Source organism: Streptomyces sp. NPDC002773 (assembly GCF_040295605.1).
Classification (GTDB): domain Bacteria; phylum Actinomycetota; class Actinomycetes; order Streptomycetales; family Streptomycetaceae; genus Streptomyces.
Map to the genome: position 1 here is coordinate 1 of NZ_JBEOVO010000026.1, position 57,203 is coordinate 57,203.

The 57,203-nt window shown below is 71.8% G+C and carries 50 protein-coding genes and 2 pseudogenes (1 of these 52 running past the window's edge); 23 read left to right on the plus strand and 29 right to left on the minus strand.

Going from position 1 to position 57,203, the window contains the following annotated elements; genetic code table 11:
* Positions 1–112 precede the first annotated feature (112 nt).
* Positions 113–2,587, minus strand: coding sequence for an FG-GAP repeat domain-containing protein (locus ABT034_RS26160; RefSeq protein ID WP_351219275.1), 2,475 nt, complete (start codon positions 2,585–2,587; stop codon positions 113–115).
* Positions 2,588–3,270: 683 nt separating this feature from the next.
* Here ABT034_RS26160 and ABT034_RS26165 point away from each other — a divergent pair.
* From ABT034_RS26165 to ABT034_RS26175, 3 genes are all read left to right on the plus strand, one after another.
* Entirely contained in the window at positions 3,271–3,825 is a 555-nt protein-coding gene (locus ABT034_RS26165) for an SUKH-4 family immunity protein (RefSeq protein ID WP_351219277.1), read from the plus strand.
* Positions 3,826–3,843: 18 nt separating this feature from the next.
* Positions 3,844–4,017: a hypothetical protein gene (locus ABT034_RS26170; RefSeq protein ID WP_351219279.1), complete on the plus strand. Its 174-nt coding sequence runs from the start codon at positions 3,844–3,846 to the stop codon at positions 4,015–4,017.
* 276 nt (positions 4,018–4,293) lie between these two features.
* Positions 4,294–4,668 carry a VOC family protein gene (locus ABT034_RS26175; RefSeq protein ID WP_351219281.1) on the plus strand — a complete coding sequence of 125 codons (375 nt, stop codon included), beginning with the start codon at positions 4,294–4,296 and terminating at the stop codon, positions 4,666–4,668.
* A 132-nt stretch (positions 4,669–4,800) separates the two neighbouring features.
* On the opposite strand, the gene ABT034_RS26180 is transcribed toward ABT034_RS26175, so the two are convergent.
* The 5 genes from ABT034_RS26180 to ABT034_RS26200 all read right to left on the minus strand — a co-directional run bounded on the left by ABT034_RS26180 (position 4,801) and on the right by ABT034_RS26200 (position 9,017).
* On the minus strand, positions 4,801–5,106 hold the full coding sequence (locus ABT034_RS26180) for a hypothetical protein (RefSeq protein ID WP_351219283.1): 306 nt from the start codon (positions 5,104–5,106) through the stop codon (positions 4,801–4,803).
* A 143-nt stretch (positions 5,107–5,249) separates the two neighbouring features.
* A complete protein-coding gene (locus tag ABT034_RS26185) occupies positions 5,250–6,674 on the minus strand; it encodes a vanadium-dependent haloperoxidase (RefSeq protein WP_351219285.1) in 1,425 nt (474 codons plus the stop codon).
* 291 nt (positions 6,675–6,965) lie between these two features.
* Positions 6,966–7,583 carry a pyridoxamine 5'-phosphate oxidase family protein gene (locus ABT034_RS26190; RefSeq protein WP_351219287.1) on the minus strand — a complete coding sequence of 206 codons (618 nt, stop codon included), beginning with the start codon at positions 7,581–7,583 and terminating at the stop codon, positions 6,966–6,968.
* 37 nt (positions 7,584–7,620) lie between these two features.
* Positions 7,621–8,214, minus strand: coding sequence for an HPP family protein (locus tag ABT034_RS26195; RefSeq protein ID WP_351219289.1), 594 nt, complete (start codon positions 8,212–8,214; stop codon positions 7,621–7,623).
* A 260-nt stretch (positions 8,215–8,474) separates the two neighbouring features.
* On the minus strand, positions 8,475–9,017 hold the full coding sequence (locus tag ABT034_RS26200; RefSeq protein ID WP_351219291.1) for a carboxymuconolactone decarboxylase family protein: 543 nt from the start codon (positions 9,015–9,017) through the stop codon (positions 8,475–8,477).
* Positions 9,018–9,128: 111 nt separating this feature from the next.
* Between ABT034_RS26200 and ABT034_RS26205 the strand changes: the two genes are divergently transcribed.
* Complete coding sequence (locus tag ABT034_RS26205) at positions 9,129–9,725, plus strand: CGNR zinc finger domain-containing protein (RefSeq protein WP_351219293.1); 597 nt, start codon at positions 9,129–9,131, stop codon at positions 9,723–9,725.
* Here ABT034_RS26205 and ABT034_RS26210 read toward each other — a convergent pair.
* A complete protein-coding gene (locus ABT034_RS26210; RefSeq protein WP_351219295.1) occupies positions 9,698–10,285 on the minus strand; it encodes a DoxX family membrane protein in 588 nt (195 codons plus the stop codon). The genes ABT034_RS26205 and ABT034_RS26210 overlap by 28 nt on opposite strands.
* A 670-nt stretch (positions 10,286–10,955) precedes the next feature.
* Between ABT034_RS26210 and ABT034_RS26215 the strand changes: the two are divergent.
* The 8 genes and pseudogenes from ABT034_RS26215 to ABT034_RS26250 all read left to right on the plus strand — a co-directional run.
* Positions 10,956–11,123 (plus strand): annotated as a pseudogene (locus tag ABT034_RS26215) (helix-turn-helix domain-containing protein); the annotation flags it as partial.
* 48 nt (positions 11,124–11,171) lie between these two features.
* A complete protein-coding gene (locus ABT034_RS26220) occupies positions 11,172–11,852 on the plus strand; it encodes a substrate-binding domain-containing protein (RefSeq protein WP_351219442.1) in 681 nt (226 codons plus the stop codon).
* Between the two features lie 219 nt (positions 11,853–12,071).
* Positions 12,072–12,488 carry a cupin domain-containing protein gene (locus ABT034_RS26225; protein ID WP_351219297.1) on the plus strand — a complete coding sequence of 139 codons (417 nt, stop codon included), beginning with the start codon at positions 12,072–12,074 and terminating at the stop codon, positions 12,486–12,488.
* A gap of 213 nt (positions 12,489–12,701) precedes the next feature.
* Complete coding sequence (locus ABT034_RS26230; RefSeq protein WP_502973061.1) at positions 12,702–13,127, plus strand: cobalamin B12-binding domain-containing protein; 426 nt, start codon at positions 12,702–12,704, stop codon at positions 13,125–13,127.
* Positions 13,124–14,413, plus strand: coding sequence for a methylaspartate mutase (locus tag ABT034_RS26235; RefSeq protein WP_351219301.1), 1,290 nt, complete (start codon positions 13,124–13,126; stop codon positions 14,411–14,413). Before ABT034_RS26230 ends, ABT034_RS26235 begins: the two co-directional genes overlap by 4 nt.
* A 150-nt stretch (positions 14,414–14,563) precedes the next feature.
* Entirely contained in the window at positions 14,564–16,594 is a 2,031-nt protein-coding gene (locus tag ABT034_RS26240) for an FAD/NAD(P)-binding protein (protein ID WP_351219303.1), read from the plus strand.
* Positions 16,591–18,294, plus strand: a complete 1,704-nt coding sequence (locus tag ABT034_RS26245) for an AMP-binding protein (RefSeq protein ID WP_351219306.1) — start codon at positions 16,591–16,593, stop codon at positions 18,292–18,294. Before ABT034_RS26240 ends, ABT034_RS26245 begins: the two co-directional genes overlap by 4 nt.
* A gap of 62 nt (positions 18,295–18,356) precedes the next feature.
* A complete protein-coding gene (locus tag ABT034_RS26250; RefSeq protein WP_351219308.1) occupies positions 18,357–18,848 on the plus strand; it encodes a nucleotidyltransferase domain-containing protein in 492 nt (163 codons plus the stop codon).
* Between the two features lie 42 nt (positions 18,849–18,890).
* Here ABT034_RS26250 and ABT034_RS26255 read toward each other — a convergent pair whose 3' ends face one another.
* From ABT034_RS26255 to ABT034_RS26290, 8 genes are all read right to left on the minus strand, one after another.
* Entirely contained in the window at positions 18,891–19,487 is a 597-nt protein-coding gene (locus ABT034_RS26255) for an NUDIX hydrolase (protein WP_351219310.1), read from the minus strand.
* On the minus strand, positions 19,484–19,633 hold the full coding sequence (locus ABT034_RS26260) for a hypothetical protein (protein WP_351219312.1): 150 nt from the start codon (positions 19,631–19,633) through the stop codon (positions 19,484–19,486). The genes ABT034_RS26255 and ABT034_RS26260 overlap by 4 nt, the downstream gene beginning before the upstream one ends.
* Before the next feature lie 28 nt (positions 19,634–19,661).
* Positions 19,662–20,873, minus strand: coding sequence for a methyltransferase domain-containing protein (locus ABT034_RS26265; protein WP_351219314.1), 1,212 nt, complete (start codon positions 20,871–20,873; stop codon positions 19,662–19,664).
* Between the two features lie 214 nt (positions 20,874–21,087).
* Positions 21,088–23,094: an ATP-binding cassette domain-containing protein gene (locus tag ABT034_RS26270; protein WP_351219316.1), complete on the minus strand. Its 2,007-nt coding sequence runs from the start codon at positions 23,092–23,094 to the stop codon at positions 21,088–21,090.
* A 377-nt stretch (positions 23,095–23,471) separates the two neighbouring features.
* Positions 23,472–24,677, minus strand: coding sequence for a vWA domain-containing protein (locus tag ABT034_RS26275; RefSeq protein ID WP_351219318.1), 1,206 nt, complete (start codon positions 24,675–24,677; stop codon positions 23,472–23,474).
* A gap of 158 nt (positions 24,678–24,835) precedes the next feature.
* A complete protein-coding gene (locus ABT034_RS26280; RefSeq protein ID WP_351219443.1) occupies positions 24,836–26,104 on the minus strand; it encodes an AAA family ATPase in 1,269 nt (422 codons plus the stop codon).
* A 165-nt stretch (positions 26,105–26,269) separates the two neighbouring features.
* Positions 26,270–27,787 (minus strand): hypothetical protein, encoded by a 1,518-nt coding sequence (locus ABT034_RS26285; protein ID WP_351219320.1) that lies wholly within the window; start codon positions 27,785–27,787, stop codon positions 26,270–26,272.
* 153 nt (positions 27,788–27,940) lie between these two features.
* Positions 27,941–29,053, minus strand: a complete 1,113-nt coding sequence (locus ABT034_RS26290; RefSeq protein WP_351219322.1) for an AI-2E family transporter — start codon at positions 29,051–29,053, stop codon at positions 27,941–27,943.
* A gap of 479 nt (positions 29,054–29,532) precedes the next feature.
* Between ABT034_RS26290 and ABT034_RS26295 the strand changes: the two genes are divergently transcribed.
* Together ABT034_RS26295 and ABT034_RS26300 are read left to right on the plus strand one after the other, a co-directional pair.
* Entirely contained in the window at positions 29,533–30,852 is a 1,320-nt protein-coding gene (locus ABT034_RS26295) for a globin domain-containing protein (RefSeq protein WP_351219324.1), read from the plus strand.
* Positions 30,853–30,893: 41 nt separating this feature from the next.
* Positions 30,894–31,685 carry a pyridoxamine 5'-phosphate oxidase family protein gene (locus ABT034_RS26300; RefSeq protein WP_351219444.1) on the plus strand — a complete coding sequence of 264 codons (792 nt, stop codon included), beginning with the start codon at positions 30,894–30,896 and terminating at the stop codon, positions 31,683–31,685.
* A gap of 19 nt (positions 31,686–31,704) precedes the next feature.
* Here the strand turns inward: ABT034_RS26300 and ABT034_RS26305 are convergent, their stop codons facing one another.
* A complete protein-coding gene (locus ABT034_RS26305) occupies positions 31,705–31,947 on the minus strand; it encodes a hypothetical protein (RefSeq protein WP_351219326.1) in 243 nt (80 codons plus the stop codon).
* 263 nt (positions 31,948–32,210) lie between these two features.
* Here ABT034_RS26305 and ABT034_RS26310 point away from each other — a divergent pair, with 263 nt between their 5' ends.
* Positions 32,211–33,551 (plus strand): ABC transporter substrate-binding protein, encoded by a 1,341-nt coding sequence (locus ABT034_RS26310; RefSeq protein WP_351219328.1) that lies wholly within the window; start codon positions 32,211–32,213, stop codon positions 33,549–33,551.
* Between the two features lie 13 nt (positions 33,552–33,564).
* Here ABT034_RS26310 and ABT034_RS26315 read toward each other — a convergent pair whose 3' ends face one another.
* Positions 33,565–35,136 carry a right-handed parallel beta-helix repeat-containing protein gene (locus tag ABT034_RS26315; RefSeq protein WP_351219330.1) on the minus strand — a complete coding sequence of 524 codons (1,572 nt, stop codon included), beginning with the start codon at positions 35,134–35,136 and terminating at the stop codon, positions 33,565–33,567.
* 187 nt (positions 35,137–35,323) lie between these two features.
* Positions 35,324–36,919: a hypothetical protein gene (locus ABT034_RS26320; protein WP_351219332.1), complete on the minus strand. Its 1,596-nt coding sequence runs from the start codon at positions 36,917–36,919 to the stop codon at positions 35,324–35,326.
* A gap of 358 nt (positions 36,920–37,277) precedes the next feature.
* Here ABT034_RS26320 and ABT034_RS26325 point away from each other — a divergent pair, with 358 nt between their 5' ends.
* Positions 37,278–37,766 (plus strand): carboxymuconolactone decarboxylase family protein, encoded by a 489-nt coding sequence (locus tag ABT034_RS26325; RefSeq protein ID WP_351219334.1) that lies wholly within the window; start codon positions 37,278–37,280, stop codon positions 37,764–37,766.
* A gap of 79 nt (positions 37,767–37,845) precedes the next feature.
* Here the strand turns inward: ABT034_RS26325 and ABT034_RS26330 are convergent, their stop codons facing one another.
* Both ABT034_RS26330 and ABT034_RS26335 read right to left on the minus strand, forming a co-directional pair.
* Complete coding sequence (locus tag ABT034_RS26330; protein WP_351219336.1) at positions 37,846–39,354, minus strand: right-handed parallel beta-helix repeat-containing protein; 1,509 nt, start codon at positions 39,352–39,354, stop codon at positions 37,846–37,848.
* 168 nt (positions 39,355–39,522) lie between these two features.
* The gene (locus ABT034_RS26335; RefSeq protein ID WP_351219338.1) at positions 39,523–39,936 is read right to left on the minus strand and encodes a hypothetical protein; all 414 of its coding nucleotides are present in this window, start codon (positions 39,934–39,936) and stop codon (positions 39,523–39,525) included.
* Between the two features lie 87 nt (positions 39,937–40,023).
* Between ABT034_RS26335 and ABT034_RS26340 the strand changes: the two genes are divergently transcribed.
* The gene (locus ABT034_RS26340) at positions 40,024–41,040 is read left to right on the plus strand and encodes a sigma-70 family RNA polymerase sigma factor (RefSeq protein WP_351219340.1); all 1,017 of its coding nucleotides are present in this window, start codon (positions 40,024–40,026) and stop codon (positions 41,038–41,040) included.
* A 24-nt stretch (positions 41,041–41,064) separates the two neighbouring features.
* Here ABT034_RS26340 and ABT034_RS26345 read toward each other — a convergent pair whose 3' ends face one another.
* Positions 41,065–41,436: a VOC family protein gene (locus ABT034_RS26345; RefSeq protein WP_351219446.1), complete on the minus strand. Its 372-nt coding sequence runs from the start codon at positions 41,434–41,436 to the stop codon at positions 41,065–41,067.
* A 69-nt stretch (positions 41,437–41,505) separates the two neighbouring features.
* Positions 41,506–41,889 (minus strand): annotated as a pseudogene (locus tag ABT034_RS26350) (PPOX class F420-dependent oxidoreductase); the annotation flags it as partial.
* A gap of 62 nt (positions 41,890–41,951) precedes the next feature.
* Between ABT034_RS26350 and ABT034_RS26355 the strand changes: the two are divergent.
* Both ABT034_RS26355 and ABT034_RS26360 read left to right on the plus strand, forming a co-directional pair.
* Positions 41,952–43,097 (plus strand): ABC transporter substrate-binding protein, encoded by a 1,146-nt coding sequence (locus ABT034_RS26355; protein WP_351219342.1) that lies wholly within the window; start codon positions 41,952–41,954, stop codon positions 43,095–43,097.
* Between the two features lie 201 nt (positions 43,098–43,298).
* Positions 43,299–45,473, plus strand: coding sequence for an AAA family ATPase (locus ABT034_RS26360; RefSeq protein ID WP_351219344.1), 2,175 nt, complete (start codon positions 43,299–43,301; stop codon positions 45,471–45,473).
* Here the strand turns inward: ABT034_RS26360 and ABT034_RS26365 are convergent.
* Both ABT034_RS26365 and ABT034_RS26370 read right to left on the minus strand, forming a co-directional pair.
* On the minus strand, positions 45,397–47,235 hold the full coding sequence (locus tag ABT034_RS26365; protein ID WP_351219346.1) for a hypothetical protein: 1,839 nt from the start codon (positions 47,233–47,235) through the stop codon (positions 45,397–45,399). The two genes, ABT034_RS26360 and ABT034_RS26365, sit on opposite strands and share 77 nt — an antisense overlap.
* Positions 47,236–47,302: 67 nt before the next feature.
* Positions 47,303–48,151 carry a sulfite exporter TauE/SafE family protein gene (locus ABT034_RS26370; RefSeq protein WP_351219348.1) on the minus strand — a complete coding sequence of 283 codons (849 nt, stop codon included), beginning with the start codon at positions 48,149–48,151 and terminating at the stop codon, positions 47,303–47,305.
* A 222-nt stretch (positions 48,152–48,373) separates the two neighbouring features.
* On the opposite strand from ABT034_RS26370, the gene ABT034_RS26375 reads away from it, so the two are divergent.
* Positions 48,374–48,532 carry a hypothetical protein gene (locus ABT034_RS26375; RefSeq protein ID WP_351219350.1) on the plus strand — a complete coding sequence of 53 codons (159 nt, stop codon included), beginning with the start codon at positions 48,374–48,376 and terminating at the stop codon, positions 48,530–48,532.
* A 73-nt stretch (positions 48,533–48,605) separates the two neighbouring features.
* On the opposite strand, the gene ABT034_RS26380 is transcribed toward ABT034_RS26375, so the two are convergent.
* On the minus strand, positions 48,606–49,055 hold the full coding sequence (locus tag ABT034_RS26380) for a hypothetical protein (RefSeq protein WP_351219352.1): 450 nt from the start codon (positions 49,053–49,055) through the stop codon (positions 48,606–48,608).
* A gap of 231 nt (positions 49,056–49,286) precedes the next feature.
* On the opposite strand from ABT034_RS26380, the gene ABT034_RS26385 reads away from it, so the two are divergent.
* Positions 49,287–49,802: a DUF5133 domain-containing protein gene (locus ABT034_RS26385; RefSeq protein WP_351219354.1), complete on the plus strand. Its 516-nt coding sequence runs from the start codon at positions 49,287–49,289 to the stop codon at positions 49,800–49,802.
* A gap of 48 nt (positions 49,803–49,850) precedes the next feature.
* A complete protein-coding gene (locus tag ABT034_RS26390; RefSeq protein WP_351219356.1) occupies positions 49,851–50,684 on the plus strand; it encodes a VOC family protein in 834 nt (277 codons plus the stop codon).
* Positions 50,685–50,748: 64 nt separating this feature from the next.
* Here ABT034_RS26390 and ABT034_RS26395 read toward each other — a convergent pair whose 3' ends face one another.
* Positions 50,749–51,231 carry a hypothetical protein gene (locus tag ABT034_RS26395; protein WP_351219358.1) on the minus strand — a complete coding sequence of 161 codons (483 nt, stop codon included), beginning with the start codon at positions 51,229–51,231 and terminating at the stop codon, positions 50,749–50,751.
* 191 nt (positions 51,232–51,422) lie between these two features.
* On the opposite strand from ABT034_RS26395, the gene ABT034_RS26400 reads away from it, so the two are divergent.
* Entirely contained in the window at positions 51,423–52,523 is a 1,101-nt protein-coding gene (locus ABT034_RS26400) for a carboxylate-amine ligase (protein ID WP_351219360.1), read from the plus strand.
* Positions 52,524–52,607: 84 nt separating this feature from the next.
* Here ABT034_RS26400 and ABT034_RS26405 read toward each other — a convergent pair whose 3' ends face one another.
* The 3 genes in view from ABT034_RS26405 to ABT034_RS26415 are tightly spaced (at most 1 nt apart) and all read right to left on the minus strand, a layout consistent with a single transcriptional unit that may run on beyond the window.
* On the minus strand, positions 52,608–53,867 hold the full coding sequence (locus tag ABT034_RS26405) for an MFS transporter (protein ID WP_351219362.1): 1,260 nt from the start codon (positions 53,865–53,867) through the stop codon (positions 52,608–52,610).
* Position 53,868: 1 nt separating this feature from the next.
* Entirely contained in the window at positions 53,869–57,000 is a 3,132-nt protein-coding gene (locus ABT034_RS26410; protein ID WP_502973058.1) for a DUF6271 family protein, read from the minus strand.
* A protein-coding gene (locus ABT034_RS26415; protein WP_351219366.1) for a phytanoyl-CoA dioxygenase family protein crosses the window boundary here: on the minus strand, positions 56,937–57,203 show its 3' end. It continues 816 nt past the right edge of the window; 267 of the gene's 1,083 nt are visible here — the last part of the coding sequence; its start codon lies beyond the right edge, outside the window — the gene reads right to left on this strand; it ends in the stop codon at positions 56,937–56,939. Before ABT034_RS26415 ends, ABT034_RS26410 begins: the two co-directional genes overlap by 64 nt.

Here is a 57,203-nt window from a genome sequence, read left to right on the forward strand (position 1 = left end):
ACGGTCCGCCTGCTTGTCCTTCAGCGGGCCGATCACCGAGAGCGAGGGCCGCTGGGCCAGTACATCGCGTGCGACCTCCCGGACCTCGTCCGGCGCCTACTGGGGCCGGTCCTCACATGAGGTCCTTCACGCTCCCCCAGTCCGTCGCGGCCGACATCTTCGACGGAGCGGCGAAGGCGCCGGTGCCGTTACCCGCCCACCACCACAGGGAGCCGCTCGCGTCGACGCCGGCGAGGTCGCCCCGCCGGTCGCCGTTGAAGTCGCCGGCGAAGACCTTGCTCACCGGGCCGAAACCGGCGGCGGGCCAGGTCTGTACGGTGCCGTAGTCCCAGTGGCCGTCGCCGTACCCGGGCTGGATCAGAAGCCGCCCGTCAGGTACGTGCTCCGCCACGTCCATACGGCCGTCACCGTTGGAGTCCAGCGTGATCACGCTCCCCCCGAAGGCGTGTGCGGTCATGTACGCCCCGGGGAGGTACTCGCCGTCGCCGTTCCCCCGCCACCACCACAGGACATCGGTCTCGGGGTCGAGCTCCTGGATCCCGCAGGCGGCGAGAATGTCACCCTTGCCGTCGCCGTTGACGTCGGTGGAGGTGAAGTCCCGGCAGCGTGGCGGGTAGCCCTCCGCGAACACGCCCTGGGCGTGGTTGACGTCATCGGTCAGCGGCAGCGCCGGGCCGGTGATTCCGCCGTCACCGTTGCCGGTCCACCACCAGATGCGGTTGTCGGCGTCGACGGCGGCGATGTCGCCCCTGCCGTCGGCGTTGAAGTCGGCGGCGAAGACCTGCTTGTAGCCGTTGCCCCGGCCGTCCGACCAGATGAGCCGCTTGGTCGCCAGGGTGCCGTTGCCGTTGCCCGGATGGAGGGCGAGGTTGCCGTCGCTCTGGAGGGAGACGACATCGGTGACGCCGTCGGAGGTGAAGTCCTGCGGCGCGACGAGGCCCGGCGTGACGTGGTGCACGTTGCAGGCGGGCAGGCCGGGGAAGGGCACGGAACCGGCCCCGGTGATCCTGTCGGCGGGTACGTAACCCCAGCCCTGCCAGTTCGTCCAGCCGCTGGACGTGTCGCCCTTGACGTAGTACCAGATGCGGTTCCCCGCGCTGTTCATGTCACCGCTGCGCCAGCACACGAAGCCGTGCGGTCCCGCCAGGAGGTGGCCGGTGACCGGAGAGTCGGCGAACGGCTCGACGCGGACGTCCGACGCCTGCGCCTCGCAGCTCATCTCGGTGTGGAAGGCGTTGCCGTCGGGGTCCTCGTACGCCACCTGGTCGCGCAGGAAGCACTCCCCGTTGTACGCGATCTCGACCGTGAGGCTGACCGTGGCCACCTCGAACCTTCTGATGGTCTGCTTCGGCGGTGTCTCGGCGGCGGCCGAGCCCCGCAGTCCCAGGTCCACGATGGTGGTGCCGGCGAGGGCGGCCGCCTGCACCGCGCCCAGGGCGTTGAAGGTGAGCGTTCCGGCCGGGCAGGCGGCCGAGGCCAGTTTCGTCTTCCACGCCGCCTGGGTGTTCCACGTGGTCGTTGGTGTGGCGCGTCCGGTGTGCCACAGCTCCACGGTCGAGGCCGCGCAGTCCCCGGTGTACCAGGACATGTCCTTCACGGTCAGGGAGGCCTTCAGGACCTGACGGCCCGGCAGGTACGGCACGTCCATCTGGAAGAAGGCGCGCTGGCGCGGATAGGAGGTGCCGATCTGGTACTGGCCGATCTGAAGCTCGTGCCCGTACATCCAGCCGGACTGGGTGGGCCAGTAGGAGTTCAGCTGGCTCCAGGCCGACGGCTGCTTGCTGAACGAGGGGTCGACGTACACCGGGTAGGTGGTGTCCGCGTCCGTGAGCAGCTTCTGGTCAGGGACCACGGCGAGGCCGCCGGCGGTGACCTCGGTCCCCATGACCGCTTCCTTCTTCGACCCCTTCGCGCTGTCCCACATCCGTGGCGTAGGGCCGGAGAAGACCGTACGCCCCTTGGCGTCCACCGCCTTCAGACCCTGCTGGCCGTCACCGGTGACCTTCAGCCCGTCCGCCTTCAGCCCGAAGGCGACCTTCTTCAGCTTCGGGTTCTTCGCCGCCTTGGCGTTCTTGACCACGAGCACCTGCGAGAAGCCCTCCGCCTCCGCCGTGACCTGGAGATCGACCCCCGGCAGCACCTCCGCGTACGTCGCCACCGGGCCCGCGAGCTTAGGCTCCGGCAACTCACCGGGCCAGCTCATCTCCAGTACGTGCCGGTCGTCGTTGAGCCGCACCATCGGCCCGGCCCCGCCACCGGAGAGCTCCAGCCCGGCGGCCGCGGCCTTCGGCACCACGCGCCCGTCACGGGACACCAGAGCGGTGTCCACGGGGACCCACGTACCACCCTGCTTCACCCGCACCGGCGTCATGTGCTGCGTGAGCGTCAGCGTGCCGGAGGGGTTCACATACGTCTCGGATGTCTCCGTGCGGTTCTCCACCAGCTCCACGGGCTTACCGGAGGCGCGCGCCTCCGCCAGCGGGGAGACGTTGACGCCTTCGGGCCGGGCCGTTTCGGGCTCGGCGGCCGACGCGGCGTAACCGAGGGTCGTCACGGCCACAGCGAGGGCGGCGCAGGAAGCCACCATCCTGCTTCGCCTCGTCGTTCGTGATGTTCTGGGCAACACCGATCACATCCGTTTCAAAGCTGAACTCACTGGGGGAAGCGGAGCCGGGCGCCGGCGATGCCGGCAGGTACCGACCCGGACTCATGGAAGCGACCGGACCCGTCCATACCGCGGGCACCGGGGAAGCCCCGGGTACGGCGCCTGGGCGGGGGCGGGGGCTGGGGCCAGAGCGCCCCCGCCGGCATGTGACCCCAGGCCTGTCGGCCCGGGTTGTCCGCCACGTCGCCCTGGGTGTAGTGCCGGACGCTGTTCATGCCCGCGTGAGGGGCACCGATCTTCCAGCAGACGTACCAGCTGGACGCACATCCAGGATCGGCCGAGGCCGAGGCCGAGGCCGAGGACGCGGGAGTGCTTGCGGTCGCGCTCGTCGCGACAGCGCGTACCCGCGGGCAGCAGGACCCGGAGCCTGGAGGTCTTCTTCACGATGCAGCCCTCTCGATGAGGCATGGCTGAGCCAGCGTGCCCCACCGCTCTGACGCAGACCTGACGTACCGCTGCCGGTCCCATGACGCTGCGGTCCGGACGCCCGCCCCCGACAAGCCGACCGCTCCGTTGGTTGTACTCTCGCTGCGTTCTGCACCGGTGGCTCGACAGCACTTCCCCGGCACCGGCGTGCGCCACCCACCCGGAGTACGTGAACTGAAATGAACTTCACCGTAACCCCTCAGAACGTGACCGACGTCTACGGGCTGAACGGCGTCACTTACTTCCCGCACAGCGGCATCGCGGACCTCGACGCGCGTACTGCCGGCTTTCTGAGCGCCGTCGGGCTTCCCACGTCCGGCGTGTTCACCTCCCGCATGGACATCGAAGATCCTTACGGCCCTGACGTCGATGCCATCACGCTTGGCAGCCGGTTCGACCACTACGGTCTGCAGTGCCCTCTCGAGAGCCGAGCCTGGTGGAGTCTGGGATATCTGTTCACCTCGCTGCTCGCGCTCGACCCGAAGTCCGGCAAGATCTATGCCTTCTCCGAGGGAGCGGTCGACTACGTCGAGCTCCACCGCGACATCGAGTCACTCGTCTTCGCCCTCATCGAATTCAGGAAGGTCGAGAACGATCACGAGAACGACGCCGACCCCGAGGAACTCGCCGCCCGATTCCGCGAAGTTGTCGAGGCCTTCGACCCCACGCCGTTCGAGGACGAGGAGTCCCAGTGGAGCCTGTCCCTTGAGGAGCTCGAGCAAGGCATCTGGTAGCGCTCAGATGCCAGGGCCGTGCTGATCAATACGGGGGCCGACCAGGTACTGGGCACGTTCGGGCTTACCGGCGTCACCTATTTCCCCCACTCCACCGGCAGCCGCATGCACCCGGGCACAGCCAGGTTCCTGGCCACCGTGGGACTGCCGTCGAGCAGGCTGCTCTCCACCAAGCACGCGCAGAAGCCGTAGAGAGCCTTCGTGAACGCATCACCCAGGTCGACGAAACACCGTTCGCCAGCGAGGACGGCGCATGGAGCAGGTTCTTCGAAGAGGTCGCCCTCGGGATGTGGGGCTGACGCTCGCCGGTGAGAGGGATCGCCGGCTTCCACGTCCGTCCCTGGTTCTGTGTTTCAGTCGGTACTGCTCAGCGTTTCAGGGCGCGGCCCCTCAGATCGGGCGCACGCCTTCCTCCCGGTGGCCGGTACGCGGATGTGTGGAGGTCAGGTTGGGGGCAAGGTGGGAGGAATGACGATGTCACTTGGTGCCTTTGTCCTCGGCACGCCGGATCCGCCCGCGCTGGCCGACTTCTATCGCGCCCTGCTGGGCTGGCAGGAAGCTGAGCGAGAGCCGGAGTGGGTCCGGCTCAGGGATCCAGAGCAGGAACGCCCGAGTCTCAGCTTTCAGCTGGAAACCGATCACACTCCGCCCACCTGGCCGCAGCGCCCGGGCACTCAGCAGATGCAAGCGCACCTGGACCTGCAGGTCGACGACCTGGAGGCGGAGATCGAGCGGGCCTGCGCGCTGGGTGCGACGCTGGAGGAGTACCAGCCTCAGAAGGGTGTGCGGGTCCTCCGCGACCCTCACGGCCACCCGTTCTGCCTCTTCCTTCCGGGCGCCTGACGAGGGCGGCGTCACCTTCGGCCAGCCCTCAGCGGACGCGTCTCCTGTTCCTGGGTGACGGAGGTCTACGAGAGTGCCGGAGGGGCGGGCGGCGCGGACAGTGCCTGGCTCCGCCCGCCCCGCGCAGTTCGTTCAGCGTTCCTCGTCCGGGTAACCCCACTCGATCACGCCCTTCGCCGCCGGGGCGGCCTCGGCCACGGCGAACGCGAACGAGCTCTCGAACTCCGGCTGCCAGTGGCCGAAGCGGGTGATGCTGAGCGGGAACTGCGTCTCGCCCGACACGTAGTGGACACCGTCGTCGCAGGCCGTGCCGTAGCTGATCTGGTCTTCGATGCCCTCGTCGCGCAGCAGCTCGCCGACCGATTCGGCGACCGCCTCGGCCTGTGCCGCGTCCGTGAGCTGCGAGACGGTGAAGTGGATATTGATGTTGACCGACATGGCCCGCAGGCTACCGCCCGCCGCCGACAGGACAAGCCCCGCCAACGGCCGACGGCAATGAGGCGTGCCGCCCTTGGCGAGGCATCCGATCAGCACGGAAAGCGCCCCCGCCCGGGTGGGCAGGGGCGCATTCCGGGTCAGGTTCAGCCCAGCGGGCGGGCGTTCCAGACGTCGGCGGATATCTTCTGGCCGCCGGCGACACCCGCGACGGTGTCGAAGCGGAAGTGCACGCCGTTGTAGAGGCGGCTGATGGCGTTCTCGGCGGCGGCGGCGCTGAAGGAGCTCACGTGCCGGGTGACCCCACGGGCGTTCGGGTCGTCGGTCGTGCCCTCGTAGGGCATGGTGTCGGTCCCGAACCAGTTCTTCATGATGCCGGCCCACGTGGCGCCGAAGGTGGAGTGGCCGGACTGGTAGGCCGGGAAGGGGGGCGAGAAGTGGACGCCGTTGGCATCCTTGGAGGTGGGCTGCCAGCCCGGGTCACCGATGGTGTTGTCGTTGTAGTCGTTGGCGGCCTCGCGGACGGCCGACTGGGGACGCCACAGGTCGAAGCCGGTGTTCCACTTGGTGTCCCACGCCGAGATGGCGGCGTCGGCCAGGGCCACGGACAGGATGCCGAAGAGCTTGGCGGTGTAGAACGAGCTCGCGTTCGGCTTGTACTTCTGCAGGACCACCAGGGTGTGGTCGTACTGCTGGCCGGTCGGCTTGTAGGAGCCGTTCACGTCGTTGGCCCAGAACCGCGCGATCTGGGTCTGGTCGGCCGTGCGGACGGTGGAGTCCGCGGCGCCGAGGCTCTTCACCTCGTTGAGCTGGTCGGCGTACAGGTCGCTCGAGAGCAGCGCCTCCGGGGTCTCGAAGCCGCCGGGCTTGGCCGGGCGGTACTTGTCACCGGCGGAGATCACCCAGGGCTTGACCTTGCCCCAGTTGGGGCCGCCCGCCGCTACGCCGGGGGTGGTCGGCCGCCAGTGGCCGGGGGACATGACCGGCGTGTAGGGCGTGGTGTCCGCCGAGCCGTCGTCCGCCCGGTGCGCGATCAGCGCGTTGGCGATCTTCGTGCCCTGCGCCTTGCCGAGCTCCTTGTCCCTGTTCGTGGCGGAGGTGGGGAGCGCGAGGGCGGCGGCGAGGTCGTCCTCCAGGTTGACGGTCGGGAACGCCTCCTTCAGGGCCGTGTAGGCGGCGTAGTCGATGGCCGGGTCCAGCGCGCCGTAACGGCCGTACAGCTCGCGGGACCGGCTGAGGTACGGGCTCCCCACCGGGTGGATGGAGTTGACGGTGTCGTACACCGCGATGTTCAGGAGCGCACCGCCGCGGGTGATCGGACCGGCGATGCCGCCCGCCTCGCGGGTGGCCTGGAGCATGGCCCGCTCCCAGAACAGGACGTGGTCCGGGCCCTTCTTGCCGGCGGTGGCGGCCGGGACGGCGTCGACGGAGTTGATCTTGTTGTAGCCGTCCGGCACCGCCTCCACGGCGGTGGCGGCCTGTCCGGGTACGAGGGCAGCGAGGCTGCCGATGGCGATCGCCGCGACCAGGGCGAGCTTGCCGTGTCGGCGGGAGCCGTTGGACTTCGACATACCGGTTCCTTTCCGAGATCTGAACAGGGGTGGCCCGCGGTCGCATGGCGTTCGACACGGGCGGGGGGCCGTGGCCGGACCGGGATGAAGGTCGGCCGGCCGCCCCGGGAATGAAGCTAATTGCCCGCCAGGGGGGACGGCGGGGGCCTCCTCGATGCGAGGAATCGGCACTCCCGATAGGTGCCTCTCGGGGCGGCCACCCCGGGTGGACCGGCCCGGCGGCGACGGTGCCGTGGATACGGCGAAGGGCCCCGCACCATCGGTGCGGGGCCCTTCGGGTCGTGGCGGGTGTCACCGCGACGCGGCGGCGCGCAGTGCGGCGTTCTCCTTCTCCAGCCGTTCGAGGCGTTCGTGGAGACCGGCGTAGGCGTCCTCTATCTCGCGGGCGGTGTAGCGCGGCGTGATGTGCTGGGGGCAGTTCCAGTCGTAGGCCTCCAGCTTGATGAGGACCACCCGTTCCACGACGGCCCGGTAGTCGGCCCGTGTCAGGGAGCGGAGCAGGTCGGCGCCGGGGTCTTCGTCGAGGGTGGCGGTGCCGAGGATTTTCAGCCGGACCTGGTGCGCGTAGTCCATGAGCAGCAGGGCGACCCGGTCGTTGCCCTGGATGTTGCCGGTGGTGATGTACTGCCGGTTGCCGCGGAAGTCGGCGAAGGCGAGCGTGGTCTCGTCCAGGGCGTGCAGGAAACCGGGTGGGCCACCGCGGTGCTGGACGTAGGGCCAGCCGCTCTCTCCGGTGCTGGCGAGGTAGAAGCTGTCCCTCGTGGTGATGAAGTCGACTTCGTCGGGGGTGAGCCGGTCCGCGTTCGCCGGGCCTCGCTCGATCCTGGCGTACGCGGTGCGGCTGCCGTGGGCCAGTTGCCGGCCGCGGACGGCGGGGGTGAAGGCGAGCTGGGCGTATCGGCTGGTCACTGCGGCCTCCTCGGTTGGGGCGCGGCGGTGGTGACGGTCACCACCAGTAGGTGGGATAGCGCTGGGTCACTCCGCTGCGTCCGGTCAGTACGCCGACGGCGACGAGGACGAGGGTCGCCGCCGCGAGGATCGGCAGGAAGGGCAGCAGGGGCGCCTGTGTCGTGACGACGATGACCGCCGTGGCCGCGGCGGGCGAGTGCGGTGTCCGGCACAGGGCCATCACGCCGAGGGCGAGACCGCCGGCCAGGGCCGCGGCCCAGGCGGAGTGTCCGGCCACGGGCGCCACGGCGAACCCGGTGAGCGCGGAGAGGAGTTGGCCTCCGACGACGCTGCGGGGCTGGGCCAGGGGGAGGGCGGGGGCGCCGAAGACGAGCGCCGCGCTGGCCGCGAGCGGCGGGATCAGCCACATCTGGTCCAGCAGGGTTCCCACCGCGACGAGGGCGATCAGCGCGAGCGTGGAACCTGTCGTGGCGACGGCGATGACGGCGGATTGCGGGCGCTTGGGCGCTCGGCCCGCGAGGCGGCGGCCGAGGGTGGTCGCCTCGGTGGCTGTGGCTGTGGCTGTGGCTGTGGCTGTGGCGGTGTCAGTGGCGGTGTCAGTGGCTGCGGCTGCGGCGGTCTGATCGGACATGACTCTTCTCCGGCGAGCGGGACGGACGACGAGGGCAGTGCGGGCGACACGAGCAGGTACAAGGGAGACCAGGAGGACAGTGCGGGCGGCGCGGGTGACGCGGGAGGTACGGGCGGCGCGGAAGGGGCAGGCGACGCGGGAAGTGCGGGCCGGGGCCGGAAGGGCGGGCTACGAGGGAGGGGCGGACGGCCTCGGGGGAAGGCCGTCCGCCCCGGAAGGGCACGAAGCCGGGCGGGTGCCGGTCCGTACCGGTGGCCCGTTCAGCCGAGGTGGCTGACGACCGGCCAGTCGATGTCGACGTCGGCCGCCTTGTTGAGGTAGTTCGTGAAGACGTTGAGGGCGACGTTGCCGATCACCTCGGTGATCTCCGCGTCGGTCAGGCCCGCCTCGCGGGCGATCTTGATCTCGCCCTCCTCCACGCTGCCGTGGCTGCGGACGAGGGAGGCGGCGAGCTTGAGCACGGCGGCGGTCTTGGGGTCCGCCGAGTCGGCGCGGCGCGCACCGCCGGCCTCCGCCTCGCTGAGGCCGGCGAGGTTGGTGGCGATGTACGTGTGCGCCGAGAGGCAGTAGTCGCAGGAGTTCTCCTGCGCCACGACCAGGGCGATGGCCTCGCGGATTCCGACCGGCAGCGCGCCGGTGCCGAGGGCGCCGGAGAACTCCAGGTAGCCCTTGAGCACGGCCGGGCTGTTGGCCATCACCTTGGTCATGTTCGGCGTGACTCCGAGGGCCTTCTGCACGGCGGCGAGCAGGTCGGCGGCGGCGCCCTGGGCGGTGTCGGGCTCGATGATCGGCAGACGGGACATGCGGTCCTCCGTAGGTGCGGCAACCCAAGTTCTATTGGTTGCGTAACGTTCCTGGCGTTAGAACCATGGCATAGACTTCTCACGGTTGCAAGGTCGGCTTACCATCAAGAGATGAGACTGGAAGACCTCCAGGGCGGTGGCGCCCCCTTGCTGGGCGAGCCCCTCCCGATCGAACTCGGGAACGCGACGTACGCGGTCCGCGGGCGCCTGGTGGACGGCCTGCAGACGGTCGAGCACGTGACCGCGTGGTTCCGCGACAACAGGCACCGGTTCGCCGTGCCGCTGACCGACGAGGATCTGGCACTCGGCAGCGAGCGGGATCTGACCGCCACCAGGGCCCTCAGGGACGCCGTCCGCACCCTGATCGGCGTGGCGGTCAGGGGCGGAGACGCTCCCCGGGAGGCCGTGGAGACGATCAACGAACAGGTGCGGACGGCTCCGCGCTGGCGCGAACTGTCCTGGGACGAAGGACCGCGAGCGCTGGCCCGCGCTTCGGTCGACCACCTGGCCACGGCCCGGGCGGAGATCGCGCAGCACGCGGTCGACCTGTTCGGGGGCGGCGAGATCGAGCAGCTGAGGGCCTGCCACGCGCCTGGGTGCGTCCTCTACTTCCTCAAGGACCACCCCCGGCGGGAGTGGTGCTCGGCCGGCTGCGGAAACCGGGCCCGAGCGGCACGCCACTACGAACGGAACCGCAAGACGTCGTGAGCCCGCGCGGCCCCGTCCGCCGGATCACGCGGAGCGGACTCGGTGGGAACGGCCGCGGACTCGCGGGCCGCGGCGTTCCGGGGCGGGGGCCCGGACGGAAGCCGGGTGGCGACCGTGAGGCAGGCGGCCACCAGCACGATGTTCTTGATGATGTACTGACCCTCCATCGTCGGCAGCAGCGGTGAACCGTTGGTCCACACCAGCTCGGGCACGATGACCAGGGCGGTGAAGACGCCGGCCATGTGGACGAAGAACACCGTGAGGGCCGTACGCAGCAACAGGCCGGTGATCAGTCCGAGACCGATCGCCAGCTCCATGCAGGCCAGCAGGATCCGGGTGGCGTCGGCCGGGACCATCCCGAACGTGAGCACCTCCATGCACCGCGTCGCGATGTCCTCGGCCGGGCTCGCGCCGGGGAGGAACTTCAGTACGCCGAACCAGGCGAAGACGATCCCCACGCTGATCCGCAGGGCCGAGTCACCGTAGGGGCGATAGCGTGCGCCCAGATCGCGGGCCCCCACCCCCACGCGCCGGCGGAGACGTTCCAGGGCAGCATTCATAGGTCCCGTCCTTCGGTCGTTCGGAATGTGAACCGGGGTCGGGAGGGCGCGGCGCCGGCCGGACCGCTCGGCCGCAGGAATGCGGGCGGGTTCCGCCGGGACAGGTCGCGCCCCTCCACCCCCCGGGACGCTAGCCAGCCGTCACGAGGGCCACCGTGCGGATCTCGAATGACTGGCATCGGCCCCATCGATCCGTGGCGCCGGGACGGCAGGCGGCTCCGGCCACATCGATCCGCGGCACCGGGACGACGGGCTCCGGCCACATCGATCCGCGGCGCCGGGACGACGGGCCGCAGATGTCGGGTATGCGACGCACTCATGAACTCTTTTCGGCCAGGCAAGCCCCCGGCCCTCCGGGGGCTCTGACACTCCGTGAAGCGTTCCGGCCGACTGGCGGGTATGCGCCTTCCGCGCGACGGATGCCTTGACAGGCGCGAAGCCTCCGGCTTCGTCCGCGTCGCATTCCGGGCGGCGCGGCCGGCGACCCGGCGCCGCTCACGGAAGGTAGTTGTTCCGGACCCGGTGGGCCCCGTTCCGCCCGCCGCGCGCGGCGCGGCGCGTGTTGCCAAGGAACGTCCCACCGTGCCAGCATCCCTAACGGCAAGAAGTTGTTCCAATCATTAGATTGTGAGCATGGGGCCTCTGCCATGGGGGATTGATGGATTTCACGATGTACCAGCTCCGAACTTTCTGGGAAGTCGCGCGAACGGGGAGTCTCACCAAGAGCGCCAGGAATCTGGGATATGCCCAGTCGAGCATTACCACGCATATACGCGTCATTGAGAGCCGGGTCGGCGTCTCGTTATTCCAGCGCCTGCCGCACGGAGTTCGCCTCACGGCGGCAGGCGAGGTATTCCGCGATTACGTGGGCCGCATCCTCTCGGTCATGGACGAGATGTCCGCCGCGCTCAAGGCCAACGGGGAGGCCACGGGCCGGGTCGTCGTGGGTTCCACGGCGCTTCTCATGGAATACGAGATGGGTGAACTGGTCCGCGAGTGCAGGTACCGCTACCCCGGTGTGCAGGTCTCCCCGAAGGTCATGACCGCCACCCGGGTGGAGAGCGCCGTGGCGGCCGGTGAGGTCGACATCGGCCTGACCCTCACCGTCGATCCCGACGACGAGGTACCGCGTGCCCCCGGCGTCAGCCGCCAGACGCTCTTCAAGGTCCCGCTCGTGCCGATCGGCGGCACCTCCCCGGTGTCCGGCGCGGCGGAGGAGATCGACCGCGTGCTGGTCGTCGACCCCGACTGCGTCTCCCAGGAGGTCCTGCTCCGCCACCTCACGGCCGAGCACGGGATCAGCCCGTCGGTCCTCGAGGCCGGGTCGACCCGTAGTGCCATCAGCCTCGCCAGGGCGGGCCTCGGCGTCGCGATGGTCCCCCGGGTGGCCGTCGAGCACGACCTGGGCCGGGACTGCCTGGCCGTCGCCGAGGACCTGCCGTGCACGAACGCGTACGTCCAGGCGCTGTGGGCGGGCGCCACCTGGCTGCCGCCGGCCGTGTCCGCCTTCCTCGAACTGGTCCGCAAGGCGCCGGGCGTGGCCGCCAGGCAGGCCGTTCACGTCTGACGCCGCCCCCTTCCGACTCCGGCCGGCGCGTCAGCCCCCACAGGGGCTGCCGTGCCGGCCTCCGCCATTTCCGTTCCCGTGAATTGCGCCGACCCGGATCCTGGTTCTCGGATGTTTCGATTCCTGATATCGACTCCCCGCAGAAACCGGTGCGGCCGGCCGTCCTAGGCTTAGGAACGCAATAGCGCGACCGGCGCGTTCCGCGAACGGGAGATCCACATGACCGACATTCACTACATCAAGAATGTGTTGCGCAGCGGATTCGAAATCGACGACGTGGACTGGGTGGCGTGGCGGGAGCCGGGGCGCGTGGGTGTGGAGCACCACGTCCTCTGGGCTCCCGACAGCACGAAGGGTGAGGAATCCGCCGGCCTGCTGCTGCGCTTCCCGCCCGGTGCCCACGGCGACTACCACGAGCACCTGGGGTTCGAGCTGATGCTGGTGCTCGACGGCACCCTCGACCACAGCGACGGAGCCAGCTACGTCAAGGGGGACCTCGTCGTCGAGGCACCCGGCACCCGGCACCAGATGTCGAGCCGTACCGGCTGCACCGTACTCGCCATCCGCACCCGCCCCGCGGCGGCCCGCACCCCCCAGCAGCCGCTGCGCCCCGTCGGCCTGCCCGCCGCCCCCTAACCGGACGGGACGGGGCGGTTCCCTGCCCTGGCCAGCCGCCCCGTCCCGTCCCCCGGTGCCTCCTCCGTCCGACCGTCATGCCGTCACCCGCGCCCAGGCGCCGACCGAAAGAGCCCCGCCTTGTCCACGTACCACGCCCCCGCCCTCCCCAGCCGACGGCAGGACGCTCCTGAACCGGCCGCCGAGGATGCCGTCCGGCGACGCGGCGACCATGTGCTCGTGTCGAGCGTGTCCTCCGACTCCCACACCTGGAACCTGGTGTTCCTTCAGCTTCTGCTGGAGGAGAGGGGACACGAAGTGACCAACATCGGCGCTTGCGTGCCCGACCAACTGCTCATCGACGAATGCCTGCGGGTCAGGCCGGACCTGGTCGTCATCAGCAGCGTCAACGGACACGGGGCGCTCGACGGCGCCCGGGCCGTCCGCCGCCTGCGCGACCACCCGGACCTGCGGGACATACGCGTCGTCATCGGCGGCAAGCTCGGGGTGCGCGGCGCCGAAGCGGGGACCTACGGGCCCGAGCTGCTGGCCGCCGGCTACGACGCGGTCTTCGAGGACGCCGCGGGCGTCGCGCGGTTCCGCCGGTACCTCGACCGGGCCGCCACGCCGGCGGTCGCCGCCTCGGGCGCCCCCCGATGACCACGACGGTCCCGCAGGGCGTGTTCGCCTCGGCGGTCACCGCCGCCGGCCGGGCCGGGGAACTCGTCGTACAGCCCCGCATGGGCTTCGCCGACATCCCGAGGATGCGGGACGGCCTGCACGCCGTCGCACGAGCCCACGCCCGCACGGTCGGCACGATCACGATCGACAGCTACACCCGGGTCGGGGACCACGACTCCGCCCGCCTCGCCCTGGCAAAGGGAACCGACCTCAACGGCTACCCCCTGGTCGCGCACGGCGCCGCCACCACCCGCGACCTGGTGGCCCGCCTCATGGCCGACGGCTTCGCGATCCAGGTGCGACACGGCTCGGCCGACCCGCACGCCATCATCCGCACGCTGCTCGACGCCGGACTCGACGCCACCGAAGGCGGTCCCGTCTCGTACTGCCTCCCGTACAGCAGAACGCCCGTCAGGACCTCCGTCGACGCCTGGGCCCGCAGCTGCGAACTGCTGGCCTCGCGCCCCGGCACCCACCTGGAGAGCTTCGGCGGCTGCATGCTCGGCCAGCTCTGCCCGCCCGGCCTGCTCGTCGCCCTGTCCGTCCTCGAAGGCCTCTTCTTCAAGCAGCACGGGCTGCGCAGCGTCTCGCTCAGCTACGCCCAGCAGACCCACCACCAGCAGGACGTGGAAGCCCTCCTGGCGCTGCGCACCCTCGCGGCGGAGCACCTGGCCGGACTCGACTGGCACGTGGTGCTCTACACGTACATGGGAGTCTTCCCCCGCACCACGGCCGGCGCGCTCCGGCTGCTCAGGGACAGCGCGCGACTGGCCGCGCTCACCAGGACCGAGCGTCTGATCGTCAAGACGCCGGCCGAGGCGCACCGGATCCCCACCGTCCAGGACAACGTCCACGCCCTGGAGGAGGCCGCACGGGCCGCCGCCGCGCACCGGGACCTGACCGCGGTCGCCTCCGAGGAGTTCGGGGTACTGGCGGAGGCACGCACGCTCATCGAGGCGGTACTCGAACTCCACCCGGACGTCGGACACGCCCTGACCGAGGCGTTCCGCCGCGGGATCCTCGACGTCCCGTACTGCCTCCACACCGACAACGCCCAACGCTCCCGCGGGTACATCGACGCGCGCGGCAGCCTGCAGTGGCACTCCACGGGCGCCATGCCGATCCGCGCCCTGCCCGTGCCGGCACGTGACCGGCTCAGGGCCGACGACCTGCTCGGCATGCTGTCCCACACCCAGGAGACCTTCGACCGGGCCGCCCTGAGCGAGAACGCGGAGCGCGGCGGGAGCGGCGTCCTCCCCGGCTGACGTACGCCGAACCCGACGCACGGTCGACCGGCGTAAGCCCTACCTGGCGTACGCACGGCCGACCGACGCACGTCCTCCACCGTCCCGTTCCCTCCACCGTCCCGTTCCCTCCTCCACCGGTGTTCCCTTCACACCCCTTAGGAAGCTCCCGTGCCCGGACACGTACCCCACACACGCCCACTCGTCATCGCCGTCATCGGCAGCGGACCGCGCGGCATCTCCGTCCTGGAGCGCCTCGCCGTCCGTACGGCCGCCGAAGCCGAGGCAGCGGCAGGCGGCACGCCCCGGTCGGTGAGGGTCCATCTCATCGACGCGACGGAAGTCGGCGCCGGCCGGGTGTGGCGCACCGACCAGGACCCCTGGTTCACCATGAACACGGTCATCAGCCAGGTGACGATGTACTCCGGCGACCCCGACGACGGGCCCGCCCGCCCCGGCGCGGGTCCCTCCCTCGGCCAGTGGATCGCCGAGCGGGCCCGATCGGGCGAGGAACCCCTGGGTCCCGACGACTACGCGCCGCGGGTCCGGTACGGCCGGTACCTCGCCGACGTCTACCGGACCATCGCCGACAGCCTGCCGGACCACGTCGAACTCGTGCCCGTGACGGGCCGCGTAACGGCGCTTCGCACCGGCGCCGACAGCGGATACCTCCTCAGTCTCGACACCGCCCCCCACCTCCTGGAGGCCGACCGGGTCGTCCTGGCCACCGGCCATCCGTTCAACGCGCCGGACGACTTCGAGCGCGCCATGCTCGACTTCGCCGCCCGCACGCCGGGCACCCGCTACGTGTGCGGGGACTCCGCGGCGGACATGCCCCTGGGCGAGGACTCCGTGCTCCCGGGGAGCGCGGTGGCGATCCGGGGCATCGGACTCTCCTTCTACGACGTGATGCTCTCGCTGACCGTGGGCCGGGGCGGCACGTTCGGGACGCGCGACGACGGCGCCCTGGTCTACCGGCCCAGTGGGCGGGAACCGAGGATCGTCGCCGGGTCACGCAGCGGCCTCCCCATCCCGGCCCGGGGCCGCAACCAGAAGGAGCCCTCCTTCAGCCACAAGGCCCTGTTCCTCACCCGTGACGCCCTCCTGGCCGCACGGGCCGCCCGCCGGGCCCGGGGCGGGACCGGCCAACTGGACTTCGCCGAGGACGTACAGCCGCTGCTGCTGCGGGAGATCGAGCACGTCCACTACGTGACCCACGTCAGGACCACCCGGGGACCGCGGGCCGCGGAGGCCTTCGCGGAGGCACACGCCGACGCGCTCCGCACCGGCGCGGACCGGCGCCGACTGCTCGCCGACGCGGGTCTCGGGGACGTACCGCCCCTCGATCTCCACGCCCTGGCCCGCCCGTTCGGCGACGAACGTTTCGGCTCACCGCGGGAGTTCCGCGACCGGCTGCTCACGGTGATGGACGAGGATCTCGCGGCCGCCTCGCTCGGCACCCTGGACGGCCCCCTCAAATCCGCTCTGGACGTGCTCCGTGACATCCGCAACGTGGTCCGCGAGGCAGTCGACTTCGGCGGGCTGCTGCCCGATTCCCACACCGGCTTCTTCCACAGCCGTTTCCTGCCCGTCAACGCGCTGCTTTCGGCCGGCCCTCCGATGTACCGGGTCGAGCAGCTCAGGGCTCTGATCCAGCAGGGGGTGGTGGAGGTCGCGGGCCCCGGGAGCGTCTTCGGCACCGATGCGCGGGCGGGCGGATTCCAGGTGAGCTCGCCGCGCGTGGAAGGCTCCGCCCGCCTGGTGCACACCCTGATCGACGCCCGCATCCCGACCCCCGATCTCCGGCGCGACACCTCGCCGTTGACCCGTCAGCTGGTCGAGGAGGGAATGGTCCGCGCGTACGTGATCGAGGGGCCGGGAGGCAGCCGGTACGTGACCGGCGGCCTGGACGTCACGGAGAGCCCCTTCCACGTGGTGGACGCGCGGGGCGTCCCCCAGCCGGACCTGTACGCCCTGGGCATCCCGACCGAACACACCCGCTGGTTCACCCAGGTCGGCAGCAGCCGCCCCGGAGTCGCCACCCTCTTCTACCGGGACGCCGACGCCATAGCGGCGGACGCCCTCCGCCCGACGAACACCCCACCCCCGGCGGACGACCGCCCCGCCGACATCTCCGCGAACACCGGGCACGCGGAGAACGAACTGGCGTCCTTCTCGACCCACCGAGGTGACACGGCATGACCCCCTCGGACGCGACGCGCGAGTTCCTGGCCGCAAGGAACGTCCTGCTGTTCCACCGGACCGATCTCCCCAAGGCGGTCGCGGAGTTCCGCTGGCCACGCCCGGCGCTTTTCAACTGGGCCCTCGACTGGTTCGACACCCTGGCCGACGGGCAGGACGCGACCGCGCTGCGGATCGTCGGCGACGGCGGCCCTTCCACCGACCGGCAGTTCACCTTCCGGGAACTGACCCTCCGTTCGGCACGGGTCGCCAACTGGCTCCGCTCGGCCGGCGTGTGCCGCGGCGACACGCTGCTGCTGATGCTTGGAAACCGGGCGGAGGTGTGGGAGACCATGCTCGCCGCCATCAAGCTCGGTGTGATCGTCATCCCCACCTACACGACGGCCACCCCCGCGGAACTGGCGGACCGGCTGCGCCGTGGCGACGTGCGGTACGTCGTCACCGAGGCGGAGCTCACCGGACGCTTCGACGAGGCGACGGGAGTCACCTCCCGCACCTGGACCGGCGTCAGCGCGGGCGGTGGGGCCGAGGGCTGGCTGCCGTACGAGCTGTCCGAGGATGCCGACCCCGTCTTCGTACCCGACGGCCCCACCCGCGCGGAGGACCCGCTGTTCCGCTACTTCACCTCGGGCACCACGTCCAAGCCCAAGCTGGTGGAGCACACCCACGTCAGCTATCCGATCGGGCACCTCTCCGGCATGTACTGGAACGGTGTCCGACCCGGCGACGTCCACCTCAACATCTCCGCTCCCGGCTGGGCGAAGCACGCCTGGAGCTCGTTCTTCGTCCCGTGGAACGCCGAGGCCACCGTGGTCGCCCTCAGCACCTCGCGTACGACCGCCGGGGACATCCTGGACGTACTGCGCAGCCGGGACGTCTCCACCTTCTGCGCGCCCCCGACGGTGTGGCGGGCCATGGTGGCGCACGGCCTCGGCCGGCGGCCGGCGGCCCTCAGGGAGGCCACCGCGGCGGGGGAACCGCTGGAACCACGGCTGATCGAACAGGTCGAGCGCGCGTGGGGGATCCGCCCGCGCGACGGATACGGGCAGACCGAGACGACGGCGCAGATCGGCAACCCGCCGGGCAGCACGCCCGTCCCCGGCAGCATGGGTTTCCCGCTTCCGGGCCACCGGGTCGTCCTGCGGGACCCCGAGACCGGCGTGGAGGTCCCGGACGGCAGCCCCGGCGAGATCTGCCTCGACCTGACCGATCCACCGGCCGGGATCATGCGCCGCTACGTCGGTGACGAGCAGCGCACAGCGCGGGTCATGGCCGATGGCCACTACCACACCGGTGACCTCGCGGTCCGCGACCGGGACGGCTCCCTGGCGTATCTGGCCCGTGCGGACGACATGTTCAAGTCGTTCGACCACCGCATCTCGCCCCGCGAGCTCGAGGAGGTGCTGCTGGGCGATGCGGCGGTAGCCGACGCCGCGGTCGTCCCCGTCCCCGACCCGATCGGCCTGTGGACCCCGAAGGCGTACGTGGTCACCGCCCCGGACCACCCCGAGACCCTTGCGACGGCCCGCCGAGTCCTCTCACACGCCCGCGCCGAACTCCCGCCCGAGAAGTGGGTCAGGCTTCTGGAGTTCATCCCCGCCCTGCCCCGTACGTCCTCCGGCAAGATCCGCCGTGCTGAGCTGAGAGCCCGTGGCGCGGGAGACACCGAGTACTCCGTCGACGCCCCGGAACAGCCCTGAGCACCGGGGGGCCATCGGAGTCCGTAGGCTCTCCGCCACAGCCGAGCGGAAGGATGTCGGACGTGACTGGCGATGACGTGTTGGAGATCCTGGACGTGCTCCGGAGGGCCGGTACGGACGTCTGGATCGGTGGTGGGTGGGGCATCGACGCCCTCCTGGGGAGGCAGACCCGTCCTCACCGGGACCTGGACCTGATGCACCGCCAGGAGCAGGAGCCGAAGGTCGTCGCGGCCCTCGCCGAAGCCGGTTTCGCCGAATCGCTCGACTGGCGCCCGGTGCGATTCGTCGTCGCGGACGCGAAGGGGCGCGAGATCGACCTGCACCCCCTGGTCTTCGCGCCCGAGGGGAACGCCGCCCAGGCTTCGTTGGAGCCGGGACGCCCGTTCCTCTACCCGGCGGCCTGCTTCGTCACCGGCACAATCCAGCACAGCACGGTTCCCTGCCTGTCCGCCGAACAACAGGTCTACTTCCACCAGGGGTACGAGCCCAGTGACCGGGACCGCCACGACATGGCCCGACTCCGCGAGGCGTTCGGGATCACTACCCACTTCTGATCCGCCGCACCCACCGGGCCGGTCCCGCGCAGACCGGCCTCCTCAGCCGGCCCCCGGACCGCGGTCGCTTCGAACGCGTCCCCGGCCCTCCGCCTCCGGCCCGGGCAGCGGTACGCCGGAAGCCGCGGCGTGGACGAGGTGGAGCCTGTCTGCCGTCGGGTCGTACGCGATCGGATCGCCGGGCTCCTGGAAGTGGACCGCCATGCGGGCCCCGGCCCGATACGCGTCGAGCCCGGCCCGGCAGTACGCGACCATCGGCTCCGGCAGCGCGTCGAACGGGAACCATCCCATCGCGTCGCACACCTCGGGCTCCATGATCTGCGGAGTGCCCTTCCACCGCCGCACCTCGAAGAAGAACCCGACGCGCGTGCCGCCGCCGGGGGAGCGGTGGTGCACGGTGACCGCCGCGCGTACGTCGTCCGGGTCCACGAGGACGCCGGTCTCCTCCCGGGTCTCCCGGACGAGGGCGACGACGACGTTCTCGCCCGGGTCCAGGTGCCCGGACGGGGCATGCCACAGGCCGGCCGCGTAGACCGCACCTGCTCTGCGGGAGAGCAGCACCTCAGGTCCGTTCCTCCCTTCGCGGACGGCGATGAGGTGCACGTCCACCGGCTCGGTGTGCCGCGCGGCGCCGCTCACGCGCCGCCTCCCGAGAGGCGCGTAAGGACGGTGCCGCGGCGTTCGTACCAGGCCCAGGCCGGCGAGTCGGCCCTGCCTTCGTCCAGGCGCCGCGAGGCGATGGTGGATCCGACGCACCCGGCACCGCCGGTGATCAAGGCCTCCATGGGAATCTCCTGAGTTCGGGCGGGCCGACTACGACGGCTGTGGGGGAACGGCGGCGAGTGGAGGCAGGGGCCAGGCGAGGGCCTTCGGTCCGGTGCCGGAGGAGACGTGCTGCGGGCCGCCGCCGTCGGGGATGTCGACCAGGTACGTGTCCGGGCGACCCGCTTGCTCCCAGCGGGCGTACAGGGCTTCGAGTTCGGCCCAGACATCGCGCGGCCCGTGGACGCGTACGGTGCCGTCGCCGGGCCCGGCTACCGCCCACGAGTCGTCCTCAGGGGCGACGATGATCATCGTCTCGGCCTGGAAGTCGCGCACGAGACCCGGCGTCAGATAGGCGGCGGCGATCCAGAAGCCGTACGTGTCGTCCGCCGGTGGGGACAGCGGCGTCAGCCGCACCGTGCCGGGGAAGGCCTTGATCCGGGCGCGGTGGTCCAGGGCGTTGAGCCACCGGTAGCCGAGCAGCGGCCTGTACCCGCGCGGCTTGCCCTTCAGGACCGCCTCGATCCGGCCCGCTGGAGTGCGGGTGACGAGGAGCTGCCCGGGCCAGCTCGGCGTGCGGGTCGCGAGCGTCGTCAGCAGCATCCCTCCCGGGGCGAGCTGTTCCGGCCAGGCGGGCGGGACGCTGGGCACGCCGATGCCGGAGTGGATCCGGTCGTACGGCGCGCCGGCCGGGTGTCCGTCGAGGGCGTCGCTTTCGACGACCACCGCGCCCAGGTCGAGCGTGTCCAGGTTCCGTCGGGCGAACGCGGCCATGTACAAATCGCGCTCCACACCTGCGGCGAGCCCGGGGCCGGTGATGGCGGCGGCGAGCGCAAGGGAGACACCTGGACCGGTCCCGAGGTCGAGAAACCGCAGTCCCGGGCCGAGTCGCAAGGTCTGCAGGGCTTCGAGAGTGGCCGGGGTGAAAGTGGACATGGAGGTCATGTGTCCGCCCGTCACCGGTCCCCGGCCGAGGGCGTCGAGGGGCTCGCCGTCGCGCTGGAGCAGGATCGACTCGTCGCTGTGGATCAGGTCGAGCCACTCCGCCTGATCATCAGGGTGGGAGCCGTCGAGCAGGCGCCAGTCGATCGGGTCCGCATCCGGACCGCTGACCCGGATGTAGGCGTGCGGGAGGAGCACCTCGCGGCGTACCTGAAGAAGGGCGTCGCGCAGCTGGAGATCGGCAAGGACACCGTCGGACTCGAGACGCTCGACCATGGCGGCACGGCGTCCGCTCGTAGCGGCGTTGAGTTCAGTGGACACGAGGTTCCTCCTTCGTGGGCGACGGACCGGTCGGGGTGGGTGTGGGCATGGCGGCCCCGCGGCGGACGGGGGAGGACCACAGCAGGCCGGTCGGAACGAGGTGGAACAGGGGGCCAGTGCGGGTTATCCCGTACGGTGCGCGGGTCGGGTGCGAGTCGGCCCAGCTCCCCCACCGGGCCGCGGCGACCCGGGCGGGCCGGGGGAGGGGGCGCCGTCACCTACCGGGTCCTTCCTCAGTGGTGGTGCGGGTCTGGTAGCCGCCCGCTTGGAGGGTGAACATCCGGGTGTAGAGGCCGTTGAGGGCGATGAGGTCGTCATGCGACCCCGACTCCACGATTCGGCCCGAGTCGAACACGTAGATGCGGTCGCAGTCGACGACGCTGGCGAGCCGGTGGGAGATGAGGACGGTGATCTGGTCCTCGCGCAGCCGGCCGCGCAGGACGGCCTCGTAGACGGCGTGTTCGGACGGCGGGTCCATGCTCGCGGTGGGTTCGTCCAGGAGGAGCAGGGGGGCGTTCTTGTACAGGCCGCGTGTCACGGCGACCTTGGCCCACTGCCCGCCGGAGAGTTCCTGGCCGCCGCGGAACCGCTTGGACAGCAGGGCCTCCCACTGTCCGGGGAGGGCGGCGAGGACCTGATCGGCGCCGGAGGCCCGTGCGGCGGCCAGGGCCCGTTCGGGGTCGGCCTCCGTCAGGCTGCCGGTGGACACCGTCACGTTGGACAGGGCGCTGAAGGGGAACCGGACGGGGTCCTGGAGCACGCAGGCGACCTGCCGTTGCAGGGACTGGGCGTCCATGGTCCGTACGTCGACGCCGTCCCAGCACATCCGACCGCGCTGCACGTCGTGCAGGCCGGCCAGGATCTTGGCGCAGGTGCTCTTGCCTCCGCCGTTGAGACCGACGAACGCCACGGTCTCGCCCGCGGTGAGCGTCATGGACACCCCGTCGAGCGCGGGGGCGTCCTTCCCCGCGTAGGTGAAGGACACGTCCTCCAGGGTGATGGTCTTCACCTGCGCCGGGGCCGGCAGTTCCGTGGCTCGCTGCTGGAGGCCGCGGCAGCGCTGTTGGACGGCGAGGAGGTCGTCGACCCACATCGCGTGTTCGTACACGAGGTGCGCGACCTCGACGAGCCGGGTCAGGGACGACTGCCCGGCCTGGATGGCGAGGACGGCGCCCGCACCGGCGGCCAGGGGCAGCCAGCCTGCGATCAGCATCGCGCCGAGCGCGCAGTACGTGACGCCGGTGCCGATCCCGCCGACCCCGCGGCCCGCCAGGTTCAGCACGGCGGCCTGTACGCCGAGGCGCGTGTCCTCCGCGGCGATCCGCGTGATCAGACGGCGGTGCTCGTCCAGGAGCGCGCCCTGCGCCGTGTCGGAACGGAGCTCGGCGGCGGCGTCCTGGTCGAGGAGCAGCCAGGAGAAGACCCTGACCCGGCGCTGGAGCGCGTTCCACCGCTTGAAGCTGTGGAAGCGGGCCCGGGCGCTGCGTACGGCCGCCATCCCGACGGGCAGGACGGACAAGAGGAGCAGGGGCAGCAGGGCGGGATGGAGGATGCCGAGAACCCCGATCGTCCCGGCGAGTCCGAGGCCGGCGGAGGCGAGGGACACCACCTGGCCGACGATCTGCCGGGCGTAGAACAGCCCCCGGTCGTTGGCACGGTAGACCTCGTCGTGCCAGTCCGGGTCCTCCACCGCCTCCAGGCGTACGTGCGCGGTCAGTTGGAAGAACTCGCTTTCGAGGGCGGTACGGATCTTGGGTGTCACCCGGGCCTGCGCCACGGCGACCGCCGCCTCCAGCAGGGCCCGCGCGGCGATGAATCCGACGACGAGCAGGATCTGCGGGACGGCGGCGCGCACCCGGTCGGGGGTGGGGCCCTGGGCGAAGAGCTCGTGCAGCACCGCGACCGAGGCGATCAGCCCGAGCGCGCTCATGGCCGCGGAGCCCAACTGGCACACGACGACGGCGACCGTCGCCGGGCGGTCGGCCCGCCACGCGAGCTGCCCGATCCGTCCCGTGATCCGCGGCAGTCGTACCAGGACCTGCCGTACGGTCGCACGCGCGGCGGCACCGTCGTGGACGGACCAGTACGCCTCCTCCATCTCCTCGGTCATGTCCCCGTCCTCGGAACCGACGGGAAGGGTCCGGGGCGGCGCGGTGAGCGGGGCGGCCCGGGGGCCGGGGACCGTGCTTCCGAGGGCCTCCTCGTTGTCGTACCCGCTCACGCCGCCCACCTCGCGCCGGAGGCCGCCGCGGAGGTTGCCGGACGCGGGGAGGGCCCGCATGTGGGCGTACAGGACCGCCGTCGTTCGAATCCGGAGGCGTACTCGGTGGTCAGCGGCACGGGATGCATGGAGGCCTCCGGATGGGCTCGATGGGTACGTGTGTGCTCGTAAAACGGCCGTCTCCTTCACCCGTTACGGGGCATGAGGGGGCAGATCCGGGACAAATGTTCGGGTACGTGTGAGAGGGCAGGCGTGCCTTGACGAGCAGGGCCATCGGGTTGCTCGAACAGGCCGATCACCCTTCAGGGGACTTGCGGCGGCCCGCGTCGGCGAACCAGCGCCTCCTGCGGGACCGCCGGGCTGTCCGCCGTACCGGCTCAGCCGATGGTGACGACACGCGCCCAGGCGGGAGGCGTGTCGGGGACGTAGTCGGGGTCCTCCTCGTCCAAGGCACGGGCGGGGCGGGGGAAGAGACCCACGACGGTGCGGCAGGGCGGCTGCGCCGACGGCCACGGCGTCTGGCCGTCCGTCAGGGCGACGATGACGTCCGGGCGCGGCCGGGCGCGGAGTGCCTGGGCGAAACCTGAGCACAGGTCCGTTCCGCCCCCACCGATCAGTTCGATGTTCTCCGCCCGGCAGAGCGGCACGGCGACACCGGCCGCCGCGTCGCAGGAGATCACCGAGACCAGGTCGCGCCGCCCACCTACCGCCCGTGAGATCGCCGCCACCTCAAGGAGCGCGCTGCCCAGCTCGGCGTCGCTCACGGATCCGGAGGTGTCGATGACCACGCACACCCTGGGCGGCGTACGGCGTAGGCTCGGCAGCACCACCCCCGGCACACTGGCCGAGCGCCGGGACGGGCGCCGGTAGCTGTGGTTCTCACCCGTCCCCGGCGCTCCCGCGGCCGAACGGATCGCGGCCCCCAGCAGACTCCGCCACGGCTGCGGCGGATGGAACGCCTCCTCCGCCCACCGCCGCCACCCCTCCGGCGAGTCACCGGGCCGGCCCTTGATCCCCTCCGCGACCCGGAAGCGGACGGCGTCCTGCTGCTGCCTGCTCAGCCCGTGTGCTCCGTCGGGCCCCAGCTCCCACGGCCGGGCGTGGCCGTCGGCGCCACTGCCGCAGTCCAGCCAGGCCAGGTCGGCGGCGAGCCCGGACATCGACGCCGTCCGCAGGTACTCCTCCATCAACTGCCCTTCGGGCAGCCGCAGCAGCGACGGCAGCACCGCCCCCGCCGGCCGGGGCAGACCGTCGCCGTAGATGTCGTCGTTGATCTCGAAGTCGGCGGCGATGTTACGCCGCAGCCGCTCGCCCGGCCCGTGTTCGCCGTACTCCTTCGCGTACCGCTCCCCCCGCCCGTGGTGGTCCCGCAGCAGGTGGGAGACCTCGTGCACCCAGACGCCCGCCAGCTCCTCCACCGGAGTCGACGCCACGAAAGCCGGGGAGACGTAGCAGCGCCAGTACGCGTCCACCGCCATCGTCGGCACCGACCGGTCCTCCACCACGTGCAGTGCGAAGAGCGCGCCCGCCAGATAGGGGCGGACCTTCACCGCGTGCAGCCGGGCGGCCAGCAACTTCTCCATGTCCAGGGGGAGTCCGGGCGGTCCGCTCCGCCTGCCGGAGCCGGTGGGCGGCGCCGGTACGGCGGCCCGCACCGGGCGGGGCGGCGGGGGAGGGGCCATCGGGCGCGGTAGCGGTGACGGGGACTTCCGGTACGGCGCCGAGGACCGCGCGGCCCCCGTCATCGGCGCGCCCCCGCCCCACGCCCGGCGTCGGCCGCCGCCGCGGCACGTTCCACCGACCGGTCGGCACGCCGGGCGAGACCGACCACCCTGGCGAGCCGTTCCACCGCCTCCGGGATCTCCCAGTCGTCGCGCCGCAGCGCGGCCAGTGCTGTCGCCGGGGCGACGAGGAGGTCCGGGGCGCCCGTCTCCAGCGCCCGGACGAGTACGGCCCAGCCCGCCTCCCACCGCTCCCGCTCCGGCCGCGCCCCCACGGCGGCCACCACCGCCTCCAGCGCCGCTTGGCGCAGATCCCCGCGCTCCGGCAGTTCGGCGGAGCCCGGATCGGCCAGCAGCGATTCGGGGTCCGGCAGGTCCATCCGGTCGAGGTGGGCGAGGAGTTCGAGCCCCGCGCCGTCCCCCACCGCGCCCCGCACCAGGAGCGCCAGCACCTCCCGCGAGACGGAGGCGGCCGTTCCGAAGGCCAGCAGGGTCAGGGCTGCCTCCCAGCTCCGGGGCGAGGGCCAGGCGCCCCCGCGCCGTGTCTCCGTGGTCGGGAGCCGATGGATCAGCGTCGGCCGGGCGTGCAGGAAGCCACAGACCGCGCGGCGCGCCGAGGCCACCGCCTCCGGCAGCCGCTCCGGGGCCAGCCGGGGCAGCTCGGCCCGTGGCCAGACCCCGCCGAGGCCGCGTACCACCACCTCCCGGTCGTGCACCCAGTACAGATGCACGAACCGGTTGGCCAGGGGCGGGCTCAGTTCCCACCCGTCCGCCGCCGACGCCCGCGGATTGGCAGCGGCCACGATCCTTACCCCCGGGGGCAGTTGCAGCTCGCCGACCCTCCGCTCCAGGACGACCCGGAGCAGTGCGGCCTGCACGGCGGGGGTGGCGGTGGAGAGTTCGTCCAGGAACAGGAGGCCCCGCCCGGCACGTACGAGTTCCACGGCCCACTGCGGTGGCGCCATGGGAACTCCCCGTACCGCCGGGTCGTCGCCCACGATCGGCAGCCCGGAGAAGTCCGACGGCTCGTGGACGCTGGCGATGACGGTCGTCAGCGGCAGGTCGAGGGAGGCGGCGAGCTGGGTCAGGGCCGCCGTCTTGCCGATGCCGGGCTCGCCCCAGAGCAGTACGGGCAGGTCGGCGGCGACGGCCAGAGTGAGCGCTTCGAGCTGCTCGTCGGGGCGCGGCTCGGTGGTCGTCGTGCGCAGGAGTGCGAGGAGGTCGTCGGCAAGGGCGAGGCGGGTACCCGCACCGACATCGGGAGCGTCGGCGGAGAGGGGGAAGGGCATGAGGGTGCTGGACGTCATGGGCATCACCTGAGGGGAATGAGGGGACGGGGGGCCCGTCCCGGATGTCGTGGGATACGGAGGTGCTCTATGCGCGCCCGATGCGCGCCCGATGCGCGCTCGGGCAGGGGAGTCGAGGAGGTGGAGCCGGTCAGCGGGGTGGGCCGGTCAGCGCGACAGGCCGTTCCGGGGCCGGGCCAGGCTGGTTCGCTTGCGGCGCGTGAGGAGAGGGGTACTGCGGTCGAGCCGGGGGCGGCGGTTCGCGTACGGGGTCCCGGAGCCCGAACCGGCCGTGCCGTCCGCCGCGTCGGGACGCCGGCCGGCGGCGGGGTGGCCGGCGTCCAGCCCCGCGCGGAAGAGGCCGTGGTCGATGCGGCGGGCCGCGGCGGACATCAGCTCCTCCCGGAGCGGACCGTCACGCAGGACCGCGTCAGGGCCGAGGAGCGCCGTGACGACGGCCAGTGCCCCTGAGACGTCACCGTGCGCCAGCCGCTCTCGCACCGCGGGCAGGGTCTCAGGGGTGCGGTGCACCGCATCGATCGCCCGCAGGCAGGGCAGTGACGGCCCGCCGAGGGCGACAAGGAGCTCCTCCCGGCGCAGAGTGGCCCGGTCGTGGTCGATCGCCGACAACACCCCGTCCCTCAGCGCGACCCGGTGGATCTCGCCCCTGCACTCCACCCGGTGCGGATCACCGTGCGCGGGTCCGGGGCCGGGTCCGGACGCCGAGTCGAGACCGGGCGCCACTTCGGGGACGTACGCCGCCAGAGACCCCGCGACGAGAGAATGCAGCCGCTCCGCCGTGATCAGCCCCGCGCGCAGCAGCTCCAGGTCGGGAAGGGTCCGGGCTGCTGCTTCCGGAAGCACCGGCAGCGCCGCCACCTCCTGCGCCGGCAACGGCTTCCGCAGCGGTTCGACGGTCGGGGCGTGGCTGTCGTCGGGAGCGACGAGTTCGAGCACGGCACGTCGTCCCGCACCGAGCCGTACGGTGAAGGCCCCGCGAGGGGGGAGCCCCTCGGCCCGCAACAGCGACTCCGCCTCGGCGGCCCACCTCGCGACCGCCCACGGGGTGCCCTGAACGGCTGGTGAGCTCCGGTCCGGCGGAGACGGTGGCCTGTCCGCACCACACCGCCGCGCCAGGTCGCCGCTCCCTCCGGCGTCCCAGAGATGCCGGTGGAGGTCGAACCGGAAACGCCGGTCGGGGTGCGGATGCGGATGCGGATGCGGATGCGGGCGGGTGTGGGGAGGGCTTCCGGGGGCCTTGCCTCCGTGCCCCTCCCACACGGCGAGCGACATCCGCTGCCCGGCATCCGCCCAGGCCGGAGGTGTCCGCACCACCAGACTCAGCGGCGCGGCGCCGAAAGCCCCGTAACGAGCCAGGGTCAGGGTGAGGCCGGGGCGGAGCCGTCCGTCCGGGGCGATCCGGGGCATGTGCCAGCGGAGCAGATCCGGTGCCAGACGACGCAGGTCGGCACGGAGCCGGGCGGCGAGCGATGTGCCGTGGCGGTCGGCCACGGCGCGCAGATCGAAATCGACGTCGATCCGGGCAGCGGAGCAAGCCCCCGCCCAGTCACCGGCCGCACGCCGTGCGGTCGCGGTCTCGATCATGGACGGTGGCACGGCGTACTCGCGCACGCGCTGCCACATCAACAGGTGGGTCGGGATCCCGTTCGCGAAGTGATGTGCCATCAGCACTCACCTTGAGCGAACGAGTCCCCCAATCGGTACGAGGAGAAGTTCATCATCTCCGGGATCGTAACCCACCGTCGTACGACCCGCAGAGGACTTTTTCGCGGGTCTTTTTCGCGGGCCGGTCGAACGGCGCCCGGCGGGACGGAACTCCTACGGCGCGGCGGTTACGGTGTGCGGCTCGTCGGCGTCCGGTTCCTGCTGGTGGGTGGCGAGCTGCTCGCGCAGGTAGTTCCAGATCACCGAGATCAGCGCGGCCGCGGGTACCGCGAGGAGGCTGCCCACGATGCCGGCCAGGCTGCCGCCCAGCGTCACGGCGAGCAGGACGACCGCCGCGTGCAGGCCGAGGCCGCGGCTCTGGATCATGGGCTGGAACACGTTGCCCTCCAGCTGCTGCACCACGACGATGATCGCCAGTACCAGCAGCGCGTCGGTCAGACCGTTCGACACCAGCGCGATGAGGACCGCGACCAGGCCGGCGAAGAGTGCTCCCACGATGGGGACGAAGGCGGAGACGAAGGTCAGCACGGCCAGGGGAAGCACCAGGGGGACGTCGAGGAACCACAGGCCCAGGCCGATGAAGACGGCGTCGAGCAGGCCGACGAACGCCTGCGAGCGCACGAACGCCCCCAGGGTCTCCCAGCCGCGCTCGGCGACGACGGGGACGTCGACGGCCAGGCGACCGGGGAGCTGGCGGGTGAGCCACGGCAGGAAACGCGGCCCGTCCTTGAGGAAGAAGAACATCAGGAAGAGCGCCAGGACGGCCGTGACGAGACCGTTGAACACGGTGCCCACGCCCGAGACGACGGTGGTGACCATGCTGCCGACACTGTCCTGGATGCGGGCGATCGCGGCGTCGAAGGCGCCGGAGATCTGGTCGTCCCCGATGTTCAGGGGCGGCCCGGCGGCCCACTCCCGTACCTTCTGCATGCCTTCGACCACGCCGTCGGCGAGCTCTCCGGACTGGGCCGCGACCGGCACCGCGATCAGCGCGACGATGCCGGCGAGCACGCCGAGGAAGAGGACCGTGACCACGGCCGCGGCCAGGGCGGGTGCCCACCCGAGCCGGCGCAGAAAGCGGGTGAGCGGCCAGGTCATGGTGGTGAGGAACAGGGCCACTATGAGCGGCCACACGACCGACCACATACGGCCCAGGATCCACAGGGCCACCGCCGCCATCACCAGGACCAGTAGCGACTCGGCGGAGACGCGTGCCGCTCTGCGCAGGGCGGCGGCAGTCTTCGTTGAACTCAACATGTCAGGCATGGGTGCAGCCTATTGATGCCCGCCGCCCGGCCGGATATCGCCTCTCGGACGCCTCCGCGCCGGCCGTCGTCGCCGCCCAAGCTCCCGCCCGCCCCACGGCGGCCCCGGCGGCCCGTCTGAAGGGCCGGGGGAGATGTGGAGAAATTTTGATCACCCCGTGAGTTTTCGGTCGGTGCGTCGGCCCCAAGGCGGAGGAATCGGCTCCGCGCATCGGCCTGACTCGTTGGTAACCGAGGTCTGACCAGCGCATCCATGGCCGCGTCGGACGCCGAGGCAGGCGTCACCTGCGAGCAAGACAGGCGAGGTATGGTCGGGCCCGTCCACTCGTCCAGGTGAACGTCCTCCGCCGTCGGTGACGAGTGCCGACAGTTTTGCGGGGCCAGGGTGAATAGGCGGGAAATCCGCGGAGAGAGGGAAGCCGGGCACACGCGGACCCGCGTGCGGAGACCGATCGAAGACGTTCGAGGCGAGGCAGACCGATGGCAGTTCCGACGAACCCCTCGGCCGGTGGCGAGAGATCCGGCGACAGATCCGGAGCCGGAGCCGGGGGCTGGTTCGGGCGCAGTCCGGGGGAGCCGGCGGCCGCGGTCCGGCAGCCGACGCGCCCGGAGGCCCCCGCGTTCGACCCCGGGGCCGTACGCCAGGAGAGCGGCCCCCGGCCGAAGCCCGAGGACACGTCCGACGCCGCGCTCCTGCGCCGCACCATGGCCGAGATCGAGCCCATCGCCGACAAGGTGACCTCGTACTTCTACGCGCTCCTCTTCCTGCGCCACCCCGAGCTTCGGGCGCTCTTCCCCGCCGCGATGGACACCCAGCGCGACCGGCTGTTCAAGGCGCTGCTCACGGCCGCGACCCACGCCGACGACACCGCGACCCTGACCACGTACCTGACCCACCTCGGCCGCGGTCACAGGAAGTACGGCACGCTCCCCGAGCACTATCCGGCCGTCGGCGAGGCGCTGATCGGCGCCCTCACCCGCTACGCCCCGTCCAGCTGGGGGCCGAGGGCCGAAGCCGCGTGGGTCGGCGCGTACACCACGATCTCCCAGATCATGATCGACGCGGCGACCGAGGACGAACTGCGTGCGCCGGCCTGGTGGCAGGCGGAGGTGGTCGGCCATGAGATGCGTACGCGGGACATCGCGATCGTCACGGTCCGGCCCGACCAGCCGTACCCCTTCCTCGCCGGGCAGTTCGCCACCCTGGAGACTCCCTGGTGGCCGCGGGTCTGGCGGCACTACTCGTTCGCCTCCGCCCCGCGCTCCGACGGACTGCTCTCCTTCCACGTCAAGGCCGTACCGGCGGGTTGGGTCTCCAACGCGCTTGTGCACCAGGCCCGCCCGGGGGACGTCATCCGTCTCGGTCCCCCGGCCGGTTCCATGACGGTGGACCACACCGCCGACAGCGGACTGCTCTGCCTCGGCGGCGGCACCGGCATAGCGCCCATCAAGGCCCTGGTGGAGGACGTGGCCCGGCACGGCCGGCGCCGCACCGTCGACGTGTTCTACGGCGCCCGCCGCAACGACGACCTGTACGACATCGACACCATGCTGAGGCTCCAGCAGTCGCACCCCTGGCTCTCGGTCCGCCCCGTCGTGGACGACGGTCCCGTCGGCCTGCTGTCGGGCGGCATCCCGGAGGCCGTACGGGAGTTCGGCCCCTGGCACACCTACGACGCCTACCTGTCGGGCCCGCCGGGCATGATCCGCCGCAGCGTCGATTCCCTCGTGGGCATGGGCATCCCCGCCCACCGCATACGACACGACTCCATCGAGGAACTGGTCGGGGCGACGACGTGAGTACGTTCGAACAGGAAGCCGGGCAGCGGCGGGAGAACTCGCTGCGCATCCACCGGCCGGGCAGCGACGGCGAGCACCAGGTCCAGCAGCGTCTGGGCACCGCGGAGCGCGCCGACCGCTTCTACGCCGACCAGGTCCTCGACCGGCTGAATCCACGGATGCGGGAGTTCGTCGCCCGGCAGGAGATGTTCTTCCTGGCCACCGCCGACCGGCACGGCGAGTGCGACAACACCTTCCGGGCCGGCCCGCCCGGCTTTCTCCACGTCCTGGACGACGAGACGCTCGCCTACCCCGAGTACCGGGGCAACGGCGTCCACGCCAGCCTCGGCAACATCGAGGAGAACCCGCACGTCGGCATCCTCATGGTCGACTTCCTCCGCGACCGCATCGGCCTGCACGTCAACGGCCGTGCCGTGGTCGTGGCCGACGACGAGATGCGCCGCGTCCACTCCGGGCTCCCGGTCGACCCGGTGCCCGGCCGCCGGGCCCTGGTGTGGGTGGTGGTCGCCGTCGAGGAGGCGTACATCCACTGCGCCAAGCACATTCCCCACCTCCAGAAGGCCCCTCGGCACGGCTCCGGCCGTTCGTGGGGCACGGACGACTTCAAGCGCAAGGGCGGCGACTTCTTCGGCGCCGCCGCCGAGGCGCCGGAGCGGGGCCCGTACCTGCCGCCGCCCCGTGCGGACGCGGCGGCCTGGCGGGCGGAGGCGGAGAAGCTCCTGGCGAGGGCCGAGCGGCCCGCTGCCGCAGCCGGTACCGGCAGGCATGCCGGGGCCGTGGCAGAGGCGCCGATGTTCAGGGGCTGGTTCAGCAGGAGCGCCTCCGCCGGATGACGTTCGGCCGGGAGCGGTTCTAGTCGGTCTGCTCCTGGGGTGCCGGAGTACCCGGGCCGGCGGCGGGGCGGCCCTTGCCATGTTCTTCTGCGTCCTCCCGCTGCTCGCCGTCCTTGTCGCCTTCTTCATCGGTGGGGGGCCGGTTGCCTCCTGCGCCCTGGAGGTCCGGGGCGTCCGGGCCCGGCGCGGGCAAGTCCGGCGTGACGGCGTCGCGAGTCGCCGGGACGGGGTCGGGAAGCTCCGGCTCGGGCGTGCTCTGCATCAGGCTCTCCTTGTTCGATTCCACAGGGGTCTCACACCCCGGCTGCCCCTGTCCGCGGCCGTCATTCCTCCGACGGAGACGGACGCCGGAGACGGAGGCGCCTAGACCGCCTGACCGCGGGCACGAGGCGCGCCTGTCCGGCCGCCTCACGACATGCTGAGCACCCCGTGGCGGCCCATCCTGAAGGCATGAACGCGGAGACGACGGCAGCGCCACTGACGGGGTCCTCCAGGTTCGCGAGCTGGAACAGAGGAGCACCTCCCATGCGTACGCTCACCCTCCGCGGACTGCTCGGCCCGCTCGCCGTTCTCGCCGCGCTCTCGCTGACCGCCACGGCCTGCGGCTCCGACACCGAGGACACCGGCGCTGTCAGCGCCTCGCCGATGGACATCAACGCCGCGCTGGAGAGGGGCGGAAAGGTGACGGTGTGGGCGTGGGAGCCCACGCTGAAGAAGGTGGCGGAGGACTTCGAGAAGAAGTACCCGAAGGTCGACATCGAGCTGGTCAACGCGGGCACGGGCGACAAGCAGTACATGCCTCTGCAGAACGCGATCGCGGCCGGCAACGGTGCCCCCGACGTGGCGCAGATCGAGTACTACGCGCTTGGCCAGTTCACGATCGACAAGTCCGTGGAGGACCTCTCCCCCTACGGCGCCCAGCGGTGGGGTACGAGCTTCACCTCCGGCACGTGGGACGCCGTCACCGGCGACAAGGCGGTCTACGCCCTGCCGATGGACTCGGGTCCGATGGCGTTCTTCTACAACAAGAAGGTCTTCGACAAGCACGGCGTCAAGGTGCCGACGACCTGGGACGAGTACGTGGAGGCGGCCCGTACCCTCCACAAGGCCGACCCGAAGATCTTCATCACGAACGACACCGGTGACGCCGGTGCCACGACCAGTTTGATCTGGCAGGCCGGCGGCCGTCCGTACCGTACCGACGGCACCGACGTCACCGTGGACTTCGATGACGAGGGCACCAGGAAGTACACCGCCACCTGGCAGAAGCTCCTCGACGAGAAGCTCGTCGCGCCGATCAGTACGTGGAGCGACGCCTGGTACAAGGGTCTGGCGGACGGCTCCATCGCCACCCTCTCCATCGGTGCCTGGATGCCCGCCAACCTCACCTCGGGTGTCGCCTCCGCCTCGGGCGACTGGCGGGTCGCCCCGCTGCCGCAGTGGACGAAGGGCGAGAAGACCACCGCCGAGAACGGCGGCAGTTCGCTCGCCGTCCCGAAGGCCGCCATGAACAAGGAACTGGCCTACGCCTTCACCGAGTTCGCCACCACCGGCGCCGGCGCGAGCACCCGGGTCGCCCAGGGCGCCTTCCCCGCCACCCGCACGGACCTGGAGTCGAAGGCGTTCCTCGACACCAAGTTCCCCTACTTCGGCGGCCAGCAGGCCAACCGGATCTTCGCCGAGTCCGCCCGCAATGTCGGCGCCGACTGGTCCTACCTGCCCTTCCAGGTGTACGCGAACTCGATCTTCAACGACACCGCCGGCAAGGCGTACGTCACCCCGACCACACTCGCCGACGGCCTCAAGGCCTGGCAGGACGCCAGCGTCACGTACGGCAAGGACCACGGCTTCACCGTCAACGAGTAGCCTTCCGGCGGGCTCACCAGGTGACCGTACGGCCGCCGAAGGCCGTGACGAGGCGGCCGTCCGAGGCGTAGGACCAGCTCAGGGATCCGGTGTACGAGGAGCAGCGGGCGCCGTTCGTGCCGGACCAGAACTGGTTCGAGGTGTCGACGTCACCGATGGTCCGGTCGTTCGTCCCGCTGCCGGCGCGGCAGGAGGTGTTGCTCCGGAACACCGAAGTTCCCGCGTCGAACGAGAAGTTGCGCTGGGCGTTGTCGACGCTGATGTTGCCGGTGACCGTCATCCTGCCCGGGTTGCTGTTGTACGTGAAGCCGTGCTTGCCGTTGCGGTAGGCGATCGTACGCCGGACCACGTGGTCGACCGCGATGTCCTCACCGCCGAGCTTGAAGCCGTTGCGGTCGCCGGCGCCGGCCTGGGAGCCGTCGCTGAGGGTGCCGTTGTCGTACGCGAGGGAGTCCTCGATCGTCACCGTCCCGATGGGGCCGGTGTCGGTCTTGGTGTACAGGTCCCAGCCGTCGTCGATGTTGTGGTGGGCCACGGCGTAGCGGAAGACGTTCCCGCCGCCGACGGTGAGCTTCGCGGCGAAGCCGTCCGCGTCCTCGCCGTCGGAGTCGGCGTTGTCGTGCGACTCCGCGCTCAGGACGAGGTTGTTCGACGGCCACTGCTCGCGGGGCGTGGTGGAGGCGATGCGGGAGAGCTGGAGTCCGGTGTCGCGGTTGAAGCGCGTCACCGTGCGTTCGATGACGTTGTCGCTGCCGCCGACGAAGATCCCGTTGTCGCCGGCCCGCTCGACGACGACGCCGTTGACGTGCCAGTACGAGCCGTTGAGGGCCAGGCCGCGGTTGGCCGGGTCCTCGGTCATGGCCGAGAAGTTCAGCACCGGGGTCTCGCCGGGGTAGGCGGACAGCTTCTTGCGTGCGCTCGCGGTGCCGTTGTTGCCGGGCGGGACGGTGATCGTCGTGGAGTGGCGGTACGTGCCGCCCCGGAGGTAGATCGTCCCGCCGGGGGCGATGCGGCTGATCGCGGAGGTCAGCGTGGTGGGGTTCGACTGCGTTCCGGACGCGCTGTCCGTGCCGTTCGGAGCGACGTACAGTGCGCCGGCCGCCGGCGGCGGGGCGTCGCCCGTCGTGACGTTCAGCGAGTCGATGTTGGGCAGCCCCGCGGCGGTGGTGGGGTTGAGGCGGATGGTGTTGCTGCCCGCGTTGAGCGTCACGGTCAGGGTCTTGGTGGTCCAGGCGGACCAGGTGCCGGTGCCCTCGAACGTCGGCGTCTGCACGGTGGATCCGTTGACGACCAGGCCGGTCGGACGCGGGGTGGTCGTCCCGTTGGCGAACCGGACGGCGAGCGTGGCCGTTCCGGCGGCGGGGGCGTTCACCGTGAACTGCGCGTAGGCGCCGGTGGCGTTGGTGCCGTTGCAGAAGCCGCCGCCGGTGTAGCCGGACCAGTCGGAGTCGATGGTGCCGCTGCAGACGGCGGGGGAGGCCTCGGCCTCGTACAGGGCGGTGGCGGCGTGGGCCGGGCTCACGGACAGGGCGGCGAGCGTGCCCGCCAGCAGGCTGACGCAGGCTGTGACGGATCGCAGGTGCATCTGAGGTCTCCAGGAGGGGGAGGGAGGGCGTTCCGGGGGCTGGACGAGAAAGCGCTTTCCCGAGACGCTAGGGCTGTCCTCCTGGACACGTCAATGGCTACGTCCGTGACTCTTGTTCAGATACGTGATCGGGGCGCCCTCGTCGCGCGGATACGGCTCCGACGGCGGCGGGGACGCCCCTCCTCGGCTACGGCTGGCCGTCGAGCCAGCTCAGCTTGTGTCCGTAGAGCACGCGCTGGCAGTAGTCCGTGCCCACCGGATCAGCGGTGTCCCGGTTCGCCGTGCAGTCCGCCGCCACTCCCGGGCGGTGCTCGGAGAGGGACCACAGCCGGCCCGTACCCCGCTCGACGTAGAGGTCCTCGGCGCCGCGGGCGGTCTTGACGGCCTGGCCGTCCTGGACCAGCTGGCCGTTGCTCCACGTGTAGCGCCAGAGGTTGCCCGGCTCGTCCGTGCCCTTCGACTCGTTCACGTACAGCGTGCCCCCGTGCGCCGCCGCGCCCTGCGCGCCACCGTTGGCCAGGGGCAGGTAGTTGGCCCATCCTTCGGCGGTCACGTCCGCCGAGCGACCCTCGAGGGCCGCGACCGGGAACGAGGCGATGCGGCCGGTCGACGGGTAGCCGCTCTCCGGTCGGCAGTACTCACCCATGAGCAGGCGGTCGGGGGTCGTGCTGCGGTCCAGCGAGATGTGGGAGGCCTTCGGGGCGCCGGTGGAGACGCAGGCGTACGAACCCTTGGGGTTGCTCTGCGTCGCCTTGAACTTCCACGCGGCGACCTGCGGCATCACATAGCGGTAGCCGAAGCTGTACCAGACGTTGTTGTGGCGGCCGACCTTCGTCTTGACCTCGACGTTGGAGGTGGTCTTCACGCCGTCGGTGTCGGTCCCCATCGCGTCGTGCGTGGTGGGGTCGCCGTCCGGGTCCAGGTCCATGATGTAGCGCATGTCGAAGACGCGCAGGCCGTTGCGGGTGTCCGCGACGTAGAGGTAGTTGCCGTACCAGACGATCCCGCCGGCGTGGACGCCCTTCTGGATCGGGTACTCGGCCGCGTGCAGTCCGTCGAAGGACACGTGGTCGGCCGAGTTCACGTACGTCCAGCCCAGCAGCACGTGCCGGTACTTGACCTCGGGGCTGCCGGTGGCCGGGTTGGTCCGGCTCTGCATGAAGGTGATGCGGACGCCCTTCTGGTTGCAGGCGTCGTTCGCCTCCAGCTCGGCGGTGGTGCAGTCGCCGGTCGCCGGGTTCGGGTCGGTCTCGCGGCCCGGGTCCCAGCCGTCGTACGAGGCGAACAGCTGGATGTTGCCCGCGTCGCCCCACAGCTCGTTGTCCTTGGCGTCGGAGACGCCGGTGATGCCCTGGGGGACCCACTCGCGCGAGACGGAGTCGTCGCTCTGCAGGCAGTACTTGATGTCGGGGTTCGGGGCGGTGCCGAACGAATCGCGGGAACACCAGGGCTCGGCGGTGCGGTTGGCGCCGGCCAGCAGGTTCTGCACGCCCGACTTGGGCAGCACCGAGTCCAGGCGGGCGACCCGCGTGGTGGTCTCGGCGTTCAGCGCGCCGGGCGCCATCGTGAAGTCGCCGGGAGAGGCCGGGCCACCGGGGGAGGTCCAGGCGTTGGCCGTGAACGGCGGGGTGGTGCCCTCGGTCGTACGGGGCTCCTGGACCCAGGTCTCCGGGGCGCCCGGCGGAACGTCCTCCGCCTGGGCCGGGGCCGCGAGGCCGGTGACCGCGAGCGAGGCCGCGGCAGCCGCCGTCAGCCAAGCGCGTCGGATACGCCTAGTGGGCATATGAGGTTGCCTCCGTTGTCCATGTGCTCAGGTGTTTTCAGACAGGTCGAACGGAGGGTTCCAGAACGCTTGAGCGAAACGCAAACTCGATCGCCTTGTCGGCAACGACACGCGTCGAGGGAGCAATTGATGCCAAATCAGGCATATCTCAGCCGTTCGGCCGAGCCCGGGTGCCGATCGGCGAGGGGAGGTGGAGGTTGCGGCGAGCCTGCGGTGCCCACCGCGCGGAATCTTTTTCCGGATTGCTGTCACATCGCCGTCGGCCGGTCCGTCAGTGCTGTGAAGACGCCGACCACGGCGATACGGAACCGCTCACGGCGACACGGAGCCGACGCGGCGACACACAAGGAGAGCAGCCATGACGAACCCCTCGATCTCCCGGATGCCCAACCCCGGCGAGTTCGTCCCCGAGCTGAGCGACGTCAGCGCCGCCCTCTTCCGGGCCACCGGCAACCGCTCGGTGCCGCGCACCACGATGAACCTCGTCCATCTCCGCGCCGGTCAGATCGTCCACAACACCTACCTGACCATCCTGAACACCGCGTTCCTCCGCAAGGCCGGCGAGACCGAGGAGCGCATCACCGCCGTCTCCTCCTGGCAGGACGCCCCGTACTTCACCGACGCCGAGCGCGCCGCCCTCGCCCTGGTGGAGGCCACCCTCCAGCCGGCCCCGCACGGCAGGGAGCGCGTCTCCGACGAGCTGTACGCAGAGGTGGCCAAGCACTACGACGACAAGGCGCTGGCCACCCTCACCATCGCGATCGGCCAGATCAACTTCTTCATCGCCCTCGCGGTCATCGGAAAGCCGCAGCCGGTGACCTCCCTCAGCGACGAGCAGTGGGACTGAGCCGCTCCGTTCGACAGTGGGGGACCCTCTGCGGCAGGCAGGTCTCCGCGGGCCTGCCTGCCGCCAAGGGCGACGGGCCCTACAGCCCGGGGCCGGTGTACGCGCCGCGGTGGGGCTTCGCCGTCGCGGACACCGGGTTGGCCCAGTAGTCGCGGCCTCCGTTGCCGCTGATGACGGAGCCGTTGTTCAGAGCGGGGGACGTCGACCGCAACTTGTAGCCGTCGACGGAGTGGATCGTGTCGCCACCCGCGCCGGGGTTCACGAAGTGCGGATCGCCGACGATGCCGTTCGCGGTCGGCCTGGGCACGCCCTGGAAGACGTTCCACAGCCAGGAGACCCCGGGCCCCGTGGGCAGTCGGGAGTCGCTCGTACCCACCCAGATGTTGTTCTCGACGACGCTCTCGTCGGGCAGGGTGATGGCGAACTTCCTGTCCGTGCAGTAGAAGACGTTGTTGTACATGTGCAGCGCGGAACGGCCGGCGCTGACGCTGCTCATACGGCAGTCGTTCTCGGAGATGTTGTAGCGGATGATCTGCTTGGCGCCCCCGATGGTGCCGCACCCGTCGCAGTCGAGGAAGAAGCCGCCGATGTTGTCGCGGCTGAAGTTGTACTGGATCGTGCAGGTGCCGGTGTTCCCCCAGTCGCAGTCGAACGCCTGGCTGTCGGCCACGGACATCCGGGTGATCCCGTACACGGCGTTCTTCTGGATGGTCGGGTTGTGGTCGCCGAGCACCCAGATACCGGCGAAGTTGCCGCCGGAGAAGGGGTACACGCCGTTGCCGACGCCGGAGGCGTTGTTGTACTGGATCATCGGCGCGTCGGCGTAGCTGGCGATGATGCCGTCGCCGCCGACGTCCTTGATGGCGTTGTGCTCGATCAGCACCCCGGAACCCTTGACGGCCATGGCGCCGACACGGATCTTGAGGCCGCCGCCTCCCGTGTTGCTGATCTGGTTGTGGTGGACGTGGACGTCGTTGAGGGTGGAGTTCGCGCCGCTCGCACCCGTGACGATGCCGGCGGACTGGACGAAGTCCTCGGTGGTGGGGCTGTTCTTGTTCGTCTGACCGGCGACGCGGTCGATGACGAGGTACGCGATGTCGAAACCGCGGTGCGCCACCCCGTCGGTGGCCGAGATCCGCAGGCCCGTGCGTCGGGCGAGGGAGGCGGCGGGGTTGGTCAGCTTGAGGTCGCTGATCCGCCAGTGGTCCTGGTTGGTGAGGGAGACGGCGCTCGGGGCTCCGCCGCCGTCGATCACGGGCAGGGCGCCGACGCCGTAACGGGTGAGGGTGATGGGGGCGGAGGCGGTGCCGCTGCCCTTGGGGGCGAGTGAACCGGTGCAGGTGGTGCCCGACGCGAAGGCGAGCGTGTCGCCGGGGGAGTACGTCCGCGCGTTGGCCTGGCCGATGCTGTTGAACGGCGCGGTCTGACTGCCGTCACCTGCCGTCGGCCGCGAGCAGTCGACGTGGACGGTGGTCCCCGCGGCCGAAGCGGGTACGGACGTGAGGGCGAGGGTGCCGGTCAGCGCGAGGGCGGCGGCGATGAGCCCGCGGCCCACCGCCTGCCGCCCGGGAAAGACTCCGATGGTCATGCGCGACACCTTTCTGGGGGTCTGGTGCCGCCAGAAGCTATGTGCGCTCGATCATCGAGTCAATGAAGTTCCGTCGATTGATCGAGTTTCGATCAGAGATCGAAGATCCGTCGTGTGTCGGCGGACAGAACCACCCCTGGAGTTGCCCGGCGGGCAGGCGCGTGACGGTTACGTCGGGGTGTCGGAGGTCTTCCACGGGCGGCGGGATATCGACCCGGCCAGCGCCAGGACGCTCAGGGTGCACATCAGGACGCCCAGGGGGACATGGAGCGACGGCATGTGGGCGATGCCCAGTACCACCTGGAGCGAGGCGAGTACGAGGAAGCCCGACGCGTACAGGAGGGGTCGGGGCGACCCGCCGCCCGGTCGCCACGCCAGGACCGCGGCGAGTACGTACAGCATCGACGCGCCGTACATCACGCGCGATCCGACGTCGTGCAGCACCGCACCGAGGGCCGAGGACAGCAGCATGCCGGAGGTGGCGGCCTGGAAGGCGAGCGCCAAGGTCTGCAGGGCGATCGTGACCTGCACGAACGTGAGTCTGCCTGCCGTTGCCGTCGTTGCCGTCGTCTCTGTGGCCATGACGCGGTCCCCTGTTCTGCCTCGCGGCGGTGGATCGGTACTGTCTCGGTGGTTCGACGATGTGGGCCCGCGAAATGTGAGGTGGCCGTGAGTACGGCATTCGAGTCGGGGCATGAACGGTCCGAGCCGGGCCTCGCCGAGGTCGTCGGTGAGCGGCGTCATCTGATCAACCTCGCCTACCGGCTGCTCGGTTCGCTGGCCGAGGCCGAGGACGCCGTACAGGAGACCTACGCCCGCTGGTACGCGATGTCGCGCGCACGACAGGAGGCCATCGAGTCGCCCGGTGCCTGGCTGACGACGGTGGCCACCCGCGTCTGCCTGGATCTGCTGGGGTCCGCGCGGGTCCGGCGCGAGCGTTACGTCGGCGCGTGGATACCCGAGCCGCTGCCCGACCGGACGGAGTGGACCGGCGGGGCGTCGGGCGGGGGCGGGGCCGAGTCGACAGACCCCGTCGACCGGGTCACCTTGGACGAGTCGGTGAGCATGGCCTTCCTCGTCGTACTGGAGTCGATGACGCCGGCCGAACGCGTGGCGTTCATCCTGCACGACGTCTTCCGGTACCCCTTCGCGGAGGTCGCCGAGATCGTCGGCCGGACGCCGGCGGCCTGCCGGCAGCTGGCGACCTCGGCCCGTCGGCGTATGCGCGCCGCTCATGGTCCCGCGGAGCCGGTGGTCCCCGAGGCTCCGGAGGTTCCGGCGGGGCCTGCGGTTCCTGCGTCGGGAAAGGCCGGGCAGGCCGGCCACGCCGGGCTGGTGCGGCGCTTCAAAGAGGCGTGGGAGGCCAAGGACATCGCGGCCCTCGTCGAGCTGCTCGACCCGGACGCCACCATGACCGCTGACGGCGGCGGCCTGGTCGGCACCGTCCTCCGCCCGGTCGACGGCAGCGAGCACATCGCCCAGTACCTGATCCACATCGCCGACAAGGCCCCTGGGCTGACGCTCCTGGAGCGGACGGTCAACGGCCGACCCGGCCTCGTCGCCCAGCTCGCGGGCGTCACCGTGACCGTGGCGGCGTTCAGCCTCGCCGGCGGTCGCATCGCCCGTATCTGGGCGGTCCGCAACCCGGAGAAACTCCGTCCGTGGACCGAGGACGGCCAGAGCTGACGAACCCGCCCGTCAGCGTCAGCGTCAGACGTTCACGGCGGCGCGGTCGGAGTCGCTGCGCAGCACGCAGAACTCGTTGCCTTCGGGATCAGCGAGGACGGCCCAGCCGGAACCGTCGGGATTCCGGTGGTCACCGACGAACGTGGCACCGAGGCCAAGGAGACGGTCCACCTCCTGGTCGCGCGAGGTCTCGGGCCGCAGACACAGATGGATCCGGTTCTTGACCGTCTTGGCCTCGGGCACCTGGTTGAAGTACAGCACCGGGCCCTCCGCGAGGAGTACCTGGGTCTCCCGGTCACCCGGCCTGACATCCGGATGCAACGGACGGCCCGTCACACCGCTCCAGAACCGGGCCAGCTCGTAGGCGTCCGCGCAGTCGACCGCCACGTTCCGCACTACCGAAACCGGGCGCCCCGGCCTCCCCTGCTCTCCCTGGACAGCCTTGGTGGCGTTGCCGAGGATCTTGGTCGGGGTGATGCGGACGACCACGCGGATCTCCTCCGGCGGGGCCTCCAGGTACTCCTGGCCGGCGCCCGGGCCCTCGTACTCCTCGGCGATGCGTACGGCCACCGCGCGGCCCGCGTCCACGGTGACGGTGGCCGTGCCGCGGATCTCGACGTACAGGTTCGGGTCGGCGGGGTCGAAGACGGTCAGACCGACGCGTGGGTCGCGGAGTATGTTCCGCTCCTTGCGCCGGCCCTGTTCGGTGGAGATCAGCAGCTCGCCACCGTCACGGCTCACCCAGACCACCGAACTCTGCGGGCCCCCGTCGGGGTTGAGGGTGACCAGGACGGCCGGGTGCGGGGCGTCCAGCAGGCCGCGTACGGTGTCGTTCATCGCAATGGGCATGCCGGAGAGCTAATCAAAGACTCCGGCGTGGTGCACCGGATAAAGGGGGACGTCAGCAACGCATGAACGTGTCACCATCGCGACCCGGAGCCGAGCGCTCTGGCGCATGCGCATCCTCTGACGTGTCAACCGTCCGAATCGGTGCTCTCGTTCCGCTGAGCCGGCCCGGCTGGGTCGCGGCGGGTCAGCACCTGCTCGCCGGACTCGAGCTGGCCGTCGCCGAAGTCAACGACAGCGGCGGGATCGACGGCAGGCCCCTCGAGCTGGTGGTCCGGGACACCGCCGCTGATCCGCGGCGGGCCGAGGCGGCCGTGGAGGAGTTGGCGCGCCTGGGTGTCGCCGCGGTCGTCGGGGAGTATCACAGCGTCGTCGCCCGCGCAGCCGCCGCGAAGGCCGACGAGCTCGGCGTGCCGTTCCTCTGCTCGTCAGCGGTCCTCGACGCACTCACCGAGGAGCCGACGCGATGGGTCGCGCGCCTCGCGCCGCCGCAGTCGCACGGCTGGCGGCTCTACGCCGACTTCCTCCTCGGGGCGGGCCACACCCGGATCGCGGTGGCGACCGAACCGAGTGTGTACTGGGCGTCAGGGGTCCGCATCCTTCGCGACCACCTCGCTCCACGCGGCGGCACCGTCATCGAACTCGACGCGCGGGCGCTCACCCCCACGGCCCTGTGCGACGCACTCGTCGACCACCGCGCGACAGCCCTGCTCCTGTTGGTCGGCTTCCCGGAGCCGGCCTTCTCGATCGTCACGGCCGTCCGCGCCGACGAGCGCCTCGCCGAGGTCATGATGGGGGCTCCGGCCGGGCAGCCGGAGTTCGCCGCATGGTCGGCGTCGCTGGGCGACGACGGCGCCGCGATCCCGTTCCTCCGCTATCTGCCCGAGCGCCTCGGCCCCCTTGGCGTACGAGCTGGGACAACTCTCCGCGAGCGGCTGGCCGAACCGCCCTCCTTCGTCGCGTTCGAGGGCTACGACACGGTCGTGGTCCTGGCCGCCGTGCTCCGCCGCCACGGCTCGGATCGGGCGGGCATCGCCGCGGCCTGGCCGCACGTCGCGGTCGAGGGAACCCGCGGGCCGATCCAGTTCACCCGGACGCACGGCATCAGCGCCTGGCAATGGGATGGGGCGCCGATCCAGGTCGTGGACCGGGACCCGGCGGAACCCGACCGCTTCCGGGTCCTCCACTCCACCTGCCGTATCGAGAGCTGACGCATTCGGGGTACGCCCGCGCGCCGGGCCGCCCTCCCCGGGCCGCGCTGTCGCCTGCCCCTCGCATGTGTCGTGCCCGAGACGGCAGTTGCCGAGAACCGCAAGGTGTTTCCTCGATCCGGACTCCCGGCGATACAGTCCGGGCAGTCGGGACAGCAGTCAGGCCGGAGCCGGATCGGCGACCAGGGGGAAGGGGCCTACGTGTTGGAGGTCGTGGCGCTCAGCGCACTCACCACGTTCCTGATCGGGGTGGGGAACGGGGCCGCCGGGGAGGTCGGCAAGAACCTGACCCTGTCGGCCGGCGCGTTGGTGAGAAGAACCCTCGGGCGGGAGACCCCGCTTCCGGCCGACGCGGAGGAACGGCAGGCGCTCGCCGGACGGTTGTACGCGCGGCTTGGCCGTGACCCCCGGCAGGCGGACGCGTGGGCGCTGCTGGTGGAGAGCGGTCAGGAGCAGGTGACCGCGGCCTCCGGTGGTGACATGCCGCCCGCCCCCTGGGCGTTCACCAACCGGCAGAAGGTCCTGAAGCAGCTCATGCGGGAGGCGACCCGGTCCTGGGAGGGGCGGCCTCGGGTCGCGCTGCTGTCCGGGCCTCCGGGGAGCGGCACGACCTCGGTGGCGCTCCGCCTCGCTGCCGAGAGCCGTGACCGGTTCCCCGACGGGCAGTACTACCTCGACCTGCGTGATGCCTCCGGCGACAGCGGGCCGGAACCGGCGGCGGTCCTGCTGCGGCTGCTCCGCGAGATGGACGTGGCTCCGGACCAGACGCCGACCACCGAAGCCGGCCGCGAGCGGCTCTACCGCCGGCTCACGTCCGGACGCAGGGCGCTGGTGGTGATCGACCACGCCACCTCGCTCGCCCAGGTCCGCGGCCTGGTGCCGGCGACCCCGGATGTCCTCCTGCTCGTGGTCGTGTCCGGCCCGCCCCTGCTGCTGGAGGCGGAGCGCGTCACCGTGGCGCCGCTGAGCGACCGTTACGCGAAGAAGATGGTGCGGAAGGTGGCCGGGCCGGAGATCGTCGCCCGTGCCCACGCGCGGCTGCCCGGGCTGCTCGAACGCTGCCAGGGCAACGCGTACGCCCTGCACGCGGAGGCCCGCCTGCTGGCCGAGGCCGTGGCGGGGGCTGGGGCTGGGGTCGATGGTGCTCCGGGGCCCGGGCTGGGGCCGGAGGCGGAGGCATGGCGGCGGCACCACCCGATGCGTGGCGCGGCGGAGCAGGCCTCGCTTCGTCTCGCCCCCGAAGCGCTACGGCTCTGCCGCCTCACCGCCCTGGGCGCCTGGCCGTCCCTCAGCCCCGAGCTCGCGGCCGCCGCCGCGGGCCTCGACGACGAGGAGCGGGCGGCCCGGATGCTCGCCGAGGCCGCCGACCTCCACCTCCTTGAAGCGCTGCCCGGTACGCGCTACCGCTTCCGCCCCGAGGTCCGGCGCCAGTTGGCCGACGCCGCCGCCTCGGAGTACGGCGCCCAGGAGTGCACGGACGCCGTGGTCCGGGTGCTCGACGCCCTCCTGAACCGGGTCCTCCACGCGGCGCACGCCGCCCTGCCGCAGAGCTGGCGGACCGAGCCGGCCCCCGACCTTCCGTACGCCTCACGGGACGAGACGGACGGCGTCGCCGTACTGGCCGCCGAGGTGGCCAACGTGGTCCGGGCCGTGACCGTGGCCGAGGAGCACCGCCGGTACACCACCGCTCTGCGCCTGGCCCGAGCCCTGTGGCCGCTGCAACTGAAGGCCGGGTACTGGGACGAGGTCCTCCCGGCGCTCCGCGTCGCGGCACGGTGCGCCGAGGAGAACCACGCGGACCGGCGGACGCCGGGCGCGCTCCACTTCCAACTGGCCCACTGCCTGGGCGAACTGGGCCGCTGGGAACAGGCGAGTCGTGCGGCGCGGGCCGCCGTCACCTGCGAGCGCGCGGCGGGACACCCGCGGGGCGAGGCATCGTCCGTGGAACTGCTCGGCCTGCTGAACCTCAACCGATGGCTGTACGAGGAGGCACACGAGAGGTTCGTCGAGGCCGAGCACATCTACCGGAGGATCACCCCGGACCAGGAGGGCGCGGCGGACCTCCCGCGGGCCCTCGCCCTGGCCGAGCGCCACCAGGGCAGGGCCCTGCGAGGGCTCGGGCGGCTGGACGAGTCCCGTCGCCGCCTGGAGAGCGCCGTGGACTTCTTCGCGGGCAGGGGAGGGCACGCGGCGGAGGCGTACAACCAGGCACGCGCGCTCACCGACCTCGCGGAGACGCTGCACGACCTCGGCGACGACACGGCGGCGCTGACCAGGATCACGGAGGCGGAAGCGCTGCTCACCCCGGCTGCGGCTCCGCACCTGAGGTACCTGGCGGGTCTTCGGCGGCGGTGCGAGGCCGCCGCTGGGCAGTAGGCCGGACCACGAAGTCCCCGAAGCCGACGGAGTCCCCGCCGTCCACGGAGTCCACGACGACCGGGTGCGTGCCTGCGGCGGTGCGCACCCGGAGCGTGACGCTCCCCGCCGGGACCGTCCCGCCGTTCGCCAGCCAGGCGTACAGCGAGGACGCGTAGGCCGCCGGATCCGCGTCCGCTCCGGAGCCGGCGGACAGCCGGTACAGGCCGCGATCCCGGACGCGTACGGTGCAGGCGTCCGGCCCGGTCGCATACGCCGCCGCCGCGCAGTGCGGATGCCGCCGCAGCACCTCCGCGGTCCACAGGTCGGGGCCGCCGAGGCGCGGATCGTCCGCCCGGCCCGCCCGGGTGATCAGGTCCGCCAGCTCCAGGTCCCCGGGGTGACGGGTGTCCTCGTGCACCGAGAGGTGCGTGTCACCGGCCGCGTCGTAGGGCTGCTCCGTGGAGCGTTCGAGCGTGATGTCCGTGCCCCGGACCCGTGTCCGTACGTGCAACGGAGCCGTCGGCCTCGGCGGGTTGTACGGAGGGAGCGGCAGCGGCTCCAGGGACGCCGGAGCGGCGGGCTCGGGGAGGCCCATCAGCGCGTAGAAGTGCCGCCGCAGCAGCGCGGCCGACCGGCCCGGAGACGAGGTGACGAACGCGGCGGCGCCAGCGTCCGGACGGCGTCCGCCCAGCGCCTCCTCCACCTGCGGGCGCAGGGGGGCGTGGGGGAGGAGGCGCGGCGAGCTCCGGACGAACTCCGCGAGGGGGGCCTCGGGGTCGAGCCTGCCCTGCCCGTCCGCCGCGAGCAGTACGGGGGTGCCCAGAGCGGCGGCGTAGTAGGTCACCGCCCCGAAGTCCCCGAGGACGAGGTCCGCCGCCAGGAGCGCCTGCCTCCACGCGTGCACGGGGTCGATCAGGGTCAGCCCCGCGCGGAGCGCCTGGTCGAGCCAGGCCCGGATCTGACCGGGCCCGTGCCCGTGCCAGATGTTCGGGTGGAGCACGGCGGCCAGCCGGTAGTCATCGGCCGGGAGTTCGGCGGCGAGCCGGGGAAGCAGGCTGGGCAGCGTGTCCTGTCCTCCGCCGCTTCCGAAGAGGCCCTCGGGGTTCCAGGTGGAGTTCAGTACGACGAGGCGCTGGCCGTCTCGGACGCCCAGGGCGCGTCTGAACCTGTCCCGGTACGGACGGCCCGCGAGCATGCGGTCGAAGCACGGGTCGCCGGCGAGGACAGCGGAAGGCACCGCTTCGGGGCAGGCCCGGCCCAGGCGCTCCAGCTGTTCGGGGTGGGACAGGACGAAGCCGTCCACGAACGGCTTGCCGTCGTCCGCGAGGAGCCACTCCGGCGAAAGCCCGAACGTCGGCTCCCGGCTCCCGGCTCCCGGCTCCCGGCTCCCGGCTCCCGGCGTGTCTAGTTTCTTAGTGTATCCGACACCGTGGGAGAGTACGGACAACTTCCCCTGGATATGGGCGAGTTCGCCGCCGAAGCTGGCGGAGATCGCGAGATCGACCGGAGTCGCGAGCGCCTGTTCCCAGGGCAGTACCGGCAGCTCCAGATCGGCGAAGAGCTCGCGGACACCGCCTTGGAACGCGGAGGACCCCGTCGAGGTGACCAGGAGTTGGACGCGGAAGTCGTCGTGGAACAGCGGCAGCAGGTCCAACAGGCGCCCGGCGGAGGTGACGTTGTGGACCACCAGCAGGACCCGGCGCTGGACGGTACGGCTCGCCCACCGAGGGGATTCCTCCCCGACCGGCACGCGTATCGGCAGGGGTTCGGCTGGCCCCACTCATGACCTCCTGAGCGAGCTCGGTGTCGTCGCGCGCCCACCTTAGCCGCCCTGGTCGCGCGAGCGGTCAGGGCGCCGGCGACGCGGCCGGCCTTCCGTGGCGCGCGAGCTTGACCGCGGAAGCCAGCAGGACGGCGGCGAGTACGGGGATGAGCACCAGGTCCGGGAACACGCCGAGCAGCAGCCCGCCCAGTACCGCCCCGGCGATCGAGCCCGCGATCATGACCACGGTGAAGCGACGGTTGGCGCGCAGGACCGCGAAGCTGCCGTCACGGCTGTAGCGGGCGAAGGCCACCAGCATCGTCGGCAGGGACACCAGCAGCGAGAGGCTGCCCGCCGTCTTGATGTCCACCGCGAACAGCAACACGATCGTAGGGATCAGGAGTTCGCCCCCGGCGACACCCATGATCGCCGCGACCACCCCGATCCCGAAGCCGGCCGCCACCCCGCACGGCACCTGGGCCCACAGGGGCAGCGGCAGGGTGTCCTGGGTGGACAGGTGCGAGACGAGGAGAGCCCCGGCCATGAGCACCATCAGGCCGGCCAGCACCTTGTGCAGGGTGGAGCTGCGCATCCGTACCGCCCATGTCGCTCCGGCCCAGGCCCCGAGGAGACTCCCGGCGAGGAGGTTGACCGCGACGGGCCAGTGCGACGCCACCTCGGAGGCGGGCACCGAGGCCAGGCGGGCGGGCAGCGCGACCAGGACCACCACCAGGCTCATCGCCTTGTTCAGGATGACCGCGGAGAGCGCGGCGAAGCCGAACAGGCCGATCAGCAGCGGCAGACGGAACTCCGCGCCGCCCAGACCGATCATCCCGCCCAGCACCCCGATGACGGCTCCCGCCCCGAACACCAGAGGCGCTGAACGCACTGAGCGCGTCGAACGCGTCGGGGTGAGGTCCTGTTCTGTGGCCATGCCGGGCATCCTCGCCCGACGCGGTCGCCCACTGCTACGGCACGGCCCCACCTTCGGGTGAAGGAACCGGGCTCCCGCCCCCGATTCGTCCGGACCTCCGACCGCCGCGGCGGAAGGACGAACCCAGGGCATCACGGTGCGTGACTGATCGACGTGCGGTTCGTAGTCGCAGGTGCCACGGTGGTGATGTCCAACCCCCCGACTCACGAGGAGTGAGCAGCTGTGGCAAAGAAGACTTCGCCGAAGGACCGGGCCGGCCGACAGGCCAAGACGGCGCCGAAGGGCAACAAGCGCGTCGGCGCCGACGAAGCGCGCCCCGCCCGCGCCCCCGAGCACCGGGCGGAAGAGCGCGAGACGCGGACGACCTACAGCGAAGGCTGATCACGTCCACAGCTCGCTTGAGGAGGCGCACCCGACGACTGCTGGCGGGTGCGCCTCCTGCTGCTCGAACCGTTCAGCCGGCCCGCAAGCGGCTGAGGGCGGTGCGTACGGTGGCCGCCGTACCGTCCGGGATGCGGTCGGACACGGCGACGCGGGCGAACGGAGCAGCCGCCGGTCGCAGGTCGACGCTGACCACTCCTCCCCGCCGGGGGCGGAGCGCGACGAAGTCCTTCGCCCCGGATGCGCCGGCCCCGGACGCCTCAGCCCGGGTCCCGTCGGCCTCGATCCCCTCCGCCTCGGTCACGTCAGTTTCGGGGACGTCCCGGACGCCGAGGCAGAGCACATCCGGAATCCAGACGCCCCGCCCCGGCGACCCGCGCAGCACACGCCACCAGGAGGGGTCGGCCTCCACCTTCGCCACGGCCCGGAGCGGCAGGTGTACGTTGCCCCGGCGCGCGGCCAGCTTCTCCCACCACGAGAGCCGGACGATCAGCTCCTCCGCCTTGACCGTCAGACGCGCCATGGCCGCTGCACCTCCTCGCACGGCGTGGTCGTCCCCTGTCCGTCACGCTACTGCTGGTCGCCGCGGGCTTCCACCGCGTCCCGCGCGGGCGGGGGTGTGCGGGTGGTCGGAGCGGGGCAGTGGCGCCCTGACACGGCCCCTGCGTGCCGCCTACCCGGCGCCAGTAGGGTGGGAATACCTTCCCTACGCAACCATTGCCGCCCCGGCGGCCTTGGAATGAAGGGACCTCGCATGGCGATGCCCGCGAACCTGCCCCAGGACCCCCCGATGGTCGTCGAGTCCGTCGGCCGGCCGCCGCTCGCGCCGACCCCGGCCGCGCGCGCGGTGGGATCGCTGATGGCGGCCACCCCGTGCACGGCGCGCGACGCGAAGCGGATCCTGGCGGCTGCGGCGGACCTGGCCCAGATGAGCGTCCACGATCTGGTGGTCGTCGTGGCCGCGGGGGCCGAGGGCACGCCCCCGCCCGTACACATCGAGCGGGCCCTGCGCCGCGCGGTCGAGGCGGCCCGTACGTCCGCGGTCCCGGCCGCGCTGTCGGTCGGGCTCGCACCGAACCGGGAGCGGACCGAGGAGGTCCTGACCCGTCTGCGCGGCTGCCAGGCCCGCCTGGCGGCGGCCCCGGGGGACCCGGCGGCCGTCCGGGCCATGGACGACGCCGCATACACGCTGTGCGTACTGATGGGCCGGCCGACCACCCACGACGCCGTCCTCGCGGCGGAGCGCCACCTCGGCCCCCGGGCCTTGTAGCGCGACGGACGGACGGCATCGCAGCGGAGAAGAGAGCGGAGGAATCCGGTGGTTCTGGTGGCAGCGGATGTGATCGGGGCTCCTTGCTGGCTGAGTCTCGCGGCGCGTGACCGTGAGGCGGCGGAGCGCTTCTACGGGACGGTCCTCGGCTGGTCGTTCCGGCAGGGCCGGTTCGGCAGGGCCTTCTCGGTGGCGGAGATCGGCGGAGTGCCGGTGGCGGGGATCGGGGCGGTCGCCGGGGAGTTCGCCGTGCCGGTGGCCTGGACGCCGTACTTCGCCGTCGACGACGCCGACGGGGCGGTCGGCCGGGCACGCGAGCGGGGCGGCACGGTGGGGGTGGGCCCCGTCTCGTTCCCGGCCGGCGGGGCGGCGCTCGTGGCCGACAGGGAGGGCGCCGTCTTCGGCGTCTGGGACGGGGAGGTACTGGCCGAGTGGGGCGTCGGTGCGGAGAGGTCACCCGCCTGGCTGGAGCTCCACACGGCCGACGCGTTCGAAGCCGCGCTCTTCTACGGCGAGGTGCTGGGATGGGGCCGGGGCGAAAACGACAGGGGCTGCGACACCTCGTACGAGGAGGATCAGGTCGTACTCCGGCACCGGGGCCGCCCCGTCGCCCGGCTGAACAGCGGCCCGATCGAGCAGGCCGCGCCGAAGCCGCAGCTCCGGCCGCGCTGGCTCGTCCACTTCAGGGTGCCCGACCTGGACGCGGCGGTCGCCCTGGCCCTGGAGAACGGCGGCAGCACCGTCACAGGTCAGGACTGGGGCGGCGGGACCACCGACCCGGCCCGGGGAGGCGGGCGCCAGATGACGCTCCGCGACCCCGACGGCGGGCTGTTCACCCTCGACCACGCACCCGGCCCCGCCCACGAGCCCGGCGCTGACTGAGGTGTACCTCCCCGGCCACGGAAGCGGGTCACGAAGCGGGTCACGAAGCGGGTCAGGACGCGGGTCAGGACGCCAGGCTCTCGCCGGGTGCTCCGGACAAGGGCCGCGTCGGGCCGGGGGCCATCGTCGCCGCCCACCGCTTGTGCGCGGCCGGCTGGCAGACGACACGGATACGGTGGTGGGCCACGGTCAGCTCGCGGCCGTCGCCGTCGGTGAAGCGGCCCGTCAGCTCGTAGACCCCGCGGTGGGCCCGCCCCACCGGGAGCCGTTCCGGCGGCAGCCTGACCTCGTACGGACCTCCCGCCCGGAAGCCGCCGAGTACCGTCCGCACGGTCGCGAGCACCTTCCCCTCACGGACCCGGCTGTCCTCGAAGGCCACCCCCTCGATCTCGCGGCCGAGCCGGAAGGTGAGGCCGACGCTGAGCACCGCTCCCTCCGGGATCTCCGGCGTCTCCGGCGCGTCCAGGCCCCGCAGGGTCACCACGCGGCGATCCGGCTCCTCCGTGTACAAGGAGATGTCCAACAATGTGAAGTCCGTGTCGGTCACGACCGGTCACCGCCTTTCGGTACGGGGCCGGTATGCCCGGGCCCGACCGGGTCGCACGCGTACCCCCGCACCTCTCCGCCCGTGCCACTGCCCCGGCGGTCGCGGAACATGCCCGGCGTCCCCGGAGGGGTGGAACGCGCCGACCGGGGTAGTCGCGAGCCGCGGGCCCCCTGGACGAGAGGAGGAGACCCATGAAACTCCTGACCATGGGAGTCGAAGAGGAGTTCGTCCTCGTCGACCGGGACGGACGCGCCCCCGTCGGCCGCGCCCCGGACGTGATCGCCTCGGCCGCCCGTGCCGTCGGCGACCAGGTGCAGCCCGAGTTCTTCAACGCCCAGATCGAGACCATCTCCCGCCCCACGGCCTCGTCCCCGGACCTCCGCGACGAGCTGGTGCGGCTGCGCGCGGCGATCGGTACCGCCGCCGACGCGGAGCATTGCATGCCGGTTGCCACCGGCACCCCCGTGGTGCCGCCCGAGCAACCTCTGACCGTCACCGACACCGAGCGCTACCGGCGGATGGCGTTCCGCTTCGCCTCCCACTTCAGCACGGTCGACGGTCTCGTCTGCGGTTGCCACGTCCACGTGGGGACCCTCGACCGCGAACTCGCCCTTGCCCTCTCCCGCCGGATGGCGCCCTGGCTGCCCGTCCTCCAGGCCGTCACCGCGAATTCCCCCTTCGCGCGGCGGTGCGACACGGGCTTCGACAGCTGGCGCTCGGTCGAGTACGCGCGGTGGCCCACCGTCGGCCCGGCCCCCGACCTGGACGAGGCCCGGTACCTCGCCCATGTGGCCGAGCTGGTGCGGACCGGGACCCTGCTCGACCGGCGCATGGTGTACTGGCACGCCCGGCCGTCCGAGCACGTGCCCACCCTGGAGATCCGCGTCGCCGATGCCAACGCCGACGTGGACACGGTCGTCATGATGGCGGCGCTCGTCCGCGGTCTCGCCACGACCTTCCTTGCCGACGAGCACGAGGGCCGGCCCGCACCGCGCGTCCCCGTCCGGAGGCTCCTGCTCGCGCACGACCTGGCCGCCCGGCACGGTCTCTCCGGATACGGCATCGACCCGTGCACCGCCCGGGAACGGCCCGCCGTCGAGCTCGTCGACCGACTCGTCGAACGGGCCCGCCCGGCCCTGGACCTCGCCGGCGACACGGAGCAGGTCCTCCGCCAGTGGCGCCGTATCCGCGCCCACGGTGCCGGGGCGACCTGGCAGCGGGCCGTCTACCGCCGGCACGGCCGGTGCACCGAGGTCGTGGACGCCCTCGCCGCGCTGACCGCGGCGGCCTGAGGGGCCGGCGGGGCGAGCGCCGGCCCCCTCAGGCAGCCAGCCGCCAGCCGCCAGCCGCCAGCCGCCGGCCGCCGGCTCAGCGCTCTACGCCACCGCCCCCGCCCGCTCCCCGGGCGCCCGACCCAGTGCGCGGATGGCCGGAACGCAGAGCATCACGCCCATGCACACAACGCCCACCACCGACGAGAACAGCAGCACCCGGTCCGCTCCGAAGGAGTCGGCCGCCGGACCGGCCAGGGCCCGGCCCAGCGGGATGACCATGATGGAACCGGCCACGTCGTACGCCGAGACGCGGCTCAGTACGGCCAGCGGGATGTGGGACTGCACACTCGTCGCCCACATGACGCCCCAGAAGGCGAACCCGCAGCCCGCCACCACCCCGGTGAGCACCGTGGCGGTGAAGGACCAACCCAGGGCGGGGGCAAGAGGGTTGAGCGTGAAGAAGAACATCGCGCAGGCCCCGGCGACGAGCGGTCGGCGCGGTCGGACCCGCATGCCGAGCAGGCCTCCGACGACCGTGCCGGCGCCGTCGGCCGAGGCGATCCAGCCGTACCCGCTGGCCCCGTGCTGTTCGGTGAGCAGCGCCGCGCCCAGCGGCAGGGCCGGGCCGAAGACGAAGAGGCCGTACACCGCCCAGACGGCGATGACCCCCCAGAGCCAGCCACGGGACCGGAACTCGTGCCACCCCGTGGCGAGCCGGTGCCACATCGGGTCGTCGCTCTCGTCTCTCGCCGTGCCGAGCTTGCGCAGCGGCGCGAGGCCGAGCGCGCTGAGCGCGTACGCCGCCGCGATGACCACGAAGGATCCCGCCACGTCCCAGTACGCCACGAGGAGGCCGGCGAGGCCGGGACCGAGCAGGGTGCAGATCGCCTCGGAGACGCGCAGGAGCGCGTTGGCCCGCTGGATGTCCTCGGCGACCTGGGGGACCAGGCTCGCCAGACCCGGCTGGAACATGGCGGTCGCCGCGCCGCTGAGCGCGAGGAGCGCCATGATCTGCCACAGCCGGACGTCCGTGGCGATCAGGAGCACCGCGAGCGCGAGCATGGCCACCATGCGCACCACATCGGCGCCGACCATCATCACCTGGGGCGTGAACCGGTCGGCGAGGACTCCGCCGAACAGGACGAGCAGCACGATCGGCGCCATCCACGCGGCCAGCGCGTACCCCACCCCGGCCGCGCCGTAGCCCGCCCCGAGGACGGCGGTCGTGAGCGACACCATCAGCATGCCGTCGGCGAGGAGCGACGTGCTGCGGGCGGTGAAGAACAGCCGGAAGCGGTGCGACCGCCAGGGGCTGGGGGGAGTGCCCTTCTCCCGTTGAGCGGTTGTCTCGTCCATCGTCATGTCACATCCGCCGGTCCCGGCCGGTCCCTTCCATGAGAATCCGCTGCCGGAGCCATGCGCTGCTCCGGTCCGCCTCCGCCGGCGGGTCCTGCACGATCACGTACCGGCGCGGGGCCAGTACCCCCGGGCGGCCGGGGAGGGCGTCCATCAGTGCGGCGTGGGCCTCCGCCGGAGTCAGCGGGGTGCCGCCGGCGGCGATGAACGCGGTCAGGGACGGCTCGGGGTCCGGGTTCGGCTCCTCCGTGCACGTGCTGCCCGTGCCCGGGTCGCCTTCCACCGTGACGTGTACGGGGAGCCCGCCCAGAGCCTTGCCGAGCGTCTCCGCCACGAGGGGCGGCGACGTCCAGGAGCCGTCCACCAGGCACCACCCCGGCCCGCGTTCGACCGGCCGGACCCCCGTCACGCCGGTGAGCGAGGCCAGCGGGACGTCCTCGGTGGCGGCCGCCTCCAGGAGCCGTACGAGGCCGGTGAGGAAGCCCTCCGCCTCGTCCCGCCCGAACAGGGCGGGATCGGCCCACATCCCCAGGTGGACCACCGGCTCGATCTGGTGGACGAAGGCCAGGACCCGGGTCGGCAGTACCTGCTCCGGGCCCCAACTGAGCTCAAGGTCGGGCCCCGTCGCGCCCTCGGGGTCCGCCGCGTCCCCGGCGGTCGCGGCGGTCGCGGACGTGACCGTGGCGACCGTGGCGGGGAGCGTGCTCACGTCGTTGAAGACGACATCGCGTGCGAACCCGCTGCCGCGCTCGAAGGTGACCCGCCCGATCATCTCCCACAGGGCGACCGCGTCGAACTGGCTGTGCCGGTAGGCGTTGAGCGCCGCACCCCAGGCTTTACGGAGCAGCGCGTCGAAGGTCGGGACCCGGACGTCGAGCGAGAGCAGCGCGTCCTGGGACACGGTGTTCACCGACCGGGCGAGCCGGGGGTGGAACCGGTTGGACGTGGGGACGGCGGCGACGCACGTGGCCTGCCCCGCACGGTGGGCGATGAGCGCGCACCACGCGGTCAGCAGCACCGTGGACGGCAGACCGCCGGTGCGTGCCGCGACGAGCGCCAGGGCTCGCGCGGCCCGCCGTGACCTGAGGGTGAGCTGCGGCGTGTCCACCTCTGTGCCCTCGGCGCCAGGCTCCGCGAACATGGCCTGGGGCCCGGTGCGGATGATCCACTCCCAGTGCCTCAGCGACGCCTCGGACTTCCGGAGCCCGGCCGGCGACGCCTCCTCGGCGGCCAGGTCGAGCGGGGTGAGGGCGGAGAGGGGAGGGAGCGCGTCCCCGGCGAGCAGCGTCAGCCACTCCTCCTTCAGCACGGCGAGCGCGCTGACGTCGGTCACGGCGTGGCTCGCCGCGAGGGCCACGAAGACGGGCGCGCCGGACTCGGCGACGAGGGTGATACGGAGGGGGAAGTCCCGGTCGAGCCGGAACCGTTCGACGCGGGCGGCGAGGGCCAGCGACTCGGCGTATCCGGCGACCTCGCGGGGAAGCTCCTCGTGATCGAGGACGGTGACGGTGAACTCGCCTTCCATTTGCACCACTTGTTCGCGGGGTGCGCTGCCCTCCGCGTGCGGGAACGTCGTCCGCAGGGCCTCGTGCCGTACCACAAGCGCGCGCAGGGCGTCGATCGCCGACTCCGTCCGCGTCCCTTCGGGGACCGGCCACACATCGTGGATGTTGATGTGCGCGGGCTCGTCCCGGAGCACGCAGCGGATCATGTTCGCCTGGCCCATCGTGACGGGGCCCCGGCGCTCCGCACCGCCCGTGTACGGGACGGTGAGGGTGTGGCGGTGGTTGGCCCTCCCATACGAGGACGCTCGGCTCGCGCGGGTCAGCGCCTCCCAGGCGTCGGTCAGGAAGGCGAAGTCCTCCATGTCCTGCCGGGCCTCGTCGAGGAGTTGGTCGCGGCGGGCGGCGAGGAGGTCCGCCGCCGTGGCGTAACGGCCGCCCAGGGCGCGGTACGAACGGTCGAGGACGTCGAGCCGTTCGGCGTTCTCCGCCCGGTCCGCACGGGTGCTGTCCCTCGTGAACCCGGCGACGGCGGAGGGGCGGACGTGGCCCTCCGCGTCGAGCAGGGCGTCACCGGCCTCCTTCATCCGGGTGCGGACGGCGTCGAGGTACGGCGTGGAGAGGAGGAACTTGGCGAACCGGACCTGGTAGGCGAGGAAACCTGCGTCCGAACGACGTTCCTCTGTATGGAAATTGACGATGTGCCTGTTGTGGAGGACGCCGGGCAGACCCGCGTCGTGGACCAGGTGGACGAGGAAGTAGTCGCTACCGATGGTGTCGGTGGCGGGCGGCAGCGGCACACGGCCGTAGACCTCGCGGTCGAACGCGATGTTGCACATGTCCACCCGTGTCGGGCTGACGCGCGTGAGCGTGGTGCGGTCGCCGGTGAAGGCGGCGTTCCCGGCGCCCCGGAAGGACTCGTCGATCAGGTTCCTGCGCCAGATCTCCGGATAGCCGGCGGGGATCGACAGGCCCACGACGTCCTCGTAGACGGCCGGGTCGAGCCGCCGGATCTCCGCGACGTCCACGGACATCTCGCCGACGAAGGAGCCGCCGACCATGGCCACCGGCCGGTCCGCGTACGCCGGATCGAGCCTGCTGCGGGACATCAGTCCGGCCACGTCGGCGGCGCGCCGCCCCAGGGCCGTGAGCTCGTGGTGGAGGGGGAAGACCGGTTCGCCGTCCAGGTACTGGTAGCGGCTGTCCGAGTCCCGGCGGTGCACCGACGTGCAGCCGAGGGCCTCCGCGATCAGGAAGGCGCGGTTGGTGCAGGCCCCGTAGGAGACGCCCGCCGGCAGGATCAGGTCGAGCAACCGGTCCTGCGCGGCGACGCCGGAGCGGGCGATCACCTCCCGCAGGAAGGCCCGCTGCTCGTCCTCGTCGAGGTGGTGCACGACCACACCCGGCGTCGGGGGGAGGGAGGCCACCACCTTCCGGTGCTCGGCGAGGACCGGGGCGTCCGACGAGTCGAGCACGAGAAACCGCACCTCGGCGCCGAAACCGCGGGCGCCGTAGGCCGCCTCCTCGGCCACGGCCCGAATCGTCGCGGCGCAGGCCCGGTCGGTGGGCAGGGTCAGACAGACACGGCGCACGCCGGCTCCCCGCTCTGGCCGGGGGCGGTCGGTGCGTCGTTCCACGAGGTGAGTCCGAGCAGCCGGCTGCCGAGTTCGTTCAGCGTCGCGGTGGGGTACCGCTCGGACTCGTGCAGTACGGGGTCGCCGACCAGGGTCCGGTTCCAGCGCGGGGTCCGTAGGTGCCGCCACGCGTCGACGCGGGACCGCTTCAGCCGCTCGTGCTCTTCGAGGGCGGGCATCATCGACAGGTACTGGACGGCCCGCAC

Coding starts and splice junctions, on each gene's coding strand:
- ABT034_RS26400 (WP_351219360.1), top strand. CDS start 51,423: ATGAAACTCCTGACCATGGGAGTCGAAGAGGAGTTCGTCCTCGTCGAC.
- ABT034_RS26280 (WP_351219443.1), bottom strand. CDS start 26,104: ATGCCCTTCCCCCTCTCCGCCGACGCTCCCGATGTCGGTGCGGGTACC.
- ABT034_RS26200 (WP_351219291.1), bottom strand. CDS start 9,017: ATGTCCCGTCTGCCGATCATCGAGCCCGACACCGCCCAGGGCGCCGCC.
- ABT034_RS26165 (WP_351219277.1), top strand. CDS start 3,271: ATGAACTTCACCGTAACCCCTCAGAACGTGACCGACGTCTACGGGCTG.
- ABT034_RS26330 (WP_351219336.1), bottom strand. CDS start 39,354: ATGACCATCGGAGTCTTTCCCGGGCGGCAGGCGGTGGGCCGCGGGCTC.
- ABT034_RS26180 (WP_351219283.1), bottom strand. CDS start 5,106: ATGTCGGTCAACATCAATATCCACTTCACCGTCTCGCAGCTCACGGAC.
- ABT034_RS26325 (WP_351219334.1), top strand. CDS start 37,278: ATGACGAACCCCTCGATCTCCCGGATGCCCAACCCCGGCGAGTTCGTC.
- ABT034_RS26335 (WP_351219338.1), bottom strand. CDS start 39,936: ATGGCCACAGAGACGACGGCAACGACGGCAACGGCAGGCAGACTCACG.
- ABT034_RS26290 (WP_351219322.1), bottom strand. CDS start 29,053: ATGCCTGACATGTTGAGTTCAACGAAGACTGCCGCCGCCCTGCGCAGA.
- ABT034_RS26385 (WP_351219354.1), top strand. CDS start 49,287: ATGGCGATGCCCGCGAACCTGCCCCAGGACCCCCCGATGGTCGTCGAG.
- ABT034_RS26160 (WP_351219275.1), bottom strand. CDS start 2,587: ATGGTGGCTTCCTGCGCCGCCCTCGCTGTGGCCGTGACGACCCTCGGT.
- ABT034_RS26245 (WP_351219306.1), top strand. CDS start 16,591: ATGACCCCCTCGGACGCGACGCGCGAGTTCCTGGCCGCAAGGAACGTC.
- ABT034_RS26320 (WP_351219332.1), bottom strand. CDS start 36,919: ATGCCCACTAGGCGTATCCGACGCGCTTGGCTGACGGCGGCTGCCGCG.
- ABT034_RS26260 (WP_351219312.1), bottom strand. CDS start 19,633: ATGGAGGCCTTGATCACCGGCGGTGCCGGGTGCGTCGGATCCACCATC.
- ABT034_RS26355 (WP_351219342.1), top strand. CDS start 41,952: ATGAACGTGTCACCATCGCGACCCGGAGCCGAGCGCTCTGGCGCATGC.
- ABT034_RS26380 (WP_351219352.1), bottom strand. CDS start 49,055: ATGGCGCGTCTGACGGTCAAGGCGGAGGAGCTGATCGTCCGGCTCTCG.
- ABT034_RS26275 (WP_351219318.1), bottom strand. CDS start 24,677: ATGGAGAAGTTGCTGGCCGCCCGGCTGCACGCGGTGAAGGTCCGCCCC.
- ABT034_RS26295 (WP_351219324.1), top strand. CDS start 29,533: ATGGCAGTTCCGACGAACCCCTCGGCCGGTGGCGAGAGATCCGGCGAC.
- ABT034_RS26315 (WP_351219330.1), bottom strand. CDS start 35,136: ATGCACCTGCGATCCGTCACAGCCTGCGTCAGCCTGCTGGCGGGCACG.
- ABT034_RS26210 (WP_351219295.1), bottom strand. CDS start 10,285: ATGAATGCTGCCCTGGAACGTCTCCGCCGGCGCGTGGGGGTGGGGGCC.
- ABT034_RS26370 (WP_351219348.1), bottom strand. CDS start 48,151: ATGGCCACAGAACAGGACCTCACCCCGACGCGTTCGACGCGCTCAGTG.
- ABT034_RS26185 (WP_351219285.1), bottom strand. CDS start 6,674: ATGTCGAAGTCCAACGGCTCCCGCCGACACGGCAAGCTCGCCCTGGTC.
- ABT034_RS26175 (WP_351219281.1), top strand. CDS start 4,294: ATGACGATGTCACTTGGTGCCTTTGTCCTCGGCACGCCGGATCCGCCC.
- ABT034_RS26235 (WP_351219301.1), top strand. CDS start 13,124: ATGACCACGACGGTCCCGCAGGGCGTGTTCGCCTCGGCGGTCACCGCC.
- ABT034_RS26285 (WP_351219320.1), bottom strand. CDS start 27,787: ATGGCACATCACTTCGCGAACGGGATCCCGACCCACCTGTTGATGTGG.
- ABT034_RS26220 (WP_351219442.1), top strand. CDS start 11,172: ATGGACGAGATGTCCGCCGCGCTCAAGGCCAACGGGGAGGCCACGGGC.
- ABT034_RS26405 (WP_351219362.1), bottom strand. CDS start 53,867: ATGACGATGGACGAGACAACCGCTCAACGGGAGAAGGGCACTCCCCCC.
- ABT034_RS26225 (WP_351219297.1), top strand. CDS start 12,072: ATGACCGACATTCACTACATCAAGAATGTGTTGCGCAGCGGATTCGAA.
- ABT034_RS26305 (WP_351219326.1), bottom strand. CDS start 31,947: ATGCAGAGCACGCCCGAGCCGGAGCTTCCCGACCCCGTCCCGGCGACT.
- ABT034_RS26205 (WP_351219293.1), top strand. CDS start 9,129: ATGAGACTGGAAGACCTCCAGGGCGGTGGCGCCCCCTTGCTGGGCGAG.
- ABT034_RS26310 (WP_351219328.1), top strand. CDS start 32,211: ATGCGTACGCTCACCCTCCGCGGACTGCTCGGCCCGCTCGCCGTTCTC.
- ABT034_RS26195 (WP_351219289.1), bottom strand. CDS start 8,214: ATGTCCGATCAGACCGCCGCAGCCGCAGCCACTGACACCGCCACTGAC.